This is a genomic window from Corynebacterium sp. KPL2680 (assembly GCF_040225675.1).
Lineage (GTDB): Bacteria > Actinomycetota > Actinomycetes > Mycobacteriales > Mycobacteriaceae > Corynebacterium > Corynebacterium rhinophilum.
This window is the reverse complement of sequence record NZ_JBEHFM010000005.1, coordinates 1-57044: the sequence shown is the minus strand read 5'-3', so window position 1 is coordinate 57044 and position 57044 is coordinate 1. Positions and strand designations below refer to the sequence as shown.

51 protein-coding genes and 4 tRNA genes (1 of these 55 running past the window's edge) are annotated in these 57044 nt (G+C 58.8%); 25 read left to right on the top strand and 30 right to left on the bottom strand.

Annotated elements, in window-relative coordinates; genetic code table 11:
* Positions 1-4, top strand: partial view of a tRNA (adenosine(37)-N6)-dimethylallyltransferase MiaA gene (gene miaA / locus ABRP66_RS03885; protein ID WP_284769650.1) — the 3' portion only. The gene continues 896 nt to the left of window position 1, outside the view; the window shows 4 of its 900 coding nt (coding positions 897-900); the start codon falls outside the window, past its left edge; it ends in the stop codon at positions 2-4.
* A 10-nt stretch (positions 5-14) separates the two neighbouring features.
* Positions 15-860, top strand: coding sequence for a diaminopimelate epimerase (dapF, locus tag ABRP66_RS03880; RefSeq protein ID WP_284769651.1), 846 nt, complete (start codon positions 15-17; stop codon positions 858-860).
* Between the two features lie 5 nt (positions 861-865).
* On the opposite strand, the gene ABRP66_RS03875 is transcribed toward dapF, so the two are convergent.
* Positions 866-1414, bottom strand: a complete 549-nt coding sequence (locus tag ABRP66_RS03875; protein WP_284852011.1) for a hypothetical protein — start codon at positions 1412-1414, stop codon at positions 866-868.
* Positions 1415-1423: 9 nt separating this feature from the next.
* Positions 1424-2233, bottom strand: coding sequence for a hypothetical protein (locus tag ABRP66_RS03870; RefSeq protein WP_349838361.1), 810 nt, complete (start codon positions 2231-2233; stop codon positions 1424-1426).
* Between the two features lie 75 nt (positions 2234-2308).
* On the opposite strand from ABRP66_RS03870, the gene hflX reads away from it, so the two are divergent.
* From hflX to ABRP66_RS03855, 3 genes are all read left to right on the top strand, one after another.
* Complete coding sequence (gene hflX, locus ABRP66_RS03865; protein ID WP_284782115.1) at positions 2309-3817, top strand: GTPase HflX; 1509 nt, start codon at positions 2309-2311, stop codon at positions 3815-3817.
* Positions 3818-3849: 32 nt separating this feature from the next.
* Positions 3850-5130: a uracil-xanthine permease family protein gene (locus tag ABRP66_RS03860; protein ID WP_284782114.1), complete on the top strand. Its 1281-nt coding sequence runs from the start codon at positions 3850-3852 to the stop codon at positions 5128-5130.
* A gap of 126 nt (positions 5131-5256) precedes the next feature.
* Positions 5257-6300: an HNH endonuclease signature motif containing protein gene (locus tag ABRP66_RS03855; protein WP_284769656.1), complete on the top strand. Its 1044-nt coding sequence runs from the start codon at positions 5257-5259 to the stop codon at positions 6298-6300.
* Positions 6301-6429: 129 nt separating this feature from the next.
* On the opposite strand, the gene ABRP66_RS03850 is transcribed toward ABRP66_RS03855, so the two are convergent.
* The 3 genes from ABRP66_RS03850 to ABRP66_RS03840 are packed head-to-tail and all read right to left on the bottom strand — an operon-like array spanning position 6430 to position 9835.
* On the bottom strand, positions 6430-6699 hold the full coding sequence (locus tag ABRP66_RS03850; protein ID WP_023022720.1) for an HPr family phosphocarrier protein: 270 nt from the start codon (positions 6697-6699) through the stop codon (positions 6430-6432).
* A 55-nt stretch (positions 6700-6754) separates the two neighbouring features.
* Positions 6755-8854 carry a PTS fructose transporter subunit IIABC gene (locus ABRP66_RS03845; RefSeq protein WP_284805805.1) on the bottom strand — a complete coding sequence of 700 codons (2100 nt, stop codon included), beginning with the start codon at positions 8852-8854 and terminating at the stop codon, positions 6755-6757.
* A gap of 18 nt (positions 8855-8872) precedes the next feature.
* On the bottom strand, positions 8873-9835 hold the full coding sequence (locus ABRP66_RS03840; protein ID WP_284769658.1) for a 1-phosphofructokinase family hexose kinase: 963 nt from the start codon (positions 9833-9835) through the stop codon (positions 8873-8875).
* A 209-nt stretch (positions 9836-10044) separates the two neighbouring features.
* Between ABRP66_RS03840 and ptsP the strand changes: the two genes are divergently transcribed.
* Positions 10045-11733, top strand: coding sequence for a phosphoenolpyruvate--protein phosphotransferase (gene ptsP / locus ABRP66_RS03835; protein ID WP_296087142.1), 1689 nt, complete (start codon positions 10045-10047; stop codon positions 11731-11733).
* A 77-nt stretch (positions 11734-11810) separates the two neighbouring features.
* On the opposite strand, the gene sugR is transcribed toward ptsP, so the two are convergent.
* Entirely contained in the window at positions 11811-12593 is a 783-nt protein-coding gene (sugR, locus tag ABRP66_RS03830) for a transcriptional regulator SugR (protein WP_284782106.1), read from the bottom strand.
* A 488-nt stretch (positions 12594-13081) separates the two neighbouring features.
* Positions 13082-13792 carry a transcriptional repressor LexA gene (gene lexA, locus ABRP66_RS03825; RefSeq protein ID WP_349838360.1) on the bottom strand — a complete coding sequence of 237 codons (711 nt, stop codon included), beginning with the start codon at positions 13790-13792 and terminating at the stop codon, positions 13082-13084.
* Between the two features lie 442 nt (positions 13793-14234).
* On the opposite strand from lexA, the gene ABRP66_RS03820 reads away from it, so the two are divergent.
* Together ABRP66_RS03820 and nrdR are read left to right on the top strand one after the other, a co-directional pair.
* Positions 14235-14450, top strand: a complete 216-nt coding sequence (locus ABRP66_RS03820) for a hypothetical protein (protein WP_284852015.1) — start codon at positions 14235-14237, stop codon at positions 14448-14450.
* Between the two features lie 205 nt (positions 14451-14655).
* Positions 14656-15114: a transcriptional regulator NrdR gene (gene nrdR, locus ABRP66_RS03815; RefSeq protein WP_023017363.1), complete on the top strand. Its 459-nt coding sequence runs from the start codon at positions 14656-14658 to the stop codon at positions 15112-15114.
* A gap of 291 nt (positions 15115-15405) precedes the next feature.
* Here the strand turns inward: nrdR and hrpA are convergent, their stop codons facing one another.
* Positions 15406-19308, bottom strand: coding sequence for an ATP-dependent RNA helicase HrpA (hrpA, locus tag ABRP66_RS03810; RefSeq protein WP_349838359.1), 3903 nt, complete (start codon positions 19306-19308; stop codon positions 15406-15408).
* Between the two features lie 121 nt (positions 19309-19429).
* Between hrpA and ABRP66_RS03805 the strand changes: the two genes are divergently transcribed.
* A complete protein-coding gene (locus tag ABRP66_RS03805) occupies positions 19430-20362 on the top strand; it encodes a hypothetical protein (protein WP_284769663.1) in 933 nt (310 codons plus the stop codon).
* Between the two features lie 65 nt (positions 20363-20427).
* On the opposite strand, the gene ABRP66_RS03800 is transcribed toward ABRP66_RS03805, so the two are convergent.
* Positions 20428-21375 (bottom strand): hydrogen peroxide-inducible genes activator, encoded by a 948-nt coding sequence (locus tag ABRP66_RS03800; RefSeq protein WP_284769664.1) that lies wholly within the window; start codon positions 21373-21375, stop codon positions 20428-20430.
* A gap of 162 nt (positions 21376-21537) precedes the next feature.
* Between ABRP66_RS03800 and ABRP66_RS03795 the strand changes: the two genes are divergently transcribed.
* Positions 21538-22131 (top strand): peroxiredoxin, encoded by a 594-nt coding sequence (locus ABRP66_RS03795; RefSeq protein ID WP_023022697.1) that lies wholly within the window; start codon positions 21538-21540, stop codon positions 22129-22131.
* Positions 22132-22230: 99 nt separating this feature from the next.
* Entirely contained in the window at positions 22231-22755 is a 525-nt protein-coding gene (ahpD, locus tag ABRP66_RS03790) for an alkylhydroperoxidase, AhpD family (RefSeq protein ID WP_023022695.1), read from the top strand.
* Positions 22756-22882: 127 nt separating this feature from the next.
* Here the strand turns inward: ahpD and ABRP66_RS03785 are convergent, their stop codons facing one another.
* Both ABRP66_RS03785 and ABRP66_RS03780 read right to left on the bottom strand, forming a co-directional pair.
* Complete coding sequence (locus ABRP66_RS03785) at positions 22883-25426, bottom strand: DEAD/DEAH box helicase (RefSeq protein ID WP_349838358.1); 2544 nt, start codon at positions 25424-25426, stop codon at positions 22883-22885.
* 34 nt (positions 25427-25460) lie between these two features.
* Positions 25461-26477 (bottom strand): PAC2 family protein, encoded by a 1017-nt coding sequence (locus tag ABRP66_RS03780; protein WP_349838357.1) that lies wholly within the window; start codon positions 26475-26477, stop codon positions 25461-25463.
* 260 nt (positions 26478-26737) lie between these two features.
* On the opposite strand from ABRP66_RS03780, the gene ABRP66_RS03775 reads away from it, so the two are divergent.
* Positions 26738-27823: a DUF4192 domain-containing protein gene (locus ABRP66_RS03775; RefSeq protein WP_349838356.1), complete on the top strand. Its 1086-nt coding sequence runs from the start codon at positions 26738-26740 to the stop codon at positions 27821-27823.
* A gap of 9 nt (positions 27824-27832) precedes the next feature.
* On the opposite strand, the gene galE is transcribed toward ABRP66_RS03775, so the two are convergent.
* The 9 genes from galE to ABRP66_RS03730 all read right to left on the bottom strand — a co-directional run bounded on the left by galE (position 27833) and on the right by ABRP66_RS03730 (position 37494).
* On the bottom strand, positions 27833-28816 hold the full coding sequence (galE, locus tag ABRP66_RS03770; protein ID WP_349838355.1) for a UDP-glucose 4-epimerase GalE: 984 nt from the start codon (positions 28814-28816) through the stop codon (positions 27833-27835).
* Between the two features lie 3 nt (positions 28817-28819).
* Positions 28820-29497: a metal-dependent transcriptional regulator gene (locus ABRP66_RS03765; protein WP_284769670.1), complete on the bottom strand. Its 678-nt coding sequence runs from the start codon at positions 29495-29497 to the stop codon at positions 28820-28822.
* Between the two features lie 235 nt (positions 29498-29732).
* The gene (locus tag ABRP66_RS03760) at positions 29733-30746 is read right to left on the bottom strand and encodes a sigma-70 family RNA polymerase sigma factor (RefSeq protein ID WP_284784261.1); all 1014 of its coding nucleotides are present in this window, start codon (positions 30744-30746) and stop codon (positions 29733-29735) included.
* 191 nt (positions 30747-30937) lie between these two features.
* A complete protein-coding gene (locus tag ABRP66_RS03755) occupies positions 30938-31702 on the bottom strand; it encodes a helix-turn-helix transcriptional regulator (RefSeq protein ID WP_410762819.1) in 765 nt (254 codons plus the stop codon).
* A 129-nt stretch (positions 31703-31831) separates the two neighbouring features.
* Positions 31832-33205, bottom strand: a complete 1374-nt coding sequence (locus ABRP66_RS03750) for an L-serine ammonia-lyase (RefSeq protein ID WP_349838354.1) — start codon at positions 33203-33205, stop codon at positions 31832-31834.
* 37 nt (positions 33206-33242) lie between these two features.
* Positions 33243-34637 carry an SLC5/6 family protein gene (locus ABRP66_RS03745; protein ID WP_284796059.1) on the bottom strand — a complete coding sequence of 465 codons (1395 nt, stop codon included), beginning with the start codon at positions 34635-34637 and terminating at the stop codon, positions 33243-33245.
* 362 nt (positions 34638-34999) lie between these two features.
* On the bottom strand, positions 35000-35443 hold the full coding sequence (gene dtd, locus ABRP66_RS03740) for a D-aminoacyl-tRNA deacylase (RefSeq protein ID WP_284769675.1): 444 nt from the start codon (positions 35441-35443) through the stop codon (positions 35000-35002).
* A gap of 41 nt (positions 35444-35484) precedes the next feature.
* A complete protein-coding gene (locus ABRP66_RS03735) occupies positions 35485-37062 on the bottom strand; it encodes a DUF7782 domain-containing protein (RefSeq protein ID WP_349838353.1) in 1578 nt (525 codons plus the stop codon).
* Between the two features lie 48 nt (positions 37063-37110).
* Positions 37111-37494, bottom strand: coding sequence for a DUF3099 domain-containing protein (locus ABRP66_RS03730; protein WP_284853237.1), 384 nt, complete (start codon positions 37492-37494; stop codon positions 37111-37113).
* A 138-nt stretch (positions 37495-37632) separates the two neighbouring features.
* On the opposite strand from ABRP66_RS03730, the gene ABRP66_RS03725 reads away from it, so the two are divergent.
* Together ABRP66_RS03725 and ABRP66_RS03720 are read left to right on the top strand one after the other, a co-directional pair.
* Positions 37633-37884: a DUF3039 domain-containing protein gene (locus tag ABRP66_RS03725; RefSeq protein ID WP_349838352.1), complete on the top strand. Its 252-nt coding sequence runs from the start codon at positions 37633-37635 to the stop codon at positions 37882-37884.
* A complete protein-coding gene (locus ABRP66_RS03720) occupies positions 37881-39644 on the top strand; it encodes a DEAD/DEAH box helicase (protein WP_349838351.1) in 1764 nt (587 codons plus the stop codon). Before ABRP66_RS03725 ends, ABRP66_RS03720 begins: the two co-directional genes overlap by 4 nt.
* 146 nt (positions 39645-39790) lie before the next feature.
* Here the strand turns inward: ABRP66_RS03720 and ABRP66_RS03715 are convergent, their stop codons facing one another.
* Positions 39791-41269 carry an RNA polymerase sigma factor gene (locus tag ABRP66_RS03715; protein WP_284784257.1) on the bottom strand — a complete coding sequence of 493 codons (1479 nt, stop codon included), beginning with the start codon at positions 41267-41269 and terminating at the stop codon, positions 39791-39793.
* A gap of 196 nt (positions 41270-41465) precedes the next feature.
* Positions 41466-42224, bottom strand: a complete 759-nt coding sequence (ppgK, locus tag ABRP66_RS03710) for a polyphosphate--glucose phosphotransferase (protein WP_284784256.1) — start codon at positions 42222-42224, stop codon at positions 41466-41468.
* On the opposite strand from ppgK, the gene ABRP66_RS03705 reads away from it, so the two are divergent.
* Both ABRP66_RS03705 and ABRP66_RS03700 read left to right on the top strand, forming a co-directional pair.
* On the top strand, positions 42223-43110 hold the full coding sequence (locus tag ABRP66_RS03705; RefSeq protein ID WP_284784255.1) for an inositol monophosphatase family protein: 888 nt from the start codon (positions 42223-42225) through the stop codon (positions 43108-43110). The genes ppgK and ABRP66_RS03705 overlap by 2 nt on opposite strands.
* A gap of 111 nt (positions 43111-43221) precedes the next feature.
* Positions 43222-43512, top strand: a complete 291-nt coding sequence (locus ABRP66_RS03700; protein ID WP_023022651.1) for a DUF4193 domain-containing protein — start codon at positions 43222-43224, stop codon at positions 43510-43512.
* 702 nt (positions 43513-44214) lie between these two features.
* Here the strand turns inward: ABRP66_RS03700 and ABRP66_RS03695 are convergent.
* Positions 44215-44685, bottom strand: coding sequence for a DUF3093 domain-containing protein (locus tag ABRP66_RS03695; RefSeq protein ID WP_023022647.1), 471 nt, complete (start codon positions 44683-44685; stop codon positions 44215-44217).
* 103 nt (positions 44686-44788) lie between these two features.
* Between ABRP66_RS03695 and dut the strand changes: the two genes are divergently transcribed.
* From dut to dxs, 5 genes are all read left to right on the top strand, one after another.
* The gene (gene dut / locus ABRP66_RS03690) at positions 44789-45262 is read left to right on the top strand and encodes a dUTP diphosphatase (protein WP_023022645.1); all 474 of its coding nucleotides are present in this window, start codon (positions 44789-44791) and stop codon (positions 45260-45262) included.
* A gap of 14 nt (positions 45263-45276) precedes the next feature.
* Positions 45277-46248, top strand: a complete 972-nt coding sequence (locus tag ABRP66_RS03685) for a DUF3710 domain-containing protein (RefSeq protein WP_284784254.1) — start codon at positions 45277-45279, stop codon at positions 46246-46248.
* 29 nt (positions 46249-46277) lie between these two features.
* Positions 46278-46985: a DUF3159 domain-containing protein gene (locus tag ABRP66_RS03680; RefSeq protein WP_284782249.1), complete on the top strand. Its 708-nt coding sequence runs from the start codon at positions 46278-46280 to the stop codon at positions 46983-46985.
* Positions 46978-48234, top strand: coding sequence for a class I SAM-dependent RNA methyltransferase (locus tag ABRP66_RS03675; RefSeq protein WP_349838350.1), 1257 nt, complete (start codon positions 46978-46980; stop codon positions 48232-48234). Before ABRP66_RS03680 ends, ABRP66_RS03675 begins: the two co-directional genes overlap by 8 nt.
* A gap of 106 nt (positions 48235-48340) precedes the next feature.
* Positions 48341-50239 (top strand): 1-deoxy-D-xylulose-5-phosphate synthase, encoded by a 1899-nt coding sequence (gene dxs, locus ABRP66_RS03670; protein ID WP_284769686.1) that lies wholly within the window; start codon positions 48341-48343, stop codon positions 50237-50239.
* Here dxs and ABRP66_RS03665 read toward each other — a convergent pair.
* Positions 50236-51456: an HRDC domain-containing protein gene (locus tag ABRP66_RS03665; protein WP_349838349.1), complete on the bottom strand. Its 1221-nt coding sequence runs from the start codon at positions 51454-51456 to the stop codon at positions 50236-50238. The genes dxs and ABRP66_RS03665 overlap by 4 nt on opposite strands.
* A 1-nt stretch (position 51457) precedes the next feature.
* Positions 51458-52132 (bottom strand): DUF3000 domain-containing protein, encoded by a 675-nt coding sequence (locus ABRP66_RS03660; protein WP_284852026.1) that lies wholly within the window; start codon positions 52130-52132, stop codon positions 51458-51460.
* A gap of 152 nt (positions 52133-52284) precedes the next feature.
* Between ABRP66_RS03660 and hemQ the strand changes: the two genes are divergently transcribed.
* Positions 52285-52986, top strand: coding sequence for a hydrogen peroxide-dependent heme synthase (hemQ, locus tag ABRP66_RS03655; protein WP_284769689.1), 702 nt, complete (start codon positions 52285-52287; stop codon positions 52984-52986).
* A gap of 93 nt (positions 52987-53079) precedes the next feature.
* On the opposite strand, the gene msrB is transcribed toward hemQ, so the two are convergent.
* The 5 genes from msrB to ABRP66_RS03630 all read right to left on the bottom strand — a co-directional run bounded on the left by msrB (position 53080) and on the right by ABRP66_RS03630 (position 56473).
* Positions 53080-53496, bottom strand: coding sequence for a peptide-methionine (R)-S-oxide reductase MsrB (gene msrB / locus ABRP66_RS03650; protein ID WP_023022629.1), 417 nt, complete (start codon positions 53494-53496; stop codon positions 53080-53082).
* A gap of 10 nt (positions 53497-53506) precedes the next feature.
* Positions 53507-54658: a glycosyltransferase family 87 protein gene (locus ABRP66_RS03645; RefSeq protein ID WP_284849953.1), complete on the bottom strand. Its 1152-nt coding sequence runs from the start codon at positions 54656-54658 to the stop codon at positions 53507-53509.
* 6 nt (positions 54659-54664) lie between these two features.
* On the bottom strand, positions 54665-55363 hold the full coding sequence (locus ABRP66_RS03640) for a pyrimidine reductase family protein (RefSeq protein ID WP_284849952.1): 699 nt from the start codon (positions 55361-55363) through the stop codon (positions 54665-54667).
* A gap of 45 nt (positions 55364-55408) precedes the next feature.
* Positions 55409-56311: a DMT family transporter gene (locus tag ABRP66_RS03635; protein ID WP_284769692.1), complete on the bottom strand. Its 903-nt coding sequence runs from the start codon at positions 56309-56311 to the stop codon at positions 55409-55411.
* A gap of 87 nt (positions 56312-56398) precedes the next feature.
* Positions 56399-56473 (bottom strand) — tRNA-Val (locus ABRP66_RS03630).
* 255 nt (positions 56474-56728) lie between these two features.
* On the opposite strand from ABRP66_RS03630, the gene ABRP66_RS03625 reads away from it, so the two are divergent.
* The 3 genes from ABRP66_RS03625 to ABRP66_RS03615 all read left to right on the top strand — a co-directional run bounded on the left by ABRP66_RS03625 (position 56729) and on the right by ABRP66_RS03615 (position 57044).
* Positions 56729-56804, top strand: a tRNA-Gly gene (locus ABRP66_RS03625).
* Between the two features lie 54 nt (positions 56805-56858).
* Positions 56859-56930: transfer RNA gene (locus ABRP66_RS03620), tRNA-Val, on the top strand.
* A 38-nt stretch (positions 56931-56968) separates the two neighbouring features.
* A tRNA-Gly gene (locus ABRP66_RS03615) sits at positions 56969-57044 on the top strand.

Here is a 57044-nt window from a genome sequence, read left to right as displayed (position 1 = left end):
CTAGGGTAGAAGGCATGAAATTTGCCAAAGGCCATGGAACTGAAAATGACTTCGTCATCGTAGAAGACTTCGACGCCAAAATGCCGCTCGCACCGGATCGCGTGGCGGCGCTGTGTGACCGCCGGGCGGGCATCGGCGGCGATGGCCTGTTGCGCGTTGTGCGCGCCGGCGCCCTCGTGGACGCGGGCGAGTTGGCGGCACTTCCGGACGGGGTGGATTCCGCCGACTGGTTTATGGATTACCGCAACGCCGATGGGTCCGTGGCGGAAATGTGCGGCAATGGCACCCGCGTCTTTGCCCACTGGCTGCGCTCGCACGACTTGGTTAGCGAGGACGCATTCACCATCGGCACCCGGGCGGGCGCCAAGCAAGTAACGGTGCATTCCTGCGATGCCACTGCCGCTAGCGTCACCGTGGAGATGGGGCCCGCGCGCGTGACCGGGGTGTCTACCGCGTCCGTGGGCGGTGAGTCCTACGCCGGACTCAGGGTGGATATGGGCAACCCGCACCTCGCGGCCGTCATTCCGGGCTTGGAGCCAGCAGCTTTGGCCGCCAAGGAACTCACGGCGCCGGTCTATGATGAATCCTTCTTCCCGGGTGGGGTCAACTTTGAGCTGGTGACCCCGCTGCGGGAGGGGCAGGTGCATATGCGCGTCTTCGAGCGCGGGGTTGGGGAGACGCAGTCTTGTGGCACGGGCACGGTCGCGGCAGCTACCGCCGCGCTTGCCGATGCCGCCCAAGCCCTCGGCACCGTCCACGTCCACGTTCCTGGCGGCGAGGTCACCGTTGAGGCCTATGACGGCGGTACGCGCTTGACGGGCCCCTCCGCCATCGTTGCTACGGGCGAAACGAGCCTGTAGAGGCGTTAGTTTCCGTCGTCGATCTGCCGCGTGCGGTAATCCGGGCCGAGCCGGAAGGCCGCGCGGCGGGCCGCCAGCCACGATTCTTTCAGCTCGCGGGCGCGCTCATCGGTGACGCGGAGGAGTGATTCTAACTCCTGCGTGCGCATGCCGTGGGCGTGGATTCTGATATTGAGGCGGCGGAGGAAGCGGCGCGCCCCGGCTAATTCGTAGTGGAACGCATCTATGGCGGGGTGGGAGCAGTCGAGGTCGAGCAGCGCCGGCCGGTACAGCGTGCGATCCGCCAGTGGCTCCGCCTCCGTGGACGTTTCGAATTCCTCGAATTCGGCGATGACGTCCTGGATATCGTCCGCCGAAAGCGAGATGGAGCTGCGCAGGGCCCTCCGTTCCGCGGTATCGGGGCGCGTGCGCAGCATAAACCACCCCGCGCCCACCAGCATGGCGGCGATGATGAGGCCGGGCAGTTTTAGCGTGGCAACAATCGCGATCGCGCAAAGGACCAGGAGGATAAAGACAAGTGTCCTCCGGTTTTGCGGATCGCTAAGGAAAGCCATGGCCTAAAACTAGTGCCCGCCGCAGCCGCAACCGCCGGATCCGCAACCGCATCCGCCATCGCCGCAGCCGCCAGACGGCATGTCAATAGCGGCGGTGAGCAGGGCCGTACCGGAGATTACGGTATCCTTGGCCGGCAATTCGCCACGGTCCGCCGGCAGGCAGAGATCGAAGGGGAATAGCCCGTCCATGACGAGGTGCGCGAACTTTTCGCCGGTGAGTTCATTGGTGCGCCATTCGGCTTCCATCACCCGGGCGGCAAAGGTGGCGGCGGGCGTGGGGGCCTGCGCGCCGGAGCCAGAGGCGATGACGCGTGCGCCTTCGGAGTCAAAAAGGGCGGGGTACTCACCGGTCTTGGCCTCGTAGGCAGAAGGGGAGTCGTAGGTGGAGATATCAAGGCCCATGGCGGTCAGCGATACCTGCTGCCATTCCTGCCGCGGTTCTTCTGCCAACAGTGGACCCTGCGCGAGATTCGCCGTGACTTGAGCCAGCGGCGTGCCGAAGGGATCGATGATGTCCATGATCGCTAGCACGTCATTAAACATCTCCACGTGGGCAAAGCCCTGCGTGACCGCATCGAAACCAATAAAGGTGGCGTAAGGCTCAACCGCCAAGATATTAAGCTGGGCGCCCGAAGGATCGCCGTATTGGATGAGTTGGCCACCGCGGACCTCACCGGTGACGGCAAGGCGGTCCGTGGCGATGGCTGCCTCGACCGCGTCCTGCCAGCGTTCGAAATCCAAGCCGATGGCCTGCATCTCAGTATTCTTCTTCTGGGTAGTAGTCGTTGGCCTAGGCTGCGTCGTTTCCATAGGCACCATTGTATCGCTTTGTCCAGTAAGCCCGGAAACCGCAATTCCCGTTTTGAGGCCTAACGTGCCAAAATAGATAGCAATATGAACAAATTTTCCCCGCAGAATTCTGATAGCTCAGCGAGCAAGGACGAACTTCTCGCCCAGGCCTTCCGCGACCACGCGGAAACCCCGCAGGAAACCACGCCCACCAGCGGCGATCTAGATTTGGCCGAGCGCAATGCCTTCCGCCGCGTTACCCGCGAGACCTCAATCCGTGCCGAGGACACCACCGATGGCTACGAGGTGGAATACCGAAAACTGCGCCTCGAGCGCGTCATCCTCGTGGGCGTGTGGACCGAAGGCACCGTAGCGGAGGTTGAGGCCACGATGGATGAGCTGGCCGCCCTGACCGAGACCGCCGGTGCCGACGTAGTCGAAATGATCTACCAAAAGCGCGATAAACCGGACCCTGGTACCTTCATCGGCTCGGGCAAGGTAAAAGAGCTCCACGATATCGTCGAGGCCACCGGGGCCGATACCGTCGTGTGCGATGGTGAGCTGAACCCAGGCCAGCTCACCGCATTAGAGCGCGCGCTCAATACCAAGGTCATCGACCGCACCATGCTCATCTTGGACATCTTTGCTCAGCACGCAAAGTCCAAGGAAGGCAAGGCGCAGGTTTCGCTGGCGCAGCTGGAATACCTCTATACCCACACCCGCGGTTGGGGCGGCAACCTCTCGCGCCAGGCCGGCGGCCGCGCCGGTTCCAATGGCGGCGTCGGCCTGCGCGGCCCCGGTGAAACCAAGATTGAAACCGACCGCCGGCGCATCCGCACTGAAATGGCGCGCCTGCGCAAGGAATTGCGCGGGATGAAAACCGCCCGCGAGGTCAAGCGTTCTCGGCGCCAGTCCTCCACGATCGCCCAGATCGCCATCGCCGGCTACACCAACGCCGGCAAGTCCTCACTCATTAATGCCATGACGAACGCGGGCGTGCTTGTGGAAGACGCACTTTTTGCCACCTTGGATCCCACCACGCGCCGCGCCTCGCTTGCCGATGGCCGCCAGGTCGTCTTCACCGATACCGTCGGCTTCGTCCGCCACCTGCCCACCCAGCTGGTGGAGGCCTTCAAATCCACCCTGGAAGAGGTGCTCGCCGCCGATATCATGCTGCACGTCGTCGACGGATCGGACCCGTTCCCGCTCAAGCAAATCGAGGCGGTCAATAAAGTCATCTACGATATCGTCAGCGAGACTGGTGAGCAGGCCCCGCCGGAAATCATCGTGATCAACAAGATCGACCAGGCCGATCCGCTCGTGCTCGCGGAGCTGCGCCACGTCCTGGATCATGAGGACGTCGTCTATGTTTCGGCGCGCACGGGGGAGGGCATCGACGAGCTGAGCGCGCGCGTGGAGCTCTTCCTCAACTCCCGCGATAGCCACGTTAAGCTGCAGGTTCCCTTCACCCGCGGCGATGTCGTCTCCCGCGTGCACGCCGAGGGCACCGTGCGCAGCGAGGAATATACCGAAAATGGCACGCTTGTCGATGTCCGCCTGCCCGCCACCACCGCCCGCGAGCTCGCCGAATTCATCGTGGAGGAAGATTCCTAAAATTCGTGCTCCATGGCCCATAATGGTGGTTCGTGAGCATACTAGGTTGGACCGTCCACGGCGACGGTAAGAAGATTGCACCAGGCGCCGTGGTCGCGCCCGAGGAACGACTAAGTTGGGGCCGAACCATTGGCATCGGCATGCAGCATGTGGTGGCGATGTTTGGTGCCACGCTGTTGGTGCCCACCCTGACCGGATTTCCGGTCAATACCACGCTGCTATTTTCTGGCATCGGCACCATCCTCTTCTTGCTGATTACGCGCAATCGTCTGCCGTCCTACTTGGGCTCGTCGTTTGCTTTCATCGCTCCGCTGACCGCCTCGCAGCAATACGGGATTGCGGCGCAGGCCGGATCCATTCTGGTGACCGGTTTGGTGCTGGTGGCGGTCGGTTTCGTGGTCAAGGCTGCTGGCAGGCGGGTGCTCGATGCTGTGATGCCACCGGCGGTTACCGGCGCCATCGTCGCGCTCATCGGGCTCAACTTGGCGCCGAATGCGGCCGAAAACTTCGCCAGCCAGCCGTTGGTAGCAGGCATTACGCTGCTGGTCATCCTCTTGGCCACTGTGGCCGGGCGCGGCATGGTATCGCGCCTGTCCATCCTCATCGGAGTGGTCGTCGGCTGGATTTTCGCCGCCCTGACCGGCAACTTGGGCGAGGATGCCAAGGCCGCCATCGATGCCGCCCCGTGGGTAGGACTGCCCGAATTCCATGCCCCTGAGTTCCATCTTTCGGCCATCGCCGTGGCCCTGCCGGTGCTCGTGGTGCTGATTGCGGAAAACGTCGGGCACGTTAAGGCTGTCTCCGAGATGACCAACCGCGACTTAGACGATCTTGCCGGCGATGCGCTGATTGCCGATGGCCTCGCTTCCTCCCTCGCCGGCGGCTTCGGCGGCTCCGGTACCACCACCTATGCCGAGAATATTGGCGTCATGGCCGCCACGCGCGTTTATTCCACCGCCGCTTATTGGGTCGCCGCCCTCACCGCCATCTTGCTGGCCTTCGTCCCGAAGTTCGGCGCGCTGATCTTCACCATCCCTACCGGCGTGCTCGGTGGGGCAACCCTCGTGCTCTATGGCCTTATCGGCATGCTGGGCGTGCGCATCTGGATGGATAATGAGGTCAACTTCAATAACCCGGTGAACCTGACCGCGGCCGCGGTGGCCTTGATCGCGGGCATCGGCAACCTGACGCTGACCGTGGGCGGGGTGAGCTTGGAGGGCATCGCCTGGGGCTCGGTCGGCATCATCGTTGCCTATCCGATCATGCGGAAGCTGTACGAAACCGTGGGCGAAGGCCACGACGCTAAATACTAAATTCTGTGGATAACTTTGTTGAACCCGCCGCGAAATAGGGCCGTAGCGGTACGGTTTGCAGCCTAATCCACAGGCCTTCGTGCGTGCGGTCGCGGCTGCGCCGGGTTCTGCGCTGTACTAGGCGGCATGAACGCACTCGACCGTTACTTATCCGCGCTGGGCCAGGGGATGGACATCATCGCCGCCGCCCAGGGCTTAAGCGAGCGCGACTTGGTGGAGCGCGGTGCCAGCGACGTCGCCGCGCGCGATGTGGTGCAGCTTTGCGATATCTATTTTGGCCGCAGTGCCTTTAGCGCCAAGCAACGCACGGCCCGCTCGACGACGCACCCACTAGACGTGCTCACCCTGATCGAGAAATTCGCACTGCGCGCTCGCACCCAGCGCGATGCCTGGGCCGTGCGCTCCGAGTTGTGTAAATTTCGCGGCAGCGCCACGGCCTTGCGCAAACGGGCGCGCGCCATGTTGCGGGAGCTCCAACCGCCCCGCACTCCCAAGAAAGGAGTGCGCATTACCCGCCGGCCGCGCGGACCGTGGTCGTTGACCATTACCGGGGAATCCTCCGATGTCGCCGATATGCACTCTGCTCTTGATAACGAGCGCCCACTGGAGTCCGTTAAATCCATCTTCTTCGGAGGGAAGTCTGGGGCGCGCACCACTGCGAGCACGCAGGTGGTCATCACCTTGGACGAGCTCGATCGCATCGTTGACGGCGATGGCGAGGAAATAACCCTGCAGCTCACCAATGGCTCGCGAATCAGCGGTGCCGACCTCGTGAGCCGGGTTTTAAGCGATCACGGATACATCACGCTTGTGCATCCCGTTGAGGGACCGGTCAATTTGTACCGCACGTCCCGGTTCGCCAACGCGAAGCAGCGGTTGATGGCTGCCGCAGTCAATCCCGTATGTCCCTGGGAAAAGTGCAACTATCCTGCGGATGAGTGCCAGATCCACCACCTAGAAAGCTGGCAGCACGGTGGCAATACCAATGCCGCTAATCTCGCTACCTGCTGCCCGTACCACAACGGCGTTAACGACGATGACCCGAAGGCGCCACCGCGGCGCGGGCGATTGGCCCGAATACAAGGAAAGGTTCGTTGGCTTCCTCCCTGGGCCACGCCTCCCGGAAGCCCTAACGGAAACGACCGGCCGACGACCGATGGCCGCAATTGAGTGCTGCACTAACGAGTTAAATCTGCTCACAGGGGTAGCGAAGAACTGCCTGCGGATCGCAAAAGCTCCCCGCCATCAAGGCGAGGAGCGTACGAATCGTGCTTAAACGCTAGTTATGAGCAGCAGCGTTTAGGAAGCATCAAGATCCTGCTCGATGAGGCCGGCGATCTTCTCAACGGCTTCTTCGTTGTCAGAGGTAACGGTGACCTCGTCGCCCTGCTCAGCACCGAGGGCCATGATCATCAGGGAAGAAGCGGCGTCGGTTTCGTTATCGTCATCTTCACCAACAAGGTTCAGGAAAATGTCCTCGTCGAATTCGCCGGCAGCGTCAGCAATGATGGAGGCAGGACGTGCGTGCAGTCCTACGGAGGAGCCGACCTTTACAGTCTTGGAAGCCATGGAATTTATCCTTTCTGTGGTTAATTTATCGTGATCCAGTGTACGAGTGTTTGGTTTATGCCGCCACGTTCTGGGAACTGGTCTTGGACTCTGGAGCAGCCTTTTGAGCAGCTTGCTGGACGGTTTTATTTGGACAGAATTGCTTCATGGCCAAGACTGCGACGGTGGATACCGCCACGCCGGCAAGGATTGCGACCAGGTAAGCCCAGAACGGATCGATAGCGAAGGCGACGAAGACACCACCGTGCGGGGCACGGGACTCGACCGACAGCGCCATGGAGATAGCACCCGTCACGGCACCACCGGCCATCATAGAAGGGATGACGCGGAACGGATCGGCCGCGGCGAACGGAATGGCGCCTTCGGAGACGAAGGACAGGCCGAGCAGCCAGGCGGACTTACCGTTTTCCTGCTCAGCAGGAGTAAACAGTGACTTGCGAATGAAGGTTGCCAAGGACAGTGCGATGGGCGGAACCATGCCGGCGGCCATGACCGCGGCCATGATTTGCATGGAGGCTACATCGCCAGTGGACAAGCCCGCGGTGGCAAAGAGATAGGCGGCCTTGTTGACCGGGCCACCCAGGTCGACGCACATCATCAGGCCCAAGATGATGCCGAGCACTACGGCAGAAGACCCAGACATGGAAGACAGCCAATTTTGCAGGCCCTCCATCAGCGCGGCCAGTGGGGCGCCCAGCAACAGGTACATCGCCAGGCCAACGACCAGGGAGGTCAAAAGCGGAATGATGACCACCGGCATGAGGGAACCGAGCCAGCGCGGGACCTTCCAATTGCCAATCCACAGGGCGATAAAGCCGGCCAACAAACCGGTCACCAAGCCCCCGATAAAGCCCGCGTCGAGCGTTACAGCGATAGCACCGCCGACGAAGCCCGGCGCAATACCCGGGCGCCCGGCCAGGGCGTAGGCGATATAGCCAGAAAGTGCGGCGACAATAAAGCCCATTGCGGCCTGGCCGATGGCAAAGAGCACTGCGCCTATATAAAGCGAGTAGCCGGAATGCTCGAACGACATCGTCTCGCCGTCGACGATGATGTCATTGCCCGGCAGGTTGGACAGGGAGTAATTGGTGGAAAGTGCCTGCCAGCCATTGGCCATATCGGCGCCACCGAAGAGGAATCCGAGGGCGAGCAGCAGGCCGCCGGCGGCAACGAACGGCACCATGTAGGACACACCGGTCATAATCGCCTGTTGGATGCGCTTGCCCCAACCCAGCGACTGGCCCTCTTCTTCGGCGGAGGAAGATGAGGCCGTGCCAGAGACCTTGCGGGCGTTCGGGTTCTTTGCCGCCGCAATGGCTTCATCGAGCATCTTGCCGGGCTCGTTGATGGCGCGCTTGACGCCGGATTCGATGACGGGTTTGCCCGCGAAGCGCTCGCGGTCGCGCACGCCGACGTCCGTGGCAAAGATGACGGCATCGGCAGCATCGATGGTGGACTGCGAGACCGATTCATTATTGGACGAGCCCTGGGTTTCGACGGTGAGATCGACGTCGTCGCGCTCGCCGGCGGTCTGGGTGAGGGCATCGGCAGCCATGTAGGTGTGCGCGATGCCGGTCGGGCAGGCCGTGATGGCAACGATGCGGGTAGCTTGTGCCGAGTCTCCCGCGCTTTCCGATGCCGCTTCCGCTGCCCCACCTGCAGCAGCCTCCGCGTTGTCCTGCTTTTTCTTCTTCGCTTTTTCCGCGTTGACGACGGCGAGGATTTCCTTGACGATTTCTTCCTTCGTCGTCGCGGTGCGCAGGGCCTCTAGGAAGTCCTTGCGCACGAGAGCGCGGGCGAGCTTGGAAAGAATCTGCAGGTGGGCCTTGCCGCCGCCAGCAGGTGCGGCAATGAGAAAGACTAACTGGGCATCGCCGTCGGGGCCGGAAAAATCCACGCCGCGGGACAGGCGGGCGAAAGCCAACGTCGGCTCGGTGACGGCCTCGGAACGGCAGTGGGGGATGGCCACGCCGCCTGGCACACCGGTGCCGGCCTTGGCTTCGCGGTCGATGGCGGGCTGGGCGAGGCCTTCGACCTCGGTTGCGCGCCCGGTATCGTGCACCAAGGTGGCGAGGTTGGTGATTACGGAATCGACGCTATCGCCGAAGTCGGCGTCGAGCGCTACCAGTTCGGTAGTGATGAGATCGGATGCCATGATGGAAGGCTCCTTTAGCTATAGAGCGGAGATGGAGGTGTGGGCGGTATCGAGTTCTTCGGGGTGGGGGAATTGGGTGCCCGGTTTTGCGGCCGCAGCGGTGCCATAAGCCACCGAGAGCGCAAGGGAATCTGCCGGTCCTTTCCCCTGCGTGCGCCCTAATAGGTATCCGGCCAACGCGGCATCACCCGCGCCGACCGTGGATTTCACCGTGGCAGGAGGCGGGGTGGCAGCCCATGCGCCGTCTGCGTTTACCAGCACGGCGCCGGCGCCGCCGAGGGTGACAAGCACTTCCTTGATGCTGCGCTTCACGACATCTCTAGCAGCCTCCACGACCGGGCTATAGTCTCCGGCCGCAGCGGCGCGCTCGAGGGCGAGGCCATCCTGACCGGTGAGCTGCCCCAGTTCGAAGCCGTTGGGTTTGATGAGATCCGGGGCTGCGGAATCGAGCTGCTCGGCGATGGCCTTCATCGGGGCATCGGAGGTATCGACGGCGATGCGCGCCTGCGGGGCGGCAGTGCGGATTTCCTTGATGAGGTCGGTATACCACCCGGCGTCAACACCCTTGGGAAGCGATCCGGCAAGGGCTACCCAATCGGCGGATTGGGCGTGGCGGGTAAGGGTGGCGATGAGGTGGTTTTGGGTGGCATCGGAAAGCAGCGGGCCAGGGCCATTGACCTTGGTGGTCGTGCCATCTGGCTCGGTGATGGTGGTATTGACGCGCACACCGCCATCCATGTCCACGTGGGCGTAGGGGAGGTCGACGTCGTGGATGAGGTTGATGAACGGATCGGCCGCGCGGGCGGGGAAGAGGGCTAGGGTTTCTTTCCCGGCGAGGTGAACCGCGTGGGCGACGTTGACGCCTTTACCGCCCGCAACCTGGGTAACACTGGCGGCGCGGTGAACATCGCCTGAGGTTAAAGGCTGATTGAGCGCCAGGGTGGCGTCGATGCTTGGGTTTGGGGTGAGCGTGAGGATCATCGAGAACTTATCCCTTTCGCAGAGTGCGTATATTGGGGGCCACACGCAGTCGGTCCGGTTGGAACACGCGCTTAAGCCCGCCATTAATGTTTATTCTTGCCCGATTGTGTTGGAAAGTCAATAGAAACCGTGTGGCATACATTGCATTTCTGTTGGATTTGTGATGATCTGGAAATAAATAAGCCGCTATCTTCGAAGGAAGTATCGCCATGGAAAATACGCTTCAGTCCACTGTTAAAGGAACCGGCGTTGTTGCTGGAGTCGCCTATGCAGAAGCCGTATGGGTCCGCCCCCGCCCGGACCTGCCTACTGAAGGAAGTATTGACCAAGAGGCCAACAGCGAAGCCGAATACGATCGCTTCCTCGAGGCAGTCGATATCGTTGCCAGCCGCTTGGAAAACCGCGCCGCAGCCGCGGAGGGCCAAGCCTCGGAAGTGCTGACCGCAACCGCCGGCATGGTCAAGGACCGCGGCTGGCACAAGGCCGTGCGCAAGAACATCCGCTCCGGCAAGAATGCCGAGTTCGCCACGGTGGGAGCCACGGACAAGTTCGTCACCATGTTTGAGGCGGCCGGCGGCGTTATGGCTGAGCGCACCACCGATCTGAAGGACGTGCGCGACCGCGTCATCGCCCAGCTGCGCGGCGAGCAGGAGCCCGGTTTGCCCATGGTGGAAGGCCAAGCGGTACTTTTTGCCGATGACCTCGCGCCTGCCGATACCGCCACCCTGGATACCGCGCATATCCGCGCACTCGTCACCGAGCTGGGCGGGCCCACCAGCCACACCGCGATCATCGCTCGCCAGCTCGATATTCCGTGCATCGTTGCCGTGGGAAACAAGCTGCGCGAGATTGAAAGCGGCACGCTCGTCTTCGTCGACGGTGCGCTTGGAACCGTGACGCTGGGCGCGGACGAGGCAGAATCCACCAAGGCGGTCGAAGAATATCGCGAGCGCGCCGCCCGCGTTGCCGAATGGACTGGACCAGCGCAAACCAAGGACGGCCACCGCGTGCAGCTTTTGGCCAACGTGGCCGATGGCAACGCCGCCCGCATCGCCTCCGACTCGCAGGCAGAGGGGATTGGCCTCTACCGCACGGAGCTGTCGTTCCTATCCGCTAGCGAGGAGCCTTCCGTTGACGAGCAAGCAAAGATTTACAGAAAGGTCTTCAACGCCTACCCCGATTCCAAGGTCGTGGTGCGCACCTTGGATGCTGGCTCCGATAAGCCGATTTCTTATGCCACGTTGTCCTCTGAGGAGAACCCGGCGCTGGGTGTGCGCGGTCTGCGCATTGCCCGCGATAACGAATCCCTCTTGACGCGCCAGTTGGATGCGATCGCACAGGCTGCGGAGTCCCGCGGCGAAGCTGCCGAGACCTGGGTCATGGCACCGATGGTGGCGACGTCGAAGGAGGCCCAGTGGTTTGCGGAGCTGTGCCGGGAGCGTGGCCTGACCGCGGGCGCGATGATTGAGGTGCCCGCAGCAGCGCTGATGGCAGATAAGATCATGCCGCATCTGGACTTCGTATCCATCGGCACCAACGATCTCACCCAGTACACGATGGCCGCTGACCGCTTGTCGCCACAGCTTGCTTACCTCACCGATCCGTGGCAGCCGGCCGTGCTTCGTCTGATCCAGCACACCTGCATCGCTGGACACGAATACAACGTCCCGGTTGGCGTCTGCGGTGAGGCCGCCGCCGATCCGCTACTGGCTTGCGTATTGACCGGCCTTGGCGTCAACTCCTTGTCGGCTGCGTCCACCGCAGTCGCCGGCGTCGGTGCCCAATTAGCCGAGTTGACCTTCGATCAGTGCCAGCAGCTTGCCGATGCCGCCCTCAACTCCGAAGGCCCCTCCGCCGCCCGTGCCGCGGCGATGGAGCAGATAGAAAAATTCAACTAACGGCATAACACTTCGCCCTCCCTACCCGTGCTATTTGGAGCCGAGATAGGGAGGGCGAAGTCGTGTGTGGCCTGGCGCTATTCGCTGGCTAGGACGACGTCGATCTCGCGCTCGCGGAGCACATCGACGAAGGATTCCGGCGCGCCGGAATCGGTGATGACGACATCGATATCGGCAATAGAAGCGAAGCTTACCAGGTAATCGTTGCCCAATTTGCTGGAATCGCACATGACCACGACCTTGTGGGCATTCGTGACGAAGGCAGATTTGATGGCTGCTTCTTGGGAATCGGCCGTCGACAAGCCGTGATCGAGGGTCAGGGCATTGGTGCCGATAAAGGCGACATCGGCACGCATGAGCGCCATGGTGCGCAAGGCGGTATCGCCGACGACGGCCTGAGTGATTGCGCGTACGGTTCCGCCGAGGAGCTGGACATCGGGGACGCCACTATTGGCGAGGGACAGCGCAATGGGCAGGCTATTGGAGACGATATTGAACTGCGCTTGCGGGTATTGCTGGCTGATGAGCTCGGCAAAGGTATTGATGGTGGTGCCGGCGTCCAAAAAAATGCTACCGCCGCCAGGGGGAAGGAAATCGAGCGCGGCATGCGCGATGGCGGCCTTGGCCCCCGATGCGGATCGCTGACGGGTATCGAGCGTGAGCTCCGCGGTTTGGAAGGCTTGCGAAGCAACGGCGCCGCCGTGCACGCGGTGGACAACGCCCTCTCTATCCAGCACAGCTAGGTCGCGGCGGATGGTTTCGGCAGTCACATCGAAACGCTCTGATAAATCGGTGACGTTAACGCGACCCTCGACAGCAGTTTGGGACGCGATTTGGCGGCGTCGCTCCTCTGCGTACACGGACCCTCCTTGCTCCTTGCCTTCGGCCGGGCGGTTACTCCATTTGCGTATGCAGGTGCGCGGTGAAAGCTATATGATGTGGGATTTCTTCCTCCATTGTGTCAAAATTCGGCGGTAATCGGACGAAAACAAAAATGCAGGTTTGTGCGGCTGTCCGTTTTTGAACAAAACTTGCTGGTCAGTAAGCAATATTTCACCTTGATGAAAGTCAGACCTATTAGCGATTAACTTACGGATCCGTTATTTCGGGGGTGCTTTATCAATAGGGCGCCCGAGTTCAAGTTGGTTTTATGGGGCGCGATTGTATGGATGAACGGTCTTAAACTTTGGTAAAACTGGTACCGCCCTGCTCTTCAAGGCGGGGAGACAGGGCTGTGCGAGTGGGTCGAAAGAATGCGTTTCAAGGAAGCGGGCGCAGAATACAGGTAGCGGTTATGGCCGCTGGTGAAGAACCGGCGTACAGCGAGTTCACATCTGCCTGGCGCGACTTAGAGCTTGCGGAAGACGGATACTACCTTGCCCATAATCTCTGCATCGTCGCCGTTGATGGGTGGGTAGGCATCATTGTGGGGAAGGAGCCACACGCCGGAGGAGTCGCGGTGGAATTCCTTGACGGTGGCCTCGGAGTCATCGAGAAGCGCGGCGACAAACTCGCCTTCCTCAGCCACTGACTGCGACCGGATGATGACCCAGTCGCCGTTAAGGATGCCGGCATCCTGCATGGAATCACCCACAACCTGCAACATATAAAGCTCGCCGCCGCCGACGACCTCGTCCGGCATGGGGAAATACGTATCAATATTTTCCTCTGCGGTGATCGGTGCACCGGCGGCAATGCGTCCCACGACTGGAATATAAGCTACGGCAGCGGACTCTTCAGGGCTGCGGGCAGAGGTATCGGTGGCCTCTTTAGATTTACGACCTGGTTTCTTTTCGCCCTCGTCGGTATTGAGGTGACGCACATCGACCGCGCGTGGCTTATTAGGATCGCGGCGCAAGAAGCCCTTTTCTTCCAGCTGCTTGAGCTGATAGGCCACGGACGAGGTGGATTGCAGGCCTGCGGCATCGCCAATTTCGCGGATGCTGGGTGGGTAGCCGCGTAACATCACCGCATCGCTGATGACGTTCAGGATGCGGCGTTGCCTTTCGGAAAGAGAAGCGTAATCGTTCTTTGCGTTGCTTGCTTTTTTGTGGCCCATGTGCGGCTCCTAGCTAGGGGTCTGAGGTTCTGCGGTCGTGGCTTGAAAAGGGGACTGGGTGGCAGTTGCGTGCCATAACCCATTTGTAGCACGAAAAGTACAGGCGTTCGAGATTTGCACACAAAACTGGACAGGTTTTCGAAGGAATGCTATAAATCGAACATAGAATCAATCTCGAACACAGGAGCGACATTATGCTTCTGTCGTGTCAAGGGGCCGTTTTAGACTTACGGCGGTCGTCGAAAGGAAAGAAATGTCTCAACTACTTAACTCTCGCAATAACATGGTTAAACAGCACTCGGTACGTTCACAGATCGTACCTTCAGCCGCTATCTGGGATATTGATGATCGTAGGTGGGGTGCTCAGCATCCCCGCTCTGAAAGAGGAAAAATTAGGACACTAGATTCTGAATATCGAACGAATTCTAAAGGGGATTCGAATATGTGGACTGAAGAATATTCGTTGCCTAATGTGGCGAACAAGACGATCGAAGAAGACGATGCCCAGAGTTCACGCAAGAATTATCTCCTTGGTGCTGTGTTCGGCGCTGCGGTATTTTTTGGCACGGTCGTCGGCGGATTGATGGGCACGAGCGCTGAGGCACCGACTGAACCTGGCGCTTCGGTACAGCAAGTAGAAGCAGCGCTCGTTCAGTAATGCATCTAGTACTTAAGCGAGCGTTGGGAGGGCTTTAGGCTTGGCGTCTTTTTTGCCATCAGCTTGCCTTCCTCTGATTAGACGAGACCTGCTCACTTAACGAGGCAGGCATGCCGGTAACAGGAGTCTGGTGTATTGGCGTCTGAATCCTGGTTTGGCCTCGGGGTAAACTAAGCCGAGAAGCTAAAATAGCGAAAGGACTAGCGTGTACTGCCCGTTTTGCCATAACGAACAATCCCGCGTTATTGACTCTCGCGTGGTTGATGCAGGCGCATCGATACGGCGCCGCCGCGAGTGTGCTTCGTGTAAAGGGCGTTTTACCACTGTGGAAAAGGCCGTACTGCTGGTCGTTAAGAGAAACGGCCTTGCAGAACCATTTAGCAGGGACAAACTCATTCGGGGTGTCAGGCGCGCTTGCCAGGGCCGAGATGTTAGCGATGATGCCCTTAAGAAGTTGGCACAAGAAGTTGAGGAAACAGTGCGGGGCCATGGGTCATCGCAGGTTAACGCCAACGAAATTGGGCTTGCGATCCTTGAGCCGCTGCGCGACCTAGACGAGGTCGCATATCTGCGCTTTGCCTCGGTATATAAATCTTTCGAGAGCGCGGACGATTTTGAATCGGAGATTCGACTGATGCGGCGACGCGATCGCGGGGACCTTTAAAATGCGGGGCTTATGGCGGTTTCTTAGCAGTTATACGGCCATGCGAGTGCAGGTTTAGAGCAGTTTTAGCTGGCTTTTTGCATCATTATTTCGCTGTGGTCGGCTAATTCTCATGGCGCCGGCGGCCAGGAGAACGGATTTCCTTGTGGTTCGTCGGCAGCGGCGCATGGGCGGCAGTTGTGTTTGGGCTGCGGCGATAGTCGGCTGGCGGTTTTGGTTAGCCAGCCGACCGACCAGCGATGGCGGGAGCGGAGTTCTCAGCGGGTGACGGGGACTCGAGGTGCTGGGAGGTCAGCGCAGTTTATCCACTGCCTTCTGGATCCTCCGCAGGGATACCGCGTGCGCCGTTCCGAGGCGCTGGGCGAATAGCGAGACCCGCAATTCCTCGATCATCCAGTGGAGGTCCTTGACCTCGCGCGTCCTTTTACGACCCGCGGGGAGGTTGCGCAGCCGGTTTGCCAGGTAGGCCATGGCGTTATCTACCTCGGCCTGACGGTCGGCATCGCGATCTGGGTCGAGCGACAGGTCTTCCAAGCGGATCCGCATTGCCTGGATGTAGCGGGGAAGGTGTCGCAGGTGCGCGGCTCCGTGCACGGTGATGGCATTCGGCGGGAGAAGGAAAGCGAGTTGCTTTTCCATATCGTCGATGGCGGGACCGTCCCAGTGAGAAAGCTCGGCGCGGAGATTGGAATACTCAGCTAAGCCAGGTGCGATCGAGACAATTGATTGCCGCACGCGGCCGGGGACCTGTGGTTTTACAGATTCCTTGAGCTCGGTAAACGCCTCAGGGGAGCGTACGGGGCCGCCGGCTTCGAGCATAAGATCACGGATTGCCGCGACGCGTGCGTCATTGACCAGCCCGTCGGCACCGCCATGCGGATAAGAGTCCACGGCGACGCGCTGTTGCAAGGGTAGCCCCTTGACCATTTGCGCGGTCGAGACAGAAATTTCGCGCATCAAGAGCGTGAGGGTGGTGGTGACCATGGCGGCATCGGCAGCGGCCTTGGTGGGGTGAACCTTAAGCTCCACGCCGTCTTTGGTGGCCACCAGCGCTGGGTAGGCGGTGACTTCGTGGCCGTCAACGGTGGTGGTGACGGTCTCGTCAACGGTGCCCAGGGTATCGTCGGTCCACTCGCTGACTGCGGTGGATTCGGCGGTGCGGCTAACTTGAGAGACGGACGATTTGATGTGCCCGGCCTGGCGCTCGCGCAGGGCGGCAAGGTCCCTATCGGAGTCGATGATGGTGCCACGCTTGTCGATGGCCGCGTAGTTCATCCGCAAATGATCCGGCAACTTGTCCGGTTGGAAGTCGGAGGCGTTGATGCCGTGCCCGCCGAGCTCGCGCAGGACATCGGCAAGCTGCTGGGTAAGGGGGCCTTCGAAGGGAATGAGCCGGTCCATGGCGCGCTCGGCAAATTCCGGGGCGGGCACGACGGTGCGCCGCAGGGCCTTGGGAAGGGAACGAATAAGCTCGTTGACGAGCTCGAATCGCAGGCCGGGAACGAGCCAATCGAAGCCTTCGGTATCGAGGCCGGCAAGCATGGGAACGGGGACCATGACGGTGACGCCATCGAGCGGGTCGCCGGGTTCGAATTTATAAGTCAGCTCGTAATCGATGGAGCCTTTGCGCCAGTGATCTGGGAAGGAGACTTCGGTTACGTCGTGGGAGTCATCGACAAGCGTGGCTGGGTCGAAATTCAGCAGATCGGGTTCCTGGCGGCGCTTTTTCTTCCACCAGGAATCGAAATGGCGGCCCGTGGTGACCTTGGCGGGAATGCGCTGGTCATAGAAATCGAAGAGGGTATCCTCATCCACGATAAGGCCGCGGCGGCGGGCCTTTTCCTCGTATTCGGCCGCTTCATCAAGGGCCTGCGCGTTTGCCTTGAGGAAGTCGTGGTGCGCGTTCCACTCGCCGGTGATAAGCGCATTGCGGATGAACATATCGCGCGCCGCGACGGGATCCACGCGGTGATAGGGCACGGTGCGATCCGCGACGATGGGCACGCCGTAGAGCGTGGACTTCTGGTGTGCGATGGCGGCCGCGCGCTTGCGGGACCACGTGGGATCGGAATAGTTGTGTTTGAGCAGGTCCGCACCGAGTTTTTCCACCCAGGCCGGATCGATAGCGGCAACGTCGCGTGCCCAAAGCCGAGAGGTTTCGACGAGCTCCGCCGCCATGAGGAACTCGGGTGGCTTTTTGGCCAAGGCGGAACCTGGAAAGACGAGGAAACGGGTATTGCGCGCGCCGTGGAACTCCTTGGAATTGCCGTCGCGGGCGCCAATATTGGAAAGCAGGCCAGATAGCAGCGCGATGTGAATATCGTCGGAGCGGCGTTCGGTGCCTTCTTGGTAATCCCACCCCAGCTGCTTGGAGACGTCTTTGAGCTGGCGGACCAGGTCGAACCACTCGCGGATGCGCATGTAGTGGAGAAACTCCTGCTTCATGCGCTTGCGGAATTTATTGCCTGATTGCTCATTGCGGGTCTGTTTGATGTAATCCCACAACTTCAGCATGGACAAAAAGTCAGAGGTCTTGTCCTTAAAGCGCGCGTGCGCTTGATCAGCTTGCGCTTGGTAGTCCAGCGGGCGTTCGCGCACGTCTTGGATGGTCATGGCGGCAACGATGACGATGACATCGTGGAGGCAGCCGTTGGTATGGGCCTCGATAAGCATGCGTGCCATGCGGGGATCGAGTGGGATGCGGGCCAAATTGCGGCCGGTTTCGGTCAGCGCCGGTTTCTCGTGCTTGTCTTGGAGGGCACCGAGCTCGTGGAGGAGGTTGAGGCCATCGCGAATGGCCTTGAACTCGGGTGGCTGGAGGAAGGGGAATTTCTCGATATCGCCGAGCTTGAGCGAGACCATCTGCAAAATGACGCTGGCCAGGTTGGTGCGCAGGATTTCCGGATCAGTAAACTCTGGTCGGCTTTGAAAGTCTTGCTCGCTGTAGAGGCGGATAGCGATGCCATCGGCGACGCGGCCGCACCTACCCGAGCGCTGATTGGCAGAGGCCTGCGAAATGGGCTCGATAGGTAGGCGCTGCACCTTGGTCCGCGTGGAATAGCGCGAGATGCGCGCGGTGCCGGTATCCACGACGTAGCGGATTCCGGGCACGGTCAGCGAGGTTTCGGCGATATTGGTGGCCAAAACGATGCGCCTTCCGCGGTGATTGCTAAATACGCGGTGCTGTTCCTGGTTGGACAGGCGCCCGAAGAGGGGAGCGACCTCCACGTTTTTCCACTTCTTAGCCTCGATTGCTTCCATAGCATCGCGGATATCGCGCTCGCCTGGGAAAAAGCAGAGGATATCGCCGTCGCCTTCTGCCATGAGCTCCTCGATGGCCTCGGTTAAGCCATCGAGCGGGTCTTGATCCACCAGCTTTCCACCGGCCTCGAATTCGAGGGGACGGTAGCGGATTTCTACCGGATAGGTGCGCCCGGATACCTCGATGATGGGCGCAGGGGTGCCATCGGGCTGGGCGAAGTGCTCGGCAAAACTTTCCGGATCGATCGTCGCGGAGGTGATGATCACTTTGAGATCGGGCCGCTTGGGAAGCAACCGCTTGAGATACCCCAAGAGGAAGTCGATATTCAGCGAGCGCTCGTGCGCCTCATCGATAATGATGGTGTCGTATTTATTAAGGAAGCGATCGCGCTGCATTTCCGCGAGCAGGATACCGTCCGTCATGAGTTTTACGGCGGTGCTATCAGAAACCTGGTCATCGAAGCGGATGGCGTAGCCTACAGATTCCCCGATATCTTGGTCCAGCTCGGAGGCGATGCGCTCGGCGACGGTCCGCGCGGCAATGCGGCGCGGCTGCGTATGGCCGATAAGGCCGCGGCGGCCCCGGCCGATGTCGAGGCAGATTTTAGGGATCTGCGTGGTTTTACCGGAACCGGTTTCGCCGGCAATGATGACGACCTGGTTTTCTTCAATCGCGGCAGCAATATCGTCCTTGCGGCCGCTGACCGGCAGGGAATCGGGGTAGGTGAGTGGGGGAACGGCGGCATCGACAAGCGCTAGGCGATCTGCGGCAGCCTGGATATCCTGGCCGACTTCGCGCAGGGCCTTGGGGGCGCGTGCCTTCGATAGGCGGCGGCGGAAGCTGCGGGCCTCGGCGATGGTGACGTTGTCTAATGCGGCAAAAAGTTCATCGCGGCTAGGGGCCTGCGATGTCGTGGTTTCATGCTGTGTCATGGCTAATCTATGAGCTTACCCCGGTTTCGTGGAGTGGAAAAAGTTGCTATTGTGAAAATACTTGTCTAAAAGATATTTTTCTCGTTGCACCCAACCCGAATATAGAAGGAAGGCACCGCTGATGAACGACAAAAACTCCGGTGGAAATGACGATTTTCCCCGCTATGAACCGACTGATCACCCGGAGGATCAGCCGAGCTACGGAAGCCTGCCGTCCTATGGCGGCAGCCACGAGAGCGGCAGCTACGAAAGCTCCGGCAATCAAGGATATGCGGGCTACCAAGCACAGGACAATACCGTAAATTCCGGCGGATTTACCGGAAAGCCCTCGGCCATTGATTCGATTTCGTGGGCCTTTCGCACGGTGTTTAAGAACTGGAAACTGTGGATACTCGGTGCCTTGCTCGTTGGCGTCATTGTCATAGCAGTCTCCGGAGTGAGCCTGGCCGTTGCTCCCGCAGAGGGCGCGGATGCCTCCGGTGCGGGATCCATTGTGCAAATCGTGTCCTACGTGATCATGGTCGTCGTCAGCTTGTTGGCGATGCGACTGGCGCTTTTCCAGATCGATGACCCGCGTACTGGGTGGAGCTATGTGGGCAAGGACGTGCGGTGGTGGCAGCCACTGGTGATCATGATCATCATCGGTATTATTTCCTCGGTAGTAATGTTCATCTTCGTTGGTGGCTCGATCTTCCTCGGCCCAGACGCGGGCGCCGACGCCACCGAGGACGAGGCGTTGGAAGCCATGGCGAGCTTTTTCGGAGTCATGGCTGTAGTGGCTCTCATCGGCCTATTCATCCAGCCGCTTTATATGCTGATGCAATGGTTTGCAGCCGACGGTGACGGGGTTGGCCAAGCCATTAAGAACGGTTTTAAGGCCGGTAAAGGAAACTACGGCCAGCTCCTGCTGCTGACGGTGCTCAACGCGCTGATTACGATTGCCGGCGGCATCCTGTTGCTGGTTGGCTTGATTGTGGCCGTACCGGTTACCTTACTGGCTACGGCTTACTTGTTCCGCCAGTGTGCAGGCCGCGCGACCGGCCAAACTGCGTAAGCGCTTTAGCATTATTTAAGGCCACCGAGGCATTGCTTCGGTGGCCTTAATCGTGTGTGGCGGTTTTATCCCTCCAGCGAGCGTGCGAGGGCATTTTCATAAGCGGCGGTAATCAGGGTGCCGAATTCGCGGAACTCTTCACTGCGTGCGGCAGAGGAGCGGAAGACGAGGCCGATTTCGCGCTCAGCGGTGACATCGGGATCGAAGTAGGCGATGCCGAGGTTCTTGCCGTGGCATTCGGTGGCCAATGCGGACTTGGGGATAAGGGTGCAGCCGAGCCCGCCCATGACCAGCTGCATAATGGTGGTAAGCGATGAGGCACGCGTGACGGAATTGGTTGCTTCCGCCGGGTTGACGTGGGCGTGCCGGCAGAGATCGACGATTTGGTCGCGGAGACAGTGGCCATCGTCAAGCAGCAGCAAATCCAAGTCCCGCAGCTCCGCCACCTGGACGTCCGTACGCCCGGCGATGGGGTGATCGGGCGGGCTGACGATGGCGAAGTCCTCGGTGTACAGCGGGCTGTCGACCATGCCCGTGGCCTCTGAAGGCAGCGCAAGGACGGCTAAATCGAGGTTGCCGTTGCGCAGGCGCGCGATGAGGTGCTGGGTTTGCTCCTCCACAAAGCGCGGCTCAAGCTCTGGGTAGGTCTCCGTAATCATCGCCAGCAAGTCCGGGAGGATATACGGGGCGATGGTCGGGATGACGCCAATGGTCAACGGGCCGGACAGCGTGCCGTGGGCGCCGCGGGCGTGCGCGAGAAAGGTATCGGCGGCCTCAAGTGTGGATTTGGCATAGGGCAGAAGGGTTTCACCGGCCGAGGTTACGATGACCTTGCGGGTGGAGCGCTCGATGAGCTGCACGCCGAGCCCCTGCTCGAGTGCCACGAGGCCCTGGGAGAGGGAGGGCTGAGAGATCTCCAGCTTGGCGGCAGCGGTGCCGAAGTGCTTGTTTTCCGCCACGGTGACAAACGTGCGCAGCTGGGCAAGTGTTGGTCGATACTCTTTATTATGCATGCCTATCACTCTAACATTTATCTATAGGATTAGCTATTGACGTGACCGGAATTAATGGTATTGTCTTTGTTGTTGGGCCGGAGAGGGTCCGGCCCGTGGTCCTCGGTACGGGACTGTCAGAAACTTGAAAAAGATTACCCTTTTAAGAAGGAGTTGAAGAACATGCCTATCATGACCGTTGGCGAAAAGTTCCCAGAATTCGACCTCACCGCCCTGACCGGCGGCGACCTGCACGACGTTAACGCTAGCCAGCCAGAGGACTACTTCGAGCAGGTTTCCTTGGACAAGTACGAGGGCAAGTGGAAGGTCGTCTTCTTCTACCCCAAGGACTTCACCTTCGTTTGCCCGACCGAGATCGCTGCCTTTGGCAAGCTGGATGAAGAATTCCAGGACCGCGACACCCAGGTGCTGGGCGGATCCACCGATAACGAGTTCGCTCACTTCAATTGGCGCGCAACCCACCCGGACCTGAAGGACGTTCCGTTCCCGATGTTCTCTGACGTGCGCCACGACCTGATCCGCGCCCTGGGCGTAGAAAACGCTGACGGCGTTGCTGACCGCGCAACCTTCATCATCGACCCAGATGGTGTTATCCAGTTCGTCTCCGTTACCCCGGACGCTGTGGGCCGTAACGTTGACGAGGTTCTGCGCGTTCTCGACGCCCTGCAGTCCGAAGAGGTCTGCGCCTGCAACTGGGAGAAGAACGACCCAACCAAGAACATCGATAAGATGGACGTTGTTCAGTCCCAGCTTTAAGCCTTAGTTATCAGTAGGTGCTTTCCCCGCCGTTCTGGCGGGGCACGCACTTGCCTTGCAATTTAAATTACTGAGAAAAGATTTAGAAGGAGAAAAACTGTGTCTATCGAGAACTTGAAGTCATCGCTACCCGAGTACGCCAAGGACCAGAAGCTCAACTTGGGCGCGCTGACCCGCACGACCGAGCTGAATGAAGAGCAGCTGTGGGGCACCCTGTTGGCTTCGGCGGCAGCTACCCGCAATGACACCGTGATTTCTGAAATCGCGGAAGAGGCACAAGAGCACCTCTCTGAGGAAGCTATCAACGCCGCTTACGGCGCTGCTACCGTCATGGCAATGAACAACGTTGCCTACCGCGCCAAGGGTTGGTTGGGCGATGACTACGCACAGGTTAAGTTCGGCCTGCGAATGAACTTTATCTCGAAGCCTGGCGTGGAGGACGCTAACTTCGAGCTGTGGAATATCGCAGTTTCCGCCATCAACGGCTGCGAGCACTGCTTGGGTGCACACACACAGAAGCTCAACGATACTGGCGCGACCAAGGAGCAGGTCTGGGAGGCCATCAAGGTTGCTTCTGTCATCCAGGCAGTCGCACAGGCTGTTCAGATTGAGGCTGCACGCTAAAAGCGCTGCTTAATCAGCCTTAAAAAACTAAGCCACCCCCCGCCCACTGTTTGTCTCGGCGTCCCCCACAGGGCGCCGAGTGCAGCGGAGGGGGTGGCTTAAGTCGTTTTACCCAACCCGCACGTTCCTAATACTCGACGCGCAACTCTGACAGGCGGACTTCGCCGGCTTCATCGGAGGCGTCCAGATCGACGGTGGCGACGAATTGATAGGCGCGATCGCCTGCTGGGTCCTTAATGATTTGCCGCACGGGCCAGCTGCGGGAGCTTGATTCTTCCAGCCGGAAGTACTCTGGCCCGCGCGCCTCAGGGCCGGTATCAATATCGTCGTATTCGTCGAAGTAGTCATCCAAGACGGCGCCAAAATCGGGGACCTCGTCCAGATAATCCAATACCTCGGCCAGGCGGTCTTCTTCCTCCAGCGCGAAGAGCTGCGCGAGGCGGAACATGTAATTGCGCACCATAATGCCAAAAGCGCGGCGGTTGGCGGTAAGGGCTGTTGGGTCTTCGACGCCAAAGGCCAGCTCGCGGTCGAGCGTATCTTGATCGATGGGGGAGTCTTCGCCGGCCATCTGCGCCCATTCATCGACAAGCGAGGAATCCACCTGGCGGATAAGCTCGCCCAACCAGACAATGATGTCTTCAATTTGGGGCGTCGTGTATTCATCGGGGATGGACTGTTTGAGGGTGCGCCAGGCATCGGTGAGGTAGCGGAGGATAACGCCCTCAGAGCGGGCTAAGCCGTAAGTGGCCACCAAATCCGAGAAGGTCATGGCATTTTCCACCATGTCGCGCACCACGGATTTCGGCCGCAGCTCGAATTCCTTTACCCACGCATTGGTTTCCGCAAAGGTATCGTAGGCCTGCTCGATCAGCTCCTCTAGGGGTTTGGGCCAGGTAATATCCTCCACGATATTCATGCGGTCGGTGTAGTCCACCCCGTCCGCCTTGAGTGCGGCAATTTCTTCCCCGCGCCGCTTCTTCTGCTGGGCCTGCAACACCTGCCGGGGATCATCGAGGATCGCCTCAAAGACCGAGATCACATCAAGGTGATAGCTGTCTGCCTCTGGGTCCAACAGGGAGAGCGCGGCCAAGGCAAAGGGCCCGAGGGGCTGGTTTAGGGCAAAGTCTCGCGGCAATTCCCGCACGAGGTGGTAGGGGCGGCCGTAGATATCCAGCCCCTTGGTGGATTTTTGGACCACGCCGGAATCCACCAATCCGCGGAATAGGTCGAGGGCGGTGAGGATATCCTTGTTCTGCTTGCTGCGGGGATCGTGATTATCGCGCAAGAGGTGGCGCATATGCGCATAGCCGTCGCCGTGGCGGGCTAAGACATTCAGCAGCATCGAATTCGACACCCGGAATTGCGAGGTCAACTGCTCCGGTTCTGCTTCTGTGAGCCGCGCAAAGGTCTTCTCGGACCAAGAGACTTCGCCCTCGCGTGCGGACTTTTTCTTAAGCTTCTTGAGCCGCTTCGGGTCATCGCCAATGCGCCTGCGGGCCTTGGCATTTTCAATCTCGTGCTCTGGAGCCTCGACGACGACGGTACCTTCCGTGTCATAGCCCGCACGCCCGGCGCGACCTGCAATCTGGTGGAATTCGCGGGACTTCAAGATGCGCTGGCGTTGCCCATCAAACTTGGCCAGGCCAGTCATCAATACGGTGCGGATAGGGACGTTGATGCCCACGCCCAAGGTATCGGTGCCGCAAATAACCTTGAGGAGGCCGCGTTGTGCGAGGCGCTCCACTAGTCGCCGGTATTTGGGCAGCATTCCCGCATGGTGGATGCCAATGCCCTTGCGAAGTAACTTTGAGAGGTCCTTGCCAAAGGCGGTGGTAAAGCGGAATCCGCCGATTTCTTCAGCGATATCCTCTTTTTCCTCTTTGCTAATAATTCCAGAAAGCGAGGTCAGGGCTTGGGCCCGCTCGGCTGCCTCGCGCTGGGAAAAGTGCACGACATAAATGGGTGCCTTATTATCGGCGAGCAGCTCCTCGATGGTTTCGTGCACCGCGCTAAAAACATAGGAAAAATCCAGAGGCACCGGGCGGGTAGAGCCGGCCACTAAATTAGTCTCGCGCCCCGTGCGGCGGGTGAGATCTTCCTGCAGCCAATCGGTATCGCCGAGCGTGGCGGACATTAAGAGGAATTGCGCCTTGGGCAGCTCCAAGAGCGGAACCTGCCACGCCCAGCCGCGATCAGGATCGGAGTAGTAGTGGAATTCGTCCATGACTACCTGGTCGATGTTGGCCTCGGCGCCGTCGCGAAGCGCGATATTGGCTACGATCTCGGCGGTGGCGGCGATGATGGGGGCGTTGCCGTTTACGGTGGCATCGCCAGTCATCATGCCCACATTCTCTGCGCCGAAGATTTCACACAGTGCAAAGAACTTCTCGCTGACCAGCGCCTTAATGGGCGCGGTATAAAAACTCCGCTGTCTACGGGCTAGGGCGATGAAGTGGGCGGCGTTGGCCACCATGGACTTTCCCGAACCCGTGGGGGTCGCGAGGATGACGTTATCTCCGGCCAAGATGCCGAGCGAGGCCTCCTCTTGCGCGGGGTATAAATCGATTCCCTTGCTGGTGGTCCACGAGTTAAAAGTATCCCAAATGGCCTCATCGATGAGGGACTCGGGGACTTCCGTTAAATCTGGCAGCTGCTGAGATAAGTTCACCCCCACCACCTTAGCGGCGATGGGGGCGGGTTCGTTAGATATCGTCGCCTAAGTCTCTGTCATCATCATCGGCAGAGTCTTCGCGGTCATCAATATCAGTATGGATAATCTCCTCGCTATCGGACTCATCGAGCGAGGCGAGGAAGGCTTCGAATTCTTCGCTGATTTCCTCCGCGCTGGGCACGGCTTCCTCGCCCGGCATAATGGCCTGTGGGTGCTCTTCGCGGTAGCGGTCCATGAAGGCATCGTATTGCTGCTCCAATTGCTGGACCACGCCCTCAATCTCTTCCGAGCCATTGACCTGCTCATCCAGCTGGCCCTCGACGCGGAAAATATCCGCCTCAATGCTGCCCAGCGGAATATTGAGCTGGGCGGCTTTAGCCACGGAGTCAAGGAGCTCCAAGGTGGCCTGCGGGTACGGGGACGCAGCCAGGTAGTGCGGCACGTGCGCGGTATAGCCCGCGACCGTCCGGCCCTTATCCGCTAAGGCCTTTTCTATATAGAGCGCCGCGGCTCCCGGAACCATCATCGTCGAGTCCATCTTGACCATGCCTTCCGTCAGGCGGGAGGCAGTACCGTGTGCGGTGACCACGGTGGGGCGGGTGTGCGGCACGGGCATCGGCGCGGCGTAGAGCATGATGGTGTCTTCAATATCGAATTTCTCCACCAGTTTTACCACCGCCGTAGTAAAGGCTTCCCAGCGCATATCCGGCTCAGGACCGGAGAGAAGGAGGAAAGACTTGCCGGAATTATCCCGGAGGACCTTCAAGCCCAAATCCATGGGTTCTACCTCTAGGGCCCGGTCATTATCGATGGTGACGGCGGGGCGGCGGGAGCGGTAATCGATGAGCTCATCAGAGTTAAAGGAGGCTAGCTGGCGGTTTTCCAGCGCCGCCTTGAGATGATCGGCGCTCGACTCAATAGCCTGGCCTGCATCGGCATAGCCGTGCATGGCAACAATCATGGTGGGGCCTTTTCCTTCACCGGAATTGTCCTTGACCACCGGAGCGGGGTACTCCAATTCGTACATGCTGCGCTCTTCTTCGTGCATGATGTGTTACCTCCTTGGTCTCTTAATCTAGATCAACGACCGCCAGGACCGTACTATTCCCACACGCACTCAGTTCAGTGTTCGCGGAGTAGTTAAATAACCCATTATGCCCTAACTCGGCAACCCACGCTAGGCCCGGTGCGATGGGGTTGTGCATAACTGCTTGCCGATGCCCCCTTCCACCCACCTTATCCACAGATTTCGGCCCTCTGCCTGTGGTGGGCTTTCGGTACTTGCCGCAGGCCCCGAAGCTAGGAGCCATGAAGATCACAACACCACACCAGCCCATCCGTACACCCGGCGATATCCTTGCCAATATTCCAGGAATCCTCGGATTCTTTCCAGCAGAATCCATCGTCCTCATCTCCATCGAACCAACTCCAGCAGGCCGCACCATGGGGCCAGTCGCGCGTGTAGACCTGTCCGATGTCCCTGCGGCCCTTCCAGAGATTATGAGCGCCTTTCATTGTGGGAACCCGGAAGTCGTCCTCGGCTTTATCATCTCCCAGCGCGAGGAAGTAGAGCTCTGGGAGATGATCGAGTCGCTCTACCACTTCGAAGATGACCAGGGCACCGGAATTGATGCCTGCTGGCTGGTGGAAGAAATCGCCACGTCCACTGCCTACGATCTTGTATTCGGCTTTAGCACCGGGGGTGGCAAGGGCCCTATGCCCGCCTGGACCGAAGGAACCATTCCCGCTATTTCCACCAGCTCTTCCATGCGCGCCTGCGTAGAAAACGGCACTTTGCCGGAACTTTCCCGCAATGAGCTGGTCCAGCAATTCGCCCCGCACAATCCGTACTTCGGGCACGAAGAAATCGTGTCCATGCAGCGCTGCGCTGAGGAATTGTCGCGGCAGATGCGCGCCGGCCACGGCTACGGTACGACGGATCCAATCCGCGTGGTCCAGCACCTCATCGCGGATGCGCAATATGTATTAAGTGAGGTAGAAACCCTGGAAGAGACGTTGGATAACGAAGAATTACTCTGCGTGGGGGCAATGTGGATGTCGACGACATGGATGCGAGACCTGGTCATCCGGGACCTCGTTGAATCCCCGCACGCGGCCGGCACCTTGCTTTTGGCCACGGCGCGCACCTTTGGCGGCCCCATCCGCTATAACGCCCTGGCGTTATATGCAGCGACCCAGGTGGCGCAGAAATTCGGACTCTATGCCGGCCCGGCGCTGACCGTCGCCATCGATGAGGCGCCTGGGCACAATTTGAGCCAGCTCATCGCCCAAGCCTATCGCAGCGGAATGGGGGAACGCCTCATTACTAGCTTGAGCCGCGGTTGCGACGCCGCGCGGGAGGCAGCGGGGATTGATGCCGATGGCTTTGTGTAGCCCCGCGTTTTAGCGCCTTGCCGAATGCGCCCGGTCGCCCAGCTGCCGAGTGAAATTCCACGCGTCGGTCACGATGGTCTCCAAGTCCGTGCGCTGGGGATTCCAGTCAAGCTCCCGCTTGATTTTTTCTGAGGATGCAATGAGTGTGGCTGGGTCTCCGGCACGGCGTGGGGCGATTTCTGCCGGAATCTCGTGGCCGGTGACTTTCCGGCACATCTCGATGACCTGCTTGACGGAGTATCCCTCGCCGGAACCCAAGTTATAGATTCGGTGGGTCCCGGAAGTATTGCTGTGGAGGGCGAGCACGTGGGCATCGGCAAGATCGCGGATATGGATGTAGTCGCGCACCGGCGTTCCATCCGGGGTATCCCAATCCGTGCCAAACATGAAAATCTTATCGCGGTGCCCCAGAGCAACCTGCAGGACAATGGGGATAAGGTGGGTTTCAATCTCGCGGTTTTCGCCGATGGAACCGTACGCGCCGGCAACGTTGAAATAGCGCAGGGACGTAGCCGCGAGCCCAAACGCCTGGGAAAAAGACGAAATCATGTAGTCGATAGCTAGTTTGCTAGCGCCATAGGGATTCGTGGGCTGGGTCGGCATGTCCTCAGTAATAGGAACCTGCTCCGGCTCGCCGTAGGTGGCCGCGGTGGAAGAAAAGACGAGGCTTTTCACATCGTTATCGCGCATGGCAGTGAGCAGGCGCAGCGTGGTCACGACGTTGTGCTGCCAGTATTCGTCCGGCTTTTCCACGGATTCACCGACGAGCGAGCGGGCGGCGAAGTGTAGAACGCCCTCGAAATCGCCTTCGCCCAGCACCTCTGCGGCCTTGTCTGCCACATCGCCTTCTACTATGCGGGCCGAGTTCGGTACTGCATCTCGGTTTCCCGTGGAAAAGTTATCGATGATGGTGACATGGTGGCCTTGCTCAACGAGGACTGCGGAGCACACGCTGCCGACATAGCCGGCGCCGCCAGTAACCAAAAGCTTCATGGCCTAGACCTCCACGCGCACAGCGTGCGCCAGATCATCTGCCAAGGTGATGACCTTACCCGAGGGAGTGGTAAGCGAAATGGTGCCGCCATTATTGACCACGGTGACCTCGGTGCCGATGCGGATTCCAGCCTCAGCGAGATCCCGGAAGGTAGCTTCATCTACCTGCAGAATCTCATTGATCTGGATAATCTTGGCGGACTTCTCTTCGCCATCCGGGAGATCGATAGCCCGCGTCCCAATTGATGGTTCGGGGACCTGGAAGCCCAGCTCTGCCAGCGCCGGAATCGGATTGCCAAAAGGAGAACGGCTGGGATCATCGAGGACCGTGACCATGCGCTTTTCCACCTCTTCGCTCATCACGTGCTCCCAGCGGCAGGCCTCGTCGTGGACTTTGCTGATATCGAGCCCGAGGACATCAGTAAGCAAACGCTCTGCAAGGCGGTGCTTGCGCATAACAGCCGTAGCCAATTCGCGTCCCTTTTCGGTAAGGTCCAAGCTCCGATCCGAACGGACGTGGAGGAGACCATCGCGCTCCATGCGGGCAACGGTTTGGGATACGGTAGGTCCGGACTGCTCTAAGCGTTCCGCAATCCGGGCGCGCAGGGGAGTGATGCCTTCTTCTTCCAATTCATAAATGGTCCGAAGGTACATCTCAGTAGTATCAACGAGGTCCCTCACGTGGGCATACCTTTCTTTGAGAAACAGTAATGCGTGCCGTGCGCAATGCAGACAGCGCTTTTTACATTCTGTATCCAGACTAGCTTAAGTTGCCCTAAGTTTGCTGGAGAGATTTTCGGAGACGAGTTCGAGCTCGCCGCTTGCATAGAGAACGCGACCTCGAAAGCACACTGGAAAAAATTCTCGGCGGCACAGTCGAGGTCGCGATTAATGAAGGTTCAGGAGGCGAAAAGTTTTATAGCGCGTACTCGCGGAGGCGATCGGCGCGGTTGCCATCGCGCAACTTGGCCATGACCTCACGCTCGATTTGGCGTACGCGTTCGCGGGAGAGCCCGAACCGGCGACCAATCTGGTCAAGGGTGCGTGGCACACCGTCATCCAAGCCGTAGCGCAGGCGAATAACGTCCTGCTCGCGCTTTTCTAACGTGTCAATGACACCGCGAATATCGGAGTGCCGCATGGAGGCCACGACGGCGGTCTCAGCATCGGTAGCCTCAGCATCCTCGATGAAGTCGCCCAACGGGGCTTCCTCGTCGGTGCCGACGGGCATGTCGAGCGAGACGGGATCGCGGGACTGCCGCAGCAGCATCTCGATCTTGTTCTCATCGATGCCGGATTCCTCCGACAGCTCCTCATTGGTCGCCTCGCGGCCCAAGGACTGATACATCTCACGCTTGATGCGGGAAAGCTTATTTACCTGTTCCACCAAGTGGACCGGGAGGCGGATGGTGCGCGACTGATCGGCCATACCGCGGGTAATGGCTTGGCGGATCCACCACGTGGCGTAGGTGGAGAACTTAAAGCCCTTGGCATAATCGAACTTTTCCATGGCGCGGATAAGGCCAAGGTTGCCCTCTTGGATGAGGTCCAATAGTGGCATGCCGCGGCCGGTGTACCGCTTGGCCAAGGAGACTACGAGGCGGAGGTTTGCCTCCAGCAGGTGGGAGCGGGCCTTCTTGCCTTCGCGAGCCAAAATTTTCAGGTCGCGCTTTTCTGCGCGCGTCAGCTTCTCTGCGTTATTGAGCTTGTATTCTGCATACAAGCCCACCTCAATGGTTTGCGCGAGTTCAACCTCGTCCTCGGCGCTGAGCAGGGCGGTCTTACCGATTCCGTTGAGGTAGACGCGTACCAAATCCGCAGAGGGATTGTCATTGGTTTGATTGCGGCGAGACCCGCGGTCTACTTCCTGTTCCTCATCAGTAGCGGCAGTCGAAGTGCCATTGGCGGTGTTGGCAGATGGATTCGTCATCTTTCAGCCTCCTGAAATTGTCGCCTGTTTCAAAAAGTACAACGGTGTGAGGCCGCATTTAGTTCCCACGCATCCTGAAATGTTTAAAACGGCGACGTGCCGGGCGTTTTGCCCCACCTTTTTGGGGGCGTCGACAAGCGCATGCGCCACGTGAACACGGTAAAACCGCTCATCCACGTGGCGGGGGAGTCTTAGCCGCGGACTTGTACGAGGTAGCGATATACCGTGGGCTCAGATACGCCGAGCCTTGCGGCCGCGGCGGCGATGCCACCCTTGAGCAGGAAGAAGCCAGCGTCTTCAAGGGAAGCGATGACTTCGAGCCGTTCGTTGCGCTGCATCGCCTCGACCGGAGTGGAGTGCGTGGAAATCGCGGAATCCAGCATGGAGTCCAGAAGGTGCTCGACGTTGGAACGCAGTGATTCGCTATAGGGCGCTTCCGGCTTTTTATTCGCCGTCGCTTCAGGTATCGGAGTTTTTGGCGGTGTGGTGGTGTCGGGGTAGCCACCGAAGGCCTTCGCCTTATCGATGGCCGGTACGGTGCCACCGATCATCGCGTTAGCGGCATCGCGGATTTGGATCAGCTCGGATAATTCCACATTGATACAAAGCATGCCGCGCATATGGCCGGTGGTATCGCGCAGGAAATAGCTTGAGGAGCGGCACACTTTCCCCTCGCCATTGACCGCGCGGTATCCCGTCATCATTGGAACGGCCGCCGCATCACCCTGTTTCATGAACCAGAGGGCAAAGTCTGTGACCGGGCCGCCTAGTTCGCGTCCAGAGATGTGGCCGTTGGCAATGGCAATGATGGATTTATCGGGTACATCGAGATCATGAAGCACGATTTCGGTGTTAGGGCCCATGGCCTGACCGAGGAAATCGACGAGTGGTATGTACTGCTCGAGGAAGTTTTCTTCGGGGGCATGGCTGCTAGAAAGGTTCATTAGCTGAAGCATGTCCTTATAATTCCTGTCAAATTATTGATAAGGTACCATAAAGTAACGACAAAAGGAGGCGAGTAGCCGGCCGTGGCCAAGTACTCACCTCCTTATATGGCGCTCTTTGCGGAGCCTAGGGTGCCGACATTAACCACATACCGGAATGGGCGGGTGCACCGCTAGGGCGAGGCCGCCTTGTGAGGTTTCCCGGTATTTGGCGTTGATGTCCTTGCCGGTGTTGTACATGGTCCAGATCACCTCATCGAGGCTGACACATGGCTTGCTTTCGCGGTCCAAGGCCATGCGCGCGCTGGTAATTGCGTCTACCGCGGCTACGGCGTTGCGCTCGATGCAGGGGACTTGCACCTGGCCTAGGACCGGGTCACAGGTCAGGCCCAATTTGTGTTCCATGCCGATTTCGGCCGCCACGCAGACTTGTTCCGGTGTCGCCCCCATCAGTTGGGCCAGCCCGGCTGCTGCCATGGAACAGGCGACGCCAATTTCACCTTGGCAGCCTACTTCCGCACCGGAAATGGAGGCATTCATCTTGTAGAGCGCGGCAATATGGTTGCAGGCGAAGATATAGTCCGCGAACATGCTTGGAGTAACCGGCTCAACGAATTCATCGAAATAGGCCAGTACCGCAGGCACGACGCCGCATGCGCCGTTGGTAGGCGCGGTGACGACGCGGCCACAGGCGGCATTTTCCTCCGAAATGGCCAGGGCAAACATATTCACCCAGCTCAAAATGTTGAGGCCATCGTGGGGGTCGGATTGTTCCAGCCTGCGCTTCAGGGCGGCGGCGCGGCGCGGCACGAGCAGGGCGCCGGGCAGGGGGCCATCGGTTGTGGAGCCGCGCTTGATGCCGGTGTACATGACATCGCGGACCTTGCGCAGGTGCTCGTCGATGTCCCCCTCGCTGCGCAGTGCTCTTTCATTGGCCCTGCCGAGCTCCGGAAGTGTCATATTATTTGTTTCGCACAGCGCCAGTAGTTCTTCCGCGCTGGCATAAGCAAATGGGACGTCGACGGTATCTTGGGTGCGCATGGCGAAGTCTTCTTGCTTGACGATGAACCCGCCGCCCACTGAGTAGTAGGTCTTGTGCAGGATGTCTTCCTCGCCGGCAAAGGCGATAAGGCACATGCCGTTTTCATGCATGGGGAGGTATTCGTCGTGGAAGTAAAAGCCGCCGTCTTTGGGGAAGCTCACCTTGTGCGTGCCACCGAGAAGGAGCGTTTCGCTCTGGTTGATCTTTTTCATGAAGGCGGAGATGCCGTCGATATCGACGGTTTCTGGTTCTTCGCCGGCCAGTCCCAACAGGATGGCTTTATCGGTGGAGTGGCCCACACCGGTCAAGGATAGGGAGCCGTAGACGTTGGCCTGGACGCGGGTGACCTTATCCATGAGGCCTTTTTCTTTGAGTTCGTCAACGAAGGCCTTGCCGGCTTTCATTGGCCCAAGGGTGTGTGAGCTTGAGGGGCCGATGCCGATCTTGAACATATCGAAGATGCTGATGAACATGGTTTTCTCCTGGAAAATCCTGAGAAGCAAGTGCTGCTTAGAAAGCCTGCACGATGGAGTAGATGATGGTGGCGAGGGCGACCAGGCCCATGATGAAGACGAAGTAGTTGGAGGCCTTGCCCTTGAAGCGGGCGAGAGCTGGGACCTTGTGGATGGCAATCATCGGAATAAGGAACAGCATGATGGCGATGGTCGGGCCGCAGAGGGTTTCAATCATGCCGAGGATGGAAGGATCTGCCCAGGCAACGAGCCATGCGGTTACCAGCATGAAGATGAGCGTGATGGTGTCAAGCTTGTGGCTGGATTCTGCATCATCTTTATTGGCGTTTTTGCTGCCTTTGACCAGGAGGCCCTCGAAGCCTTCTGCAGCGCCGAGGTAGTGGCCCAAAAAGGACTTGGCTACGGCAATCATGGCGATGATGGGGGCAATCCACTGGATGACGGGGTTATCAAAGTGGTTGGCCAGGTAAGACAAGATGGTGATGTTTTGTTCCTTGGCCTCGGCCATATCCGCAGGCGATAGGCTGAGCGCGCAGGAGAAGACGAAGAACATCACGACGACGACCATGAGGATTTCCGCGCGGAGCAAGATCTTGCGGGACTTGTATTCCGCGTACTTGCCGTAGGTCTGGCGGCGGTCAACGGCGAAGGAAGAAATCATGGGCGAGTGGTTGAAGGAAAAGACCATAACTGGGACCAAGAGCATCAAGGTAATACCCATGCCGTGGCCGGAAGCTTCGCGCGCGACGTCGAGGTCGAAGCTATCAAAGAGTGCGGTATTCCACTTGGGGATGAGGTACAGCGAGAGCAGGACCAGGATACCGATGAACGGGTATACCAAGTAGGACATAACGTGGACGACCACGCTTTTGCCCATGCGTACGACGAGGATGAGTCCGCCTACGAGAACCAACGAGGTAAGCCACCGCTCCGGTGGAGTGATACCTAGCTGGTGTTCCAAGAAGGAATTGACCGTGTTGGTGATGGTTACCGAGTACACCAACAGGATGGGGTAGACGGAAAGGAAGTAGAGGATATTCATCAGCACGCCGGCTTTAACGCCGAAGTGTTCCTCCACGACGTCGGTGAGATCGCCATCTGGCTTCGAGCTTGATAGGACCAAGCGGGTCATGCCGCGGTGGGCCCAGTAGGTCATCGGCAAGGCGACGACGGTCATGATAAGAAGCGGGATGATGCCGCCGATACCAGCGTTGATAGGGAGGAAGAGCACGCCGGCACCAATGGCGGTGCCGAATAGGGAGAGCATCCAAACGGTGTCTTCCTTGTTCCACGCCGGGGCGCCTTCTTGGCCTGCAAATGGGGTCTCTATGCCGTCAGCAGGTGGCTTTTCTTCTGCGGGTAGTTGTTCCGGAATTTGCGCACTGTGTTCCGGGTGTTCGACTTGTCCGTGGCGCAAGAGCTTGTGGGACATTTTCTTTCCTCCTCTGCATGGGGTTGACCGAAGCTTGAGGGCTCCTGTCACCCTGGAGTGAGAAAATATTTTCTCTCACCAGCGTGTGCGGGCAAGGGCCTGAAACTAAACTTTCAGCTTGTATCCAGCCCATTCACTTCGTTACGCGTTAAGTATAAGCCCGCGGTAATGCCACGTGATAATAATTTATTACATTTTGGGATAGGTTAATTATCACTCTAAAAAAGCTTGCGCGGCACCCAGCGATATGCATTGTTGAACAATATCGAACTCTCTGCGATCTAACTCATAAATAATCGTGGGTGTGAGTGGGCACTCGTGCAGGTTAACGCCAGATGATGAGAAAAATGCGTTAGAGGAGATTAGGTCTCGACCAAAACCGTAAACGGGCCTTCGTTGACGGAAGATACGCGCATCATAGCCCCGAATTGGCCTGATTCGACCGCGATATTGCGCTCGCGAAGGTGCTCGATGATGTACTCGATGACTGGCTCGGCCTCTTCCCCCGGGGCCGCATCAGCCCACGATGGGCGCCGCCCCTTGGCGGTGCGGCCATAGAGCGTGAATTGGCTGACTACCAATACCGGTGCTCCAGCATCGGCGACCGATACTTCACCTTCCAGGATGCGCAGCTCCGCGATCTTGCGGGCCATCTTTTCCGCGCGCGGTGCCCAATCGTCCAAATCCTCCCTGGAAACACCGACGAGGGCTAAAAGTCCGCCGGTCTCAGGGCAATCGATGGCGCCGACGGTTTCGCCTGCAACCGTGACCGCGGCTTCGGATACGCGGGTTAGTACTGCGCGCATAAAAGTCTCTTCCTTTCTTAGCTATACGGCGCTATTCGGTGTTAATCGGCGTGGGTAGCCGGGGAAGCGTCGTCCTCGAGCAGCAGATCGGCGGGGATGAGCAAGCCGTGGCGGACCATATCGATAATGGCGGGAAGCGCCGCCGCGGTCAGTTCTGCTTCATCGAAGCCGTGCGCGGCCGCATAAAGGCCCACGGTCTCGGCAAGGTTGAGCCCGTAGGGAGATAGGCCCGCAACGATTGCGGCCAAGTGCTCATCAACTTCGTGGCTCCACCGGGGCCCATCGGTACGGGTTAGCCGGATTACCGCCCGGTTAAATCCTTGTTTGTTATCGGTATCGGCCACGCTGACTTCTTCCTTGGCCACCTGTGGGCGTACCTGGAAGTGCTTGCCCTCCAGCTCACCAGGAACCAAATCGCGCAGCCACGCCACGCGGGCGAAGTATTCTTCCACCTCGGGTCCCAAAGGATCACTAAAGTGCTGCGGCATTTCTTCGGCCAAGATATCGGAGGGCTCATCATCGGCGATTTTTTGGATGGCGACGAATCCAAACCCGATACCCGTGACATCGTGGTCGTGGAAATGATCCAGCCACGCCTTGGAGCGAGCCTTGCCCTCATCGCTGCGCACATCCAACGATTCATCCTTGAGCCACGTGGATACGTAGAGGGAAGGATCGGCGATATCGCGCTGAATGATCCAAGCGGCTATACCCTTATCGGGCAGCCACGAGGCCACGCGCTGCTGCCAAGTTTGCCCGCTGGTATGCACCCAGGCGGCGAGCAAGTGTGCGGTTCCACCCGGGGTGAGGTGCTCTACTGCCTGGGATACCACCAATTCGCTGGCCCCATCCAAGTTCAGGCCAGAATCGCGGTAGACATGGCCCACCTCAGGGAGGCCAACGACAAATGGTGGGTTGGCCACGATGCGGTCAAAGGTGCGCCCCGCAACGGGCTCGAACCACGAGCCCTCAACAAGTTCTACCTCGGTGCTGGACCCAGCGGCGGCGACGGTTGCCCCAGCCAAGTCAAGCGCGCGCCGGTGGACATCTGTCGCGGTAATGCTGTGCGCGCTCTCGAGCTGACCCAGCAATTGCACGCCCGAGCCGGTGCCCAAATCGAGCACCGTTGATACCGGGCTTACCGGCGTCGATTGCAAGAGTGAGAGGCTTGCCGCCCCGACGCCCAAGACGTGATCCGCGCCGGGGACGTGGTCCACCAGCGAGGCATCGACATCGGAAAAGACGAGGCGGTTGGAGCCAACGATGATATGGGGCCGGATATCGAGGGCAATGTAGATGCTGCCGCGATCATCGGAAAGCGCCACGCCGGCATCCAGGAGCTTGGTGGCAAGGCGGGCCCCGAGGGCATCGGCAAGCAACGTGGCAGGCAGATGCTCATGCAGCAGGAAGAAGCGAATGAGCGTATCCAGCTGGGTATTACCCGCAGTCCCGCGCGCCACCGCGGCAGGCTCACCGCGGTAGAGGGCCTCCGTAAGCTCCGGGCCCAAATGCCCCGCTAAACCATCGGTAGTAAAACCGGCCTGCGAAAAAGCCTCCGCCAACTCTGGGGCAAGATCGCGCAGCGCGGCGGCATCGAAGTGGGGGCCAAAGGACGTCATACTGGGAGAAGTTCCTTTCCAGTCGTACTATTCATGCTGATGATGCGGTTAGTCGGAGGCAGTATCGTCATGGTCAATGACCGAGTGCTTAGATTCGATTGCCGTGGAGCCGCCGCGGGAAATCTGTTGGTTCTGATACTGCGAATATAGCTGACGATTCATCGCGGGTTTATAGACATTTTTATCGCGCTTATCCTTCTTCTCCCCGCGGCTATTGCCAATGACCACGGCAATCCACGGCAAAGGAAAAGTCACGCCCACGATAATCGCCGCGAGGAACCACCAATGCAGGTATAAAAAGACCCCGGCAATGAGCAGGGACGGCACGCGCAAGAATTGGAAAAAGCCGTACCATAACTCCCGGCGCCTGCGATCTTGTGCGGGCGAGAGCTTGGCATCCGTGATGAGAAAACGTTCCTTTTTGCCAAACACTTAAACTACGCACCTCCCTGGAGCGCGGCGCGTAACCCTACAACAGGGGACGGGAAAGCCGGCGTTGGCGTGCGTAGAGTGTGCATGTTCTCCAAGGGTAGACGCATGACTCGCAAAGTTCGATGCTGATGCGGCAAAATGGGGTGCGTGACTACGACTACGAAGACAATTGAACGGCCAGATATTCGTGAAAACACTTCGACGACGGATAATGACACGCCGAAGTTCTTCCACTACGTCAAAAAGGATCAGATCCTCGATTCCGCGGTCAACGGCAAGTACGTCGTTGCCCTGTGCGGTGAGACCTTCCCGGTAACTAAACAGGCAAAGCCGGGCTCGCCGGTCTGCCCCGATTGCGAACGCGTTTTTAAGGGTCTTCGCCGCAAGTGAGGACGTTTAAGAAGACGAACCTCCGCGCGTGGCAGCAATCAGCCCTCGATAAATTCCTCGCCACCAAGCCACAAGACTTTATGGCGGTGGCGACCCCAGGTGCGGGTAAAACCACCTTTGCTCTGCGCATCGCGACGGAGCTCATGGAAGACCGCACGGTGGAGCGCGTCATCGTCGTGGTGCCGACCGAGCACCTGAAGACGCAGTGGTCTGCCGCCGCCGCGCGGGTGGGCTTGGCCTTGGATCCTGCCTTCACGAACTCCTCTGCTGTGAACCCCAGCATGGATGGCATCGTGGTGACCTATGCCCAAGTGGGCATGCACCCCTTCAAGCACCGCGCCGTTGCGTCCGCGCGGCGCACCTTGGTGATCTTGGACGAGATCCACCACGCCGGCGACGCCAAAAGCTGGGGCGATGGTGTGAAGGAGGCCTACGACGACGTCAACCACCGCCTTGCGCTGACCGGTACGCCGTTTCGCTCCGATGAATCGCCCATCCCCTTTGTGCGCTATGAGGACGATGGGGAAGGCCATAAGGTCTCGCGCGCCGACCACACTTATGATTACGGCGATGCGCTTGCCGATGGCGTCGTGCGCCCCGTCGTCTTCCTGTCCTACTCCGGCGAGGCGCGCTGGCGGGACTCCGCCGGGGAGGAGCACTCCGCGCGCTTGGGTGACATCATGAACGTGGAACAAACCGCGCGCGCCTGGCGCACCGCGCTTGACCCCAAGGGCGAATGGATCCCGGCCGTGCTGCAGGCGGCGCATACCCGCTTGATGCAGATGCGGCGCAATATGCCGGATGCCGGCGGGCTCGTGCTCGCTTCCGATAGGACCACCGCCCGCGCCTACGCGAAAATCCTCAAGCAACTCTCCAATACCCCCGTCTCGGTTATTTTGTCCGATGACCCAGGTTCCTCGGACCGCATTCAAGAATTTGCGGACTCCACCGATGAATGGATGGTTGCCGTCCGCATGGTGTCCGAGGGCGTCGACGTGCCCCGCCTCGCAGTGGGCGTCTACGCCACCTCCGCGTCGACCCCCTTGTTCTTCGCCCAGGCAATCGGCCGCTTCGTGCGCTCCCGCATGCCTGGCGAAACCGCCTCGGTATTCCTTCCCTCCGTCCCCGTGCTGCTCGGCCTTGCAGAGCACATGGAAAAATCCCGCGACCACGTCTTGGGCAAAGAGAAGACGGAGAAAGAAGGCTGGGACGACGAGCTGCTTGAGCAAGCAAACCAGAAAAAGACCGAACCGGACATGCTGGAAAAGTCCTACGAGTCCTTAGGCGCCGAAGCCGAGTTTTCTGGCCTGCTCTATAACGGCTCGCAGTTTAATACCGGCGATATGACCTCTGATGAGGAAGCCGATTTCCTCGGCATCCCTGGGCTCCTCGATGCCGATCAGGTCAAAGACCTCTTGCGTAAGAAGCAATCCGAGGAAATGGACCGCCGCGAGGCTGAGGAAAAGGCGCGCCGGGCCGCCGAGGCAGAAGAGGCCCACCGCCGCAAGATTTACGGCATGGGTCATGCGCCAGCCGCGAAGCAGCAAGAGTCCGATGCCGCGGAGGATACCGGCGTGGTTGATGAGCTCGGCGCGCTGCGCAAGGAGCTTAATACCGTGGTCTCCATCGCCGCGCGGAGCTCTGGCCGGCCGCACGGTGCCATCCACACCGAGGTCCGCAAGGCCTGCGGTGGACCGCCCACCGCGTTATGCAGCGCGGAGCAACTGCGCGAGCGTATCAATTACCTGCGCAAGTGGTAGAGCGCCTCTCCGTCGCTGGTTGGCTGCTGGCCGGCGGTTGGCGCTGCGCCCCTTTCGCCGCGCCAGCCCGCAGGAGGGAATTAGGCACATAAAAAGGCCGCACCAGAGTGGTGCGGCCTTAATCCTATGCAGGACGGGCGAGTTTTCTAGTCGAGGTAATCGCGCAATACCTGCGAACGGGAGGGGTGGCGCAGCTTCGACATCGTCTTGGACTCGATCTGGCGGATGCGCTCGCGGGTAACGCCGTAGACTTGGCCGATCTCGTCTAAAGTGCGCGGCATGCCATCGGTAAGCCCAAAGCGCAGGCGCACGACGCCGGCTTCGCGCTCGGACAACGTCGTCAGCACGTCCTGGAGCTGGTCCTGCAGCAAGGTGAAGGACACGGCATCGACGGCGATGACGGCCTCAGAATCCTCGATGAAATCACCCAACTGGGAATCGCCCTCATCACCGATGGTCTGGTCCAGCGAGATGGGCTCACGCGCATACTGCTGAATCTCCATCACCTTTTCTTCGGTGATGTCCATTTCCTTCGCGAGCTCCTGTGGAGTGGGCTCGCGGCCCAAGTCTTGGAGTAGCTCGCGCTGGATGCGGCCCAGCTTGTTGATGACCTCCACCATGTGAACCGGGATGCGTATGGTGCGGGCCTGGTCAGCCATGGCGCGGGTAATAGCCTGACGAATCCACCACGTGGCGTAGGTAGAGAACTTATAGCCCTTGGTGTAGTCGAACTTTTCCACCGCACGGATAAGGCCCAAGTTGCCTTCCTGAATAAGGTCCAAGAAAGCCATGCCGCGGCCGGTGTAGCGCTTGGCCAAGGAGACCACAAGGCGAAGGTTGGCCTCCAACAGGTGGTTTTTAGCCTTGCGCCCGTCCCTTGCGATGCTGCGCAGGTCGCGCTTTTCCATGGGGGAGAGCTTGGCAGCCTTATCGCCCTCCGCACGAGCCTTTTCCATCTCATCCATGCGGTGCTGCGCGTACAGGCCAGCCTCAATGCGCTTTGCCAAAGAGACCTCCTGCTCTGCATTCAGCAGGGCAACCTTACCGATCTGCTTAAGGTACGCGCGGACGGAGTCGGCGGAGGCGGTCAGCTGTGCATCCTTGCGCGCTTGGCGTAGGGCGACGGATTCTTCCTCATCCCAGACCGAGGACGTATCTTCTGCTTCGTCCTCGTCTTCTTCTTCGCCCAACTCTTCCTGGATATCGTCTTCATCCAGGTCAGTGGGGGCATCGAATTCATCTTCTTCGATGTCCTCATGGGTGGGGTCGAAGTCGACGTCATCCGCAGGGGCGTCTTGCTCAACGGCGTCGAGCTGATCCTCTGCGTCCTTAGCTTCCGACGGTGCTTTCTCCGCGGAGTTTGCGGGGGAGTCTTGCGGTTCTGCCGCAGAGGCTCGCACGGTCTTTTTGACAGCTTTTTTGGCTGATTTCTTCGCCGACTTCTTGACGGTCTTCTTAGCCGTTTTCTTGGCAGTCTTTTTCGCCGTCTTTTTAGCTGTCTTCTTGGCGGTTTTCTTCGCCGTTTTCTTTGCCGTCTTTTTGGCGGTCTTCTTTGCAGGAGTAGATGCCTCGACTGACTTGTCGTCCTCGCCGAGTGCCTGGTCTGAAGAATCAGTGGCTGCCACGTACGCCCTTTCGACTTACTACTTGATGGAAATAGCTCACCGCACCCGCACAGGGTGGCAATAGCATTATGAATGCTAGCGGGTGTAGGCCTTATGCAGGTCAGACACGCCCGAGAGCCATGCAATTTTGGATCGACCGCCCAGTATAGGCGATTTTTGCACAATGCCGGTAGATAGGGTTAATGCAACGGCGAATTTATGGCTCTAGGCCTTCCAATACAGCCATCGCTGCACCTACAATACCTGCACGATTTTGCAGTTGTGCAGGCATAACGGGGGTATCAATAGTTAAGTGGGGTCCCCATTTGTGGAATTTGCGAGATATGCCACCCCCGATGAGGAAAGCCTGGGGGTTAAATAACTTCTCGTATTCCTGCAGCACGCGATCGAGCCGAACCGCCCACTCCTTGTACTTCAACCCTTCGCGTTCTTTGGCTGCGGAGGATGCGATCGCTTCGGCCTCGTCAGTTCCCACAGTGAGGTGTCCAAGCTCAGTATTGGGAAAGAGCTGCCCGTTGAGGAAGAAGGCCGAGCCGATGCCGGTTCCCAGCGTCAAAAAGATGACTGGCCCGGTTGTAGCCAACTCGTTTCCATACGCGACTTCCGCAAGGCCTGCGGCATCGGCATCATTTAAGACCACAAAGTCAACGTCTAGATAACGAGAAAACAACTCAGTGGTATCCACACCGACCCACTCAGGTGAGATATTGGCAGCGGAGTGCACCGTGTGGTTGGACACCACCGAGGGCAAGGTGATGCCGACGGGCTTGTCCCACTCTTTTTCGCCCACAATCTGGGCCACGACCGTGGCTACCTCATGTGGCGTGGACGGCTGTGGGGTGGGGATCTTTAGCCGTGGGCCCACGAATTCACCGTTTTTGAGGTCGACTTCGGCGCCCTTAATGCCGGAGCCGCCAATATCGATGCCAAAAGAGTGGCCAGTATGAGTAGTCATGCTCGCAAGTGTAGAAGAAGGCACAATGGATGGCATGGATCATGACATAGATTTTCTGCAGCTGCGAGATTTTGCGGAATCTACCGCAATGCGTGCGGCGGAACTTATTCGCGCGCGCCGTGCGGACTTGGTGGCTGGCGACGGTATTGCGGCACATACTCAGACAAAGTCGAGCGCCGTCGACCCGGTAACGGAGGTCGATACCGCCACCGAGGAGTTCATTACGCGCACGATTAAGGAAAGCCGCCCTGGCGATGGCCTATTGGGTGAGGAAGGCGCGAGCTTCGACGGGACGACCGGGGTGAGGTGGATCGTGGATCCCATCGACGGAACCGTCAATTTCCTTTACGGCATTCCGGACTATGCGGTCTCGATTGGCGCGGAATACGACGGCCGCTTGGTAGCGGGTGCAGTAGTCAATGTGGCGCGGAGGCAAGTGTATTCCGCAGCAGCAGGCCAGGGTGCCACGGTTACCGCTGCGGATGGCACGCGGTCCTCACTACGGTGCGGTGAGCAAGACGATCCCGCGCTTTCCTTGGTAGCGACGGGATTTGGTTACGGCGCACAGCGGCGCAAGCAACAGGCGGAACTACTGACTAAGTTGTTGCCGCAGGTCCGCGATATCCGCCGCATCGGCGCAGCCGCCCTTGATTTATGCCGCGTGGCAGAGGGGAGTGTTGATGCCTATTTCGAGCACGGTATTAACGCCTGGGATTTTGCCGCCGGTGCTCTCATCGCCCGCGAGGCAGGAGCTGAAGTCCATCACCCAGGCCTGGACAAGGGGTCTGCTGATGGTGAATTAACCTGGGCCGCGGGGGTAAATTTGGCACCCGCATTTGAGGAACTTTTGGCAGCACATGGCGCTAAGGAAGCGATGCGGGGGTGAAGCATCTAAGAATTTCTTAGCAACAGGATGACATATCGGTGTTTGTCCTTTACTATGCGCGATCGATAAACAACTATTCCTAAAGCAACTCGACTTATAGGGGCGTGCAGTATGGCCACCGATTATGACGCACCGCGCCGCGGTGCAGAAGAAGAACTTGAAACTGACTCTCTAGAGGGACTGAAAGCAGCTGAACCCGAAAGCAATGGCATGGATGACGATGGCGAAATCGTCGAAGCATTCCAACCTCCATCAGTTGACCTGACCGGCGAGGAACTCAACGTACAGGTCGTTCCCCGCCAAGAAGACGAATTTACCTGCGGTTCCTGCTTTTTGGTCCAGTCCAATAAGCGTTATTCGCACGAAGAAGATGGCATGCCCATCTGTAAGGATTGTGCCTAAGCAGCCAGTATTGGCTTAGCTAGTCGTTATTGCGAACAACCCAAATAAAGATTCACCCCGCCGCAGTTTGCAATGGTAAACGCGGCGGGGTTTGAAGTTTTCCTTGTTTAGCAGACACCCAATGTGCGCGGGACCTAACTGCGCGGGGTGTCTACTTTCTGAGAAGGCAAATCTTCTCAGTTATCCAGTTCTATCTAAGGCTGCTCGTCTTTGCCCTTCTTATGCGGTTCGCTTCCTTGCTTTTGCTGTTTCTCCCATAGATATCTACGCACTAGGAAGATGGGCAAGACTAGAACGAAGTAAAAAGCCATGTACCCGACTACGTGAAGGACGATGCCATCAGAGCTCACTTCGCTCCAGGCAACCCCCTCTACGTTTGATGAGGACACTCCACGCCAACCGGTTACTTGACTGACGTAGAATTCAGCGATGACCATTAGTGGCAGTATCACAAAGGAAAACCACCACGGAGGTATCCAGGGTTTCCCATCTTTCTGAGTTCTGCGTAGAGCTCCTCCGAAACCCATTGTGATCTCCTCCTAGTCCAACTTTTCACTGATGGTACAAGAACCCGCGTAAGGTGCGACCGAAAGTCTTCTTTAATGCTGTCGTGCGGGCTTGCTCGGGGGATGTAGTAGCACCGAAAAACACCAACGGCACTCTCACAGGTGACGCCTTCTAAAAAGCAGCGACCCCTAGAATCTACGAACCTTTTGCGTGCTGCTCTGGCAGGAAGGCGCGGAGCAGTTGGTCTGGATCTTTCGAGGCAATGAGCCAATATGGGGTGTCATCCTCCGGATCATTGAGGACCATCATGGCGTGCTCGTCAATCCACGCATGAGAGACCAAGAATGCGGCCGGATCGAATTGCGGGCCCAGTGCGTTATGGCGCGCAGACTTTGGAACGGTAATCGAACGAGAGACAACCTCATTGGGCAACTGCGCATCCTTGACGAGCAGCCACCGCGTTCCATCTTCATCTTGTTCCACCTGCACAACGGTCCCAGACCACGTGATGAGGACCCAGATAGCGATGGCGCCGAGCAGGACTGCGGGAATGATGGTCCACCACACAGAGCGGTTAAGTCCGGCCGTAGCTGAGGTTAAAGCCACAACGATTGCTGCAAAAATCCAGAAGTACCACGGCACCCACTGGCGTTCGCGATACAACACTTTCGGGGCAGCGGGTTGAGGAGCAGAAATATCAGACACGCCTAGGCATTCTAGTCCACTCCAGGCGCAGAATGAACCGGCTGGGGCAGGTAGGATTGGCTAAGTGACTGATTCGAATTCGCTACCGCAGGAACAAACGCCAGTAGGAGACGTCAAAATCAAGCGCCTCGATAAAGGGCTCCCGATGCCATTTCGGGCGCATCGGGGTGACGCCGGCGCCGATCTTTACGCCGCCGAGGCGCTTACCCTCCAACCTGGCGAACGCGCACTTGTCGGCACCGGTATCGCCATGGCCTTACCGCTCGGCACCGTGGGATTAATCCATCCGCGGTCCGGCTTAGCAGCTAAACACGGGCTGTCCATTGTCAATACGCCGGGTACGGTGGATGCTGACTACCGCGGGGAGATCAAGGTGTGCCTGATTAACCACGATCCCCACACCCCGATCGAGATCGAGCGCGGCATGCGCATCGCTCAACTCGTGGTACAGCGTGTAGAACTAATGGATTTTAGCGAAGTAGAAGACTTGGATGAGACCGACCGCGGTACCGGCGGTTACGGATCAACCGGGGTATAGGAAGGATTAAGCACATGGGTATTTGGCCATTTGGAAAAAAGAAAAACGATGACGGCCGAAAGGAAGAGCCGGAAAACTCTCAGCAATCGCAGCCGCAAGAGCCTGCCGCTGATTCCGCAGGGTCGGCTCCGGCTGACTCGAATTCCCTTGCATCCGTAAAAGATACGGCTGCCGATGCCGCCGCAGCCTCGGGACAGGTGCCAACGGAGTTTGCCCACGACGCCGTGAACGGCGAAACCGGCCCCTTCGATGGCGATTCCGTCAATATCGAAGACTTTGACTTTTCTGATTCATCCATCGGCATCCTTGACCTTGGCTCGATGCGCATTCCGCTGCCAAAGGACTCCCAGGTCCAGGTGGAAATGGGTGAACAAGGCCCTAAGATGCTGCACATTGTCACCAAGGCTGGTCGTATTACTCCCGTTGCCTTCGCAGCTCCGCGCAAGCCCGGTCAGTGGGCAGAATCCGTGGAAGAAATCAAGGAAGGCATGAGCCGCGATGGGCTTTCCGTTACCACCGAGCAAGGTCCCTGGGGGTTGGAAATCGTTGGCAAAAATGACAACGGCCAACTGCGCGTTATTGGTGCCGAGGGCCCGCGGTGGATGCTGCGCTTAACTCTTGCAGCACCTACCGGCCTTGAAGAAGATTTGGCGCAGATCGCGCGCGACGTAGCATCGCGTACCTTTGTCTACCGCGGTGAGGATCCCATTTTGGCGGGCAATGCACTGCCGGTCATCATGCCAAAGCAGCTGGTGGAACAGGTCAAGCAAGCCATGGAAAAGCGCCAGCAGGAACAATCCGGCGCAAATACCCAAGGTCAGCCGGCTCAAGGCCACCCAGAAAACGGGGTAGGCGGCCCCGATCCCGCAGCTGAGGCGGAAGCGGAAAAGCAACTGCGCGATTTGGGCGCGCAGCCACCCGAGGGGGACAATGAATCTCCCGCACATGACAAAGACAAGGGGTCTAACCCCGATACCGATAAGTGAGTAAAGCAGAACGCTACGTGAGTAACTCTTTGCCGGAGCCGCAGGCTCCTCAGCTAAGCGACGACCAGGACCGCGATACTGAACCAACTCTGTTGGAACAAATGGGAGGCCTACCGGGCCTCGTCGCGGCCACGTTGCCCATCGTCGTCCTTATTCCAGTCAATAGCCTCTATGGCCTCACCCCAGCGCTGATCTCCGCGCTGGGTGTGGCGGTAGTGATCGCCATCTGGCGCATCGTTCGCAAACAGACTATTCAGCCGGCTATATCTGGACTTATCGGCGTGGCCATTTGTGCCGCCATCGCCTGGTTTACCGGGGATGCCAAAGGCTACTTCCTATACGGCATTTGGATGTCGCTGGCCTTGTTTATTGCCGCAGCGCTCTCCATCCTTTTCCGGTGGCCGGCCGTAGGCGTTATCTGGAAGGGCTTGAACGGCGATGATATGGCCTGGCAGAAGGTAAAGCTTGCGCGGAGGGCCTATTCCATTGCCACCGCTGGGTGGGCCGTTATCTTCTTAGCGCGGTTTATCATCCAGCGCGCGATTTATGACGCCGGGGAAACTACCGCATTGGGAATCACCAGGATCGTCATGGGCTGGCCCTTGACGCTATTGGTGACGGCATTAACCGTGTGGATGGTGCGCCGCGCAGACGCTGCAGTAGAAGAGGCAGAAAATGTCGGACGTGCCACAAATTCAAATCGCAGTACACAAGAGCTCGAGGCAGAAAATGAATGAGTCCGCACTATCTCGCGGGGACACCGTAGAGGTCACTATTGACCGCATGGCCCATGGTGGACTCGGTATCGGCCACGCCCCGGATGGGCGCGTCGTCTTCGTTCCCCGGGCTTTTCCTGGTGACACGGTTCGCGCAACCGCCGGTAAGGTGAAAAAGTCTTTTATCAAGGGCGAACTCGATAGCATCGTCACCGCAGGGCAGATGCGTGTACCCAGTAGCTGTCCCGCCGCGGAGCTAGGCGCTGGGTGCTGCGATTTTGCTGAGTTGGATCCCGCAGCGGAAATAGACATCAAGATGGATGTCTTCCGCGAACAGCTGCGCCGCAGCGGCATTGAGGGGCTCGAGTCCCTCGCTATTGAGCAACACGAGCTGCCGCCGGTACGGGGCTGGCGGACGAGGGTCCGGTTGGGCGTCGACAAGCAAGGCCGCGCCGGATTGCGGAAGTACCGCTCGAATGAGCTGGTCACGTCCGTCGGTTGTACCCAATTAGCAGATGGCTTGATTGATGGTCTGGTTGGGGATGGCGCGCGGCGTTTTACCCCTGGGGCCGAAATCGTCGCGGTTCTTGATGGCGCCGGTAACCGGCATGTGGTGGAAACGCGCAAGGCCCCGCGAGGCAGGCGAGTGGAGACCATTCGTGAGGTCATCGAGGGCTCTGGCACGGTGGCCGAATACGTCAATGGCTGCGAGTTTTCCTTCCCCGCCACGGCATTTTGGCAAGCGCATGTGGCGGCGCCGGAGATTTATAGCGCTGTGGCAGGGCAGTGGCTGGCCGGCCGGGATTACCAGCACAAGATCGCTTGGGATTTGTACGGCGGCGTTGGACTATTCGCGCCCGCGTTATCAGAAGCCACCGGCGGAAAAGTCATTTCCGTGGACTATTCGCCCGCGGCAACGGCGACTACGCAGCCGGGGTTGCGCGATATCGATATTGCCGTGAAATCCGCCAAGGTAGAACAGGTTGCTGCGCAATTGCCCCAACCAGGTGCCGTGGTGCTCGATCCGCCGCGAACCGGGGCAGGCGAGCAGGTGGTCCGCGCCGTGGCGGAGGCAAAGCCCCAAGCCGTGGTGCATGTGGGATGCGATCCAGCGACCTTTGCCCGCGATCTGTCCCTATGGCAAAGCGCTGGGTATAAGCCCGAGAAAATGGCGCTGGTCAATGCCTTCCCCGTCACCCATCACTTTGAGGTAATCGCTCTTATTACCCCAGATAAGGCGGCGAATAACCCGGCGCAGGACGCTGTTTAATGCGAAAATACCCCGCCTGAATTAAGAAGCCGATATAAAAGAAAATACGGACCACGGGTACGGTGGATAGGAAGAACTAAGCACAGAAGGAGTTGAAGGCCGCTCCATGACTATCTTGGATACCATAAACTCGCCGCAAGACCTGAAGGCACTGCCTGCAGAAAAGTTGGAGGAACTTGCGGCGGATATTCGCCAGCGCCTCATCGATAAGGTATCGGTGACGGGTGGGCACTTGGGGCCCAATTTGGGCGTGGTGGAATTGACCATTGCGCTGCACCGGGTCTTTGATTCCCCGCGCGAGCCCATCATCTTTGATACCTCCCACCAGTCTTATGTGCACAAGATGCTCACTGGCCGCACGGCCCAATTCGATACCCTGCGCCAAAAGGACGGCCTGTCCGGTTATACGGACCGCGGTGAGTCTGAGCATGACTGGACGGAATCCTCGCATGCTTCCGCCTCGCTTTCGACCGTGGATGGGCTGTCCAAGGCCTTTAAGATTCGCGGGGAAGGCCACCGCAATGTCATTGGCATTGTGGGCGATGGCGCCTTGACCGGCGGCATGTGCTGGGAAGCGCTCAATAATATTTCTGAAGATAAAAAGCGCAATGCAGTCATCGTGGTCAATGACAACGGCCGCAGCTATTCGCCCACCATTGGCGGCATTTCTGAAAACCTGGGGCGCATTCGTTCCCAGCATGGCTACGACGAGCTCATGGAGCAGGGCAAGCGCCGCTTAAAATCCATGGGGTGGGTAGGCGAGCGCGCCTTTGATGCGCTCCACGCCATGAAGGAAGGCGTCAAGTCCACCGTCTTGCCCACGGAGATTTTCCCAGAGCTGGGGATTAAATATATTGGCCCTATCTACGGCCATGACATCGATGGCTTGGTGCATGCGCTTTCCTATGCCCGCGATTATGAGGGCCCCATTATCGTGCATGTGGTCACGGAAAAGGGCCACGGATTTGCCCCGGCGGTCAATGAGCCGAAGGACCAGATGCACTCGACGGGTGCTATCGACCCAGTCACCGGTGTTGCCAAGGGCACCAAGCAACCAGGGTGGACGGCCGCATTTTCTGAAGAATTGATTGCGGCGGCGGAAAAGCGTGAGGACATCGTCGCGATTACCGCAGCCATGGCGGGTCCTACGGGGCTAGCTCCCTTCCAGGAACGTTTTCCGGATCGGTTCTTTGATGTGGGCATCGCCGAGCAGCACGCCATGGCCTCTGCCTCTGGTTTGGCTTTGGGCGGCATGCACCCCGTGGTAGCTGTGTATTCCACCTTCCTGAACAGGGCCGTGGACCAGGTGATCATGGATATTGCCTTGCTCAAGCTGCCGGTGACCATCGTGCTGGACCGCGCGGGCGTGACGGGATCTGATGGCGCCTCCCACAACGGAATTTGGGATATGTCCTTAATGAGCATTGTCCCTGGCATGCACATCGCCGCCCCGCGCGATGGTGCGCGCCTGCGCGAGCTCTTCCAGGAATCCCTGGACATTGATTCTGGGCCCTCAGTGGTCCGGTTCCCCAAGGGAAACTTGCTGCCCGATATGGAAGCCGTGGATACGCTTGCCGATGGCGTCGATATCCTCTACTACGGCGAGGCTGACGCCGGTGAGGATACCCCCGAGGTCCTCATCGTCTCTATCGGTGCGATGTCCGCGCGGAGCATCAAGGCAGCGCAAGAGCTGGAGAAACAGGGACTCAACGTCACGGTCATTGACCCGCGATGGGTCGCACCAGTGGCAAGCTCCGTCATCGCTATGGCAGCAGATCACGATTTGGTCGTAACGGTAGAAGATGGACTCATTCGCGGCGGAATTGGATCCATGATTGCTGAGGCCCTCGGCGCCGCAGAGGTGGACACCCCAGTGCGTCGCCTGGGTGTTCCTGGTTACTTCCCCAAGCACGGTTCCCGCGGCGAGGTTTTGGCAGAATTTGGCCTAAGCCCTGAGCTCATTGCTGCATCGATTACCGAGTGGGTAGAAAACCTGACCGCTTAATGCGGCTGGGAAAATAGGCTCGCGATCAATGCCGGGGCAACGAGGTTGACCTGCCACGACCGCGCGCCTTCGCGTTCTAGGAAGGCGGGCACATCTTCAGGCTGGCTGATGGTTCCGCTCCCGCCAATGGCCGCCCACACGGTGGCGCGAAGGGTTGCGGGTCGAAGCAGCAGCTCCTGTGGCAGCCCGAGCTCTTCGGCGATATCCCCAATGGCAGCGCGGATCTCTTGATATTCCTCCCACTGCTGTGGATACTCCCTAGACCACACCGATTTCGAGGGAACGGTTCTTTCCTGGCGAAGCGGGCCCGGGCGCCCGCGCGGTGGAATATTCTGGGACTGCTGCACGGCCAGTAACCAGCGGTGCGCGACGCCCTTGCTCCGCCGTGGAAACCCCTTGATGCGGGTTAACTGCGGCTGCGTGCTGGGCAGGATCCGGGCTATCTCTACTAGTACCTTATTGGGCAGCACGCGCCCGGGCGCGGTATCGGTTCGCCGGCTAATATCATCGCGCAGGTTCCACAAAGACTGCGCCGCGGCGCGCTGCTTCCCATTCTTTAGGCTCGATACTCCCTTGATATCGCGCCAAGAGTGCGGCTGCGGGGCGGTGTCATTCGCGTGCTTGGCGACGATCGCCGCACATTCCTCCACAATCCAGTCCAGCTTTTCTTGTTCGGCCAAGATATCGCGCAGCGTCGTAGCCAATTCTAGTAAGAGCTCGACATCGAGTGCGGCATAAGCGCGCATTTCTTCACTGAGCCGCGGGATGGACCAGTCATCGTCGCCGTGGCCTTTTTCTAGCTGGACATCGAGAAGCTCCGCGATAATGGCGCCCAAATTGGTGCGGTGAAATCCTGCAAACCGGGCGGCTAATTCCGTATCGAAAAGAGTGCCAGGGAAAAGCCCGAGCCATCCAAGAGACGGGAGATCCGAGGGTGCGGCGTGAATGATCCAGTGCTGCCCATTGAGCACCGGAGCAAGCTCCCGGGTCAATTCCGCGCGGTGGCCTTCGGGGGCAAAAAGCATCGTCCCAGCGCCGTGCCGGCGAATCTGGATGAGAAAGGCGCGGTCATCGTACCGGTAGCCTGAGGCGCGTTCGGTATCGATGGCAAAGGACCCAGTGCCCGCCTGCAACCGCGCGGCCGCAGCGGCAAATTCCGCTGGTGTGGATAATACCTTCGGAATACCCTCTTTCGGCTGCTTCCGAAATTCCACCATCTTAACGGCCGAGTTCAGTAACGCCTTCAGGCGGCAGCCCCGCGACGTTGGCTAATACTTGTGCGAAGGCCTGCACGTGCGGTGCTAAATCCAGCCCCTCCGCCGTCCACGATGCGCGCATTTCGATCTGATAAGCGCGCGGGGGACCGCCGATCTCGCCGAAGCGGACCGAGGCGGTGGAGGTAACGGTGCCGCCGACGTTGGTAATCTCCGCGCCTTCTTTTTCCAAGCCTTCGTTGAGCCATTGCCAGGCTACGTCCGGAAGCAGTGGATCTCCTGCCACCGAATCATCCATATCTGCCTGGATATACGCCACCAAGCGCATGGCGCCCTCCCAAGCCTCTTCCGCGCCCGGGTCATGGAGGAGGATGAGGCGCCCGAAGGCATCGCCATCTGAATCGGTGGCGATGATATCCGGCTCCTCTTCCGTGCCCACCTCAAGGCCAATGGCGTGGCTAAAGGGCGCTAATCGCTGCGGTGGGCGAATGGACCCGAGGCTAATTTCTGGGCGAAGAGTGGCCGCGTGCATGGACTCAACCGCCTGAGTAAAAGCCGGCGGCGTCGTTGGCTCCTGTGCCTCGTCATTGCGGCGTAGGGAGGTAAAGGCTGCGCCATCTCCGGAGTTGGCTCCGGCATTCTTACCGGCGCTGGGCGTGCTCGATTCGGAATTACTCACCTTGATAAAGCTATAGTTTCGCTACCTTGAGCTGGCGGAGGCGCGCCGAAAGTGGGAGGTGCACAGGGGGGGGAGGGATGACAATCGGTCTAACTCCAACTTATGATGGATATGTCCGAATATTCGAATAAGCTTCTGCAAAGGAGAAGGCAATGGCGAAGCTCGATTTCAAGGAACTCAACGAGGTACAGCAATACTCCCAACACGCCGTTTTCAAGGTGATTCCCGGCGGGCTGGGCAGCGAGCGCGAGGAGATCGTCTCCCAAGCCCAAGAATTCTTTGCGGAACTAGAAAAGGACAATAAGGTCACTGTCCGCGGCGTTTACGATCTGACCGCGATGCGCGATTCTGCGGACTTCATGATCTGGTGGCACGCCGAGGAATTTTCCGATATCCAGAAAGCCTTTGGCGATTTCCGCCGGGAGACTACCTTGGGCCAGGTGAGCGAAGTAACGTGGATTGGAAATGCCCTGCACCGGCCGGCCGAGTTTAATAAGTCCCACCTGCCTTCCTTCATCATGGGGGAAGAGCCCAAGGAGTGGATTTCCGTCTACCCATTCGTGCGTTCGTATGACTGGTACACGATGGAAGAAGAAAAGCGTCGCCGCATTTTGATGGAGCACGGAATGCAGGCACGCGACTACCCCGATGTGCGCGCCAATACCGTACCGGCATTCGCGCTTGGGGATTATGAGTGGGTCCTTGCCTTTGAAGCCGACGAGCTACACCGCATCGTAGACCTGATGTATAAGATGCGCTATACCGAAGCCCGCCACCACGTGCGTGAGGAAATTCCATTCCACACCGGACGCCGCGTGAAGGACATCGCAGAACTCATCAAGGTTCTGCCCTAAGATTTGAAATAAAAACAGCGCTGGGAGCCCCCCCTTAACTGGAGGGAGCTTCCAGCGCTGTCATTCGTTCTCACTGCGCGTGGTAGTGAAATCCTAGTTTTCCTCGATGGGCTTTTCTTCCAGGTTCAAAGAAATAGAGTTAATGCAGTAGCGCAGGTCAGTCGGGGTATCGTAGCCTTCGCCTTCGAATACGTGGCCCAAGTGGGACTCACAGTTGGCGCATAGTACCTCGACGCGGCGCATGCCCAGGGAATTATCTTCCCGCTCGATAATCTTGTCACCGGCTAGCGGGGAGAAGAAGGAAGGCCAACCACAGTGGGAAGCAAACTTCTCGGTGGAACGGAATAGCTCCTCGCCGCAGGCCTTGCAGGAGTAGACACCCTCTGTGGTGGTATCTGTGTATTCGCCCACGTGCGGCGGCTCCGTGCCTGCTTCGCGCAATACGTAATATTCTTCGGGGCTAAGGCGCTTTTGCCAGTCGGCATCAGCAATGAGCTTAAAATCAGTCATGACTTTAAGTTTAATCCTTTATTTGCGTGGCACGCCACCACCCGGCAACGGAGGCGAAGATGATGACGATGAGCAGGCTCCACCCCACGGTGCCGGAGAAAGTGTTCATCCACCGCCCAGCATCCGGGTGCGCTTGCGACGTCCATGTCACTGGGGCCAAGAACAGGAATGCAGCCACCCATGCGCCCACCGAGTGAAAGACCGAGCGCGGTAGGAACACGGTGAAAATTAGCGGGAATAACCACATTGAATAATATTGCTGTCCTAGTGAGGATAAGAAGAAAATCCCGACCATAATCGTGCCACTCGTCGTCAGCGCCCAAAATACCGGTTCGGATTGTCGCCACCGCAGTAGTCCGAGCACCGCGCACCCGACCAAGGCGGCGAAGACTACCCACACCACCCAGTAGAGAACGGGGCCGAATTCCACATAGGCCCGCAATCCCGCCCAGGAGGAATTGGCATAATCGCGGGTCGTGGAAAGATAGGGCACCAGCTTGTCGAAGTAACCGCTAGCACCCGGGACGATCGGCCACGCTAGGACATTGAGAACGACCGGAATCCCGAGGCCCGCGAGGAGGTTGCGCCATTGCAGCTTGACCAAGGGCAAGAAAAGCAGGGGTGCGAATTGGGGCTTAATCAAAATGGCTAGCCCAAGGGCTATGCCGGAGACCCATGCGAGCTGCGGGGTGCGCTCAGACTCTAAGAAAGCCCATAGGAAAAGCGCCATGCAGAATAAGAGCACACCGTTGATATTGGTAAACGCCAAAGTGTTGGTGACTGATTCAGTGGCGAAGGCTAAAGCAATCGAGGTTGGAAAAACCGGCGAGGTGAGCTTTCTTCCCACCACGTGGGTTAGCAGCGCCAGTGCGGCAATGATGGCAAGAGCGTTGACAACGATGAAAAGTCCGCGCGCGAGGCTGAAATCGAGCCACGCTAAAGGCGATAAGAATAGCGTTGCGCCTGGGGTGTAGAGATATAGCGGATCCACATGGTTATAAGCCTGTTCATACACCGGAATACCGTCGACCATGCGCTTAAGCGCGCTATAGACCGTAGTGAAATCATCAGTCAACGTCCCATTGCGCGCGACGATGAAGATGCGCTGAATGACGAGGAGAACGGCAATAGGCCATGCGGCGGCGTTTATTCGAGCAGTCACGACCTTTTAGTCTACGGACTCAGTAGTGCGCGAGTACCGCAGAAACACCGTGCTATCTGTATCGGCGGCAATATTTTCTAGCTGCATTCGGCGGTGGGAGTGCGTGCCATGAAAGGTAGCCACGGGTTTTTCTACGCCGGTGGAAAGGTGGGGATCCAGGGTTAAATACATCTGATCAATCGCATCGATATGCACCAGCTGGCCGAGCATTCCTGGCCCACCTTCGCAGAGGATGCGCTGGAATCCACGCTCCCGCAATACGCGGAGATAGTCCTGCATGGTGCCTTCACCGGCATCGATTACCTCTGCACCTGCTGCCTCGATGGAGCGCTTTCTCGCGGAGACCTCTGCGCTTTGCAACGCGGCGTGGGGGAGAAGGAAGAGCGGGGCAGTGGTGAAGTGCGTTAAGAATTTCGAACCCGGATCAAACTTCAAGCTTTGCGTGGGCACGGCGATGGGGGCGGGCTGTGAATCGGGAGAGTCGCGCTCTACTCCCGCATAATCTTCTGACCTGACTGTCTGCCCGCCAACGAAGACGACGTCCGCCCAGCCGCGCAGGGCCTGAAAAAGCTGTGCATCGGTGTCATTGCCCATGGCCTCTGAAAGATCGTTGATGGTGGCAGAACCGGTGAGGGTAGAAACCATATTGGCCCGCACGGCGGGCAGGTAAGCGGGTTCGGGGCCCAGAAGCGAAGCGATGTCCATGGTCTGCCAGTGTAATGGTTGTGCAGACGTGAATCGTCCCGCTGGCTACACCAGCCGAATAAGCACCACACCGGTCAAAAGGAGGGCAATGCCCAGGACCTGGCGGGACTTAATGGGGGCGCCGCTTACGCGATCAATGATGAGCGAGCCCAGCATCGAGCCAAGCAGGCCGGCAACCACGGTGAGACCGGTACCAATCTGCGGAACGAGGGCGGCGTTGCCGAAGATGAAAAGTGCGCCCAATACACCGCCTATCCACATCCACCACGGGTTTGGTTTTCCTTCCGGGCGCTCGATGCGCGGGCGCCAGCGCAACACGATATTGATGATGACCAAGGCGGTAACGCCGACGGCAAACGATACCAGCGCAGCGCTCACCGGAGATCCCGTCACCTGGCCAAGGTGGCCGTTGATGGCGGATTGGCTGGCTGTAAAACAGCCAAAAATAAATCCGGCTAGCCGCCACAGCCACAGGGCGGTCGCGGAATCTGCATTACTTGTTGCTGCGCTCGGTGTGGCTACCACCGCAATTACGCCGAAAAGTACAATAATGGCGCCGATAGCGCGCACCACCGTTAAAGAAGACTGAGGCGACTCGAAGAGCCCGAAGTGGTCAACAATGAGCCCCATGATGACCTGCCCGGCAATGGGTAAGACCACAGTCTGCACCGCGCCTAGGTGCGGAAAGAGAAGAATATTTCCGGTCAGTGCGACAACACCCAACAAACCGCCGAACCAAATCCAGAGTGGTTCGTCAAAAGCCTGCGCAATACCGTAGTCCCCGCCGGTAACTGTGGTGGCCACGATGAGCAGGGTTATTGTTCCTACGGCGAAGGAGATCATCGAGGAGGAAAACGGGGTGCCGGTGGAGGCGCAAAGACGGGTATTGACCAGCGTTTGTATCGGTAAGACCAGTCCAGCAAGAATTCCCAAAAGTATCCACAACACGGGTGGACACTTTACTCAGTTAAGGCAAAAAGCCCACCTGAATGGGAAAAGCCCACCTAAGCGAAGAAAATAAGCTTAAGTGGGCGGTGGTGGTCCTAACTGGGATTGAACCAGTGACCTTTCCGGTGTGAACGGAACGCTCTCCCACTGAGCTATAGGACCTTGCGGGGGATAAATCTACACCCGGTGCATTCCATTTTCCTAATTGGCTGGATGGCAGGCGTGGAAGGTGGGGTAGACGCGGATATCCAGGGGAGGTTTACTCGTGGGGTAAATGACAACCCTGCAATTCACGGTGCGGAGAAATGTGTGATGTGTGTCGCGCAATAGGGGTGCTGGGCTGGGGATTTGGAAACTGACAGGGAGCACGATAATGTTTGTTCACGCACCGCAAAGCATTAAGCACTGCGGCGCGATGCGGATGTAGCGCAGTTGGTAGCGCATCACCTTGCCAAGGTGAGGGTCGCGAGTTCGAGTCTCGTCATCCGCTCCACGCTTTTCTTGAGGGTATTACACCACAAAGGGAAAGTGGAACTAAATGAATAGCGCGCGATTAGCTCAGTGGGAGAGCGCTTCCCTGACACGGAAGAGGTCACTGGTTCAATCCCAGTATCGCGCACAAGGACTTTGTCCTAGAAACCGGGCCTGGTTTCGCATGCGGATGTAGCGCAGTTGGTAGCGCATCACCTTGCCAAGGTGAGGGTCGCGAGTTCGAGTCTCGTCATCCGCTCCA

What these genes read in the sequence shown, in the direction of transcription:
- ABRP66_RS03685 (WP_284784254.1), top strand. Translation starts at nt 45,277, where the DNA reads ATGGGTATTTGGCCATTTGGAAAAAAGAAAAACGATGACGGCCGAAAG.
- ABRP66_RS03795 (WP_023022697.1), top strand. Translation starts at nt 21,538, where the DNA reads ATGCCTATCATGACCGTTGGCGAAAAGTTCCCAGAATTCGACCTCACC.
- lexA (WP_349838360.1), bottom strand. Translation starts at nt 13,792, where the DNA reads ATGGGCCACAAAAAAGCAAGCAACGCAAAGAACGATTACGCTTCTCTT.
- hflX (WP_284782115.1), top strand. Translation starts at nt 2,309, where the DNA reads ATGAACAAATTTTCCCCGCAGAATTCTGATAGCTCAGCGAGCAAGGAC.
- hrpA (WP_349838359.1), bottom strand. Translation starts at nt 19,308, where the DNA reads ATGACACAGCATGAAACCACGACATCGCAGGCCCCTAGCCGCGATGAA.
- ABRP66_RS03840 (WP_284769658.1), bottom strand. Translation starts at nt 9,835, where the DNA reads ATGATCCTCACGCTCACCCCAAACCCAAGCATCGACGCCACCCTGGCG.
- ppgK (WP_284784256.1), bottom strand. Translation starts at nt 42,224, where the DNA reads ATGACTACTCATACTGGCCACTCTTTTGGCATCGATATTGGCGGCTCC.
- ABRP66_RS03775 (WP_349838356.1), top strand. Translation starts at nt 26,738, where the DNA reads ATGAAGATCACAACACCACACCAGCCCATCCGTACACCCGGCGATATC.
- ABRP66_RS03705 (WP_284784255.1), top strand. Translation starts at nt 42,223, where the DNA reads ATGCTCGCAAGTGTAGAAGAAGGCACAATGGATGGCATGGATCATGAC.
- ptsP (WP_296087142.1), top strand. Translation starts at nt 10,045, where the DNA reads ATGGAAAATACGCTTCAGTCCACTGTTAAAGGAACCGGCGTTGTTGCT.
- ABRP66_RS03760 (WP_284784261.1), bottom strand. Translation starts at nt 30,746, where the DNA reads ATGACGAATCCATCTGCCAACACCGCCAATGGCACTTCGACTGCCGCT.
- dtd (WP_284769675.1), bottom strand. Translation starts at nt 35,443, where the DNA reads ATGCGCGCAGTACTAACCCGCGTATCCGAAGCCGCGGTCACGGTTGCA.
- dapF (WP_284769651.1), top strand. Translation starts at nt 15, where the DNA reads ATGAAATTTGCCAAAGGCCATGGAACTGAAAATGACTTCGTCATCGTA.
- ABRP66_RS03805 (WP_284769663.1), top strand. Translation starts at nt 19,430, where the DNA reads ATGAACGACAAAAACTCCGGTGGAAATGACGATTTTCCCCGCTATGAA.
- ABRP66_RS03855 (WP_284769656.1), top strand. Translation starts at nt 5,257, where the DNA reads ATGAACGCACTCGACCGTTACTTATCCGCGCTGGGCCAGGGGATGGAC.
- ABRP66_RS03870 (WP_349838361.1), bottom strand. Translation starts at nt 2,233, where the DNA reads ATGGTGCCTATGGAAACGACGCAGCCTAGGCCAACGACTACTACCCAG.
- hemQ (WP_284769689.1), top strand. Translation starts at nt 52,285, where the DNA reads ATGGCGAAGCTCGATTTCAAGGAACTCAACGAGGTACAGCAATACTCC.
- ABRP66_RS03755 (WP_410762819.1), bottom strand. Translation starts at nt 31,702, where the DNA reads ATGCTTCAGCTAATGAACCTTTCTAGCAGCCATGCCCCCGAAGAAAAC.
- ABRP66_RS03665 (WP_349838349.1), bottom strand. Translation starts at nt 51,456, where the DNA reads ATGGTGGAATTTCGGAAGCAGCCGAAAGAGGGTATTCCGAAGGTATTA.
- galE (WP_349838355.1), bottom strand. Translation starts at nt 28,816, where the DNA reads ATGAAGCTTTTGGTTACTGGCGGCGCCGGCTATGTCGGCAGCGTGTGC.
- ABRP66_RS03845 (WP_284805805.1), bottom strand. Translation starts at nt 8,854, where the DNA reads ATGGCATCCGATCTCATCACTACCGAACTGGTAGCGCTCGACGCCGAC.
- ABRP66_RS03725 (WP_349838352.1), top strand. Translation starts at nt 37,633, where the DNA reads ATGGGGTGCGTGACTACGACTACGAAGACAATTGAACGGCCAGATATT.
- ABRP66_RS03735 (WP_349838353.1), bottom strand. Translation starts at nt 37,062, where the DNA reads ATGACGTCCTTTGGCCCCCACTTCGATGCCGCCGCGCTGCGCGATCTT.
- ABRP66_RS03640 (WP_284849952.1), bottom strand. Translation starts at nt 55,363, where the DNA reads ATGGACATCGCTTCGCTTCTGGGCCCCGAACCCGCTTACCTGCCCGCC.
- ABRP66_RS03820 (WP_284852015.1), top strand. Translation starts at nt 14,235, where the DNA reads ATGTGGACTGAAGAATATTCGTTGCCTAATGTGGCGAACAAGACGATC.
- dxs (WP_284769686.1), top strand. Translation starts at nt 48,341, where the DNA reads ATGACTATCTTGGATACCATAAACTCGCCGCAAGACCTGAAGGCACTG.
- msrB (WP_023022629.1), bottom strand. Translation starts at nt 53,496, where the DNA reads ATGACTGATTTTAAGCTCATTGCTGATGCCGACTGGCAAAAGCGCCTT.
- ABRP66_RS03780 (WP_349838357.1), bottom strand. Translation starts at nt 26,477, where the DNA reads ATGCACGAAGAAGAGCGCAGCATGTACGAATTGGAGTACCCCGCTCCG.
- ABRP66_RS03745 (WP_284796059.1), bottom strand. Translation starts at nt 34,637, where the DNA reads ATGTCCCACAAGCTCTTGCGCCACGGACAAGTCGAACACCCGGAACAC.
- ABRP66_RS03750 (WP_349838354.1), bottom strand. Translation starts at nt 33,205, where the DNA reads ATGTTCATCAGCATCTTCGATATGTTCAAGATCGGCATCGGCCCCTCA.
- ABRP66_RS03700 (WP_023022651.1), top strand. Translation starts at nt 43,222, where the DNA reads ATGGCCACCGATTATGACGCACCGCGCCGCGGTGCAGAAGAAGAACTT.
- ABRP66_RS03800 (WP_284769664.1), bottom strand. Translation starts at nt 21,375, where the DNA reads ATGCATAATAAAGAGTATCGACCAACACTTGCCCAGCTGCGCACGTTT.
- ABRP66_RS03875 (WP_284852011.1), bottom strand. Translation starts at nt 1,414, where the DNA reads ATGGCTTTCCTTAGCGATCCGCAAAACCGGAGGACACTTGTCTTTATC.
- ABRP66_RS03675 (WP_349838350.1), top strand. Translation starts at nt 46,978, where the DNA reads ATGAATGAGTCCGCACTATCTCGCGGGGACACCGTAGAGGTCACTATT.
- ABRP66_RS03850 (WP_023022720.1), bottom strand. Translation starts at nt 6,699, where the DNA reads ATGGCTTCCAAGACTGTAAAGGTCGGCTCCTCCGTAGGACTGCACGCA.